This window comes from Nonomuraea sp. NPDC052265 (assembly GCF_044547985.1).
GTDB lineage: Bacteria > Actinomycetota > Actinomycetes > Streptosporangiales > Streptosporangiaceae > Nonomuraea.
In genome coordinates this window covers 110,779-165,128 of sequence record NZ_JBIUBJ010000003.1, presented here as the reverse complement: position 1 = coordinate 165,128, position 54,350 = coordinate 110,779, and the positions used below count along the sequence as shown (strand labels likewise).

General features: G+C 72.1%; 57 protein-coding genes (1 of these 57 running past the window's edge). 29 read left to right on the top strand and 28 right to left on the bottom strand.

Annotation, left to right across the window (positions count from 1 at the left end; all coding sequences use genetic code 11):
- Positions 1-635 carry the 5' portion of a heme-copper oxidase subunit III gene (locus ACIHAD_RS10235; protein ID WP_357967700.1) on the bottom strand. The gene continues 16 nt to the left of window position 1, outside the view, so 635 of the gene's 651 nt are visible here — the first part of the coding sequence; the start codon lies at positions 633-635; its stop codon lies off the left edge, out of view.
- Positions 636-842: 207 nt separating this feature from the next.
- On the opposite strand from ACIHAD_RS10235, the gene ACIHAD_RS10230 reads away from it, so the two are divergent.
- Both ACIHAD_RS10230 and trpD read left to right on the top strand, forming a co-directional pair.
- Positions 843-1,241 carry a hypothetical protein gene (locus tag ACIHAD_RS10230; protein ID WP_397354048.1) on the top strand — a complete coding sequence of 133 codons (399 nt, stop codon included), beginning with the start codon at positions 843-845 and terminating at the stop codon, positions 1,239-1,241.
- A gap of 6 nt (positions 1,242-1,247) precedes the next feature.
- Positions 1,248-2,294 (top strand): anthranilate phosphoribosyltransferase, encoded by a 1,047-nt coding sequence (trpD, locus tag ACIHAD_RS10225; protein ID WP_397354047.1) that lies wholly within the window; start codon positions 1,248-1,250, stop codon positions 2,292-2,294.
- A 108-nt stretch (positions 2,295-2,402) separates the two neighbouring features.
- Here the strand turns inward: trpD and ACIHAD_RS10220 are convergent, their stop codons facing one another.
- The 4 genes from ACIHAD_RS10220 to ACIHAD_RS10205 form a co-directional block, all read right to left on the bottom strand.
- A complete protein-coding gene (locus ACIHAD_RS10220) occupies positions 2,403-3,602 on the bottom strand; it encodes an Ig-like domain-containing protein (RefSeq protein WP_397354046.1) in 1,200 nt (399 codons plus the stop codon).
- A gap of 140 nt (positions 3,603-3,742) precedes the next feature.
- Positions 3,743-4,156: a cytochrome c oxidase subunit 4 gene (locus ACIHAD_RS10215; RefSeq protein ID WP_352353336.1), complete on the bottom strand. Its 414-nt coding sequence runs from the start codon at positions 4,154-4,156 to the stop codon at positions 3,743-3,745.
- Positions 4,156-5,817, bottom strand: a complete 1,662-nt coding sequence (gene ctaD, locus ACIHAD_RS10210; RefSeq protein ID WP_397354045.1) for a cytochrome c oxidase subunit I — start codon at positions 5,815-5,817, stop codon at positions 4,156-4,158. Before ctaD ends, ACIHAD_RS10215 begins: the two co-directional genes overlap by 1 nt.
- The gene (locus tag ACIHAD_RS10205) at positions 5,814-6,647 is read right to left on the bottom strand and encodes a cytochrome c oxidase subunit II (protein WP_397354044.1); all 834 of its coding nucleotides are present in this window, start codon (positions 6,645-6,647) and stop codon (positions 5,814-5,816) included. Before ACIHAD_RS10205 ends, ctaD begins: the two co-directional genes overlap by 4 nt.
- 142 nt (positions 6,648-6,789) lie before the next feature.
- Here ACIHAD_RS10205 and ACIHAD_RS10200 point away from each other — a divergent pair, with 142 nt between their 5' ends.
- Genes ACIHAD_RS10200 through ACIHAD_RS10190 form a run of 3 tightly spaced genes read left to right on the top strand, consistent with a single transcriptional unit; the run spans position 6,790 to position 8,657 of the window.
- The gene (locus ACIHAD_RS10200) at positions 6,790-7,932 is read left to right on the top strand and encodes a cysteine desulfurase family protein (RefSeq protein ID WP_397354043.1); all 1,143 of its coding nucleotides are present in this window, start codon (positions 6,790-6,792) and stop codon (positions 7,930-7,932) included.
- Positions 7,929-8,174 carry a sulfurtransferase TusA family protein gene (locus tag ACIHAD_RS10195; RefSeq protein WP_397354042.1) on the top strand — a complete coding sequence of 82 codons (246 nt, stop codon included), beginning with the start codon at positions 7,929-7,931 and terminating at the stop codon, positions 8,172-8,174. The genes ACIHAD_RS10200 and ACIHAD_RS10195 overlap by 4 nt, the downstream gene beginning before the upstream one ends.
- A gap of 54 nt (positions 8,175-8,228) precedes the next feature.
- Positions 8,229-8,657, top strand: a complete 429-nt coding sequence (locus ACIHAD_RS10190) for a CBS domain-containing protein (protein WP_397354041.1) — start codon at positions 8,229-8,231, stop codon at positions 8,655-8,657.
- A 55-nt stretch (positions 8,658-8,712) separates the two neighbouring features.
- Here the strand turns inward: ACIHAD_RS10190 and ACIHAD_RS10185 are convergent, their stop codons facing one another.
- Positions 8,713-9,699 carry a carbohydrate kinase family protein gene (locus tag ACIHAD_RS10185; protein WP_397354040.1) on the bottom strand — a complete coding sequence of 329 codons (987 nt, stop codon included), beginning with the start codon at positions 9,697-9,699 and terminating at the stop codon, positions 8,713-8,715.
- A gap of 108 nt (positions 9,700-9,807) precedes the next feature.
- Complete coding sequence (gene erpA / locus ACIHAD_RS10180; RefSeq protein WP_125630793.1) at positions 9,808-10,161, bottom strand: iron-sulfur cluster insertion protein ErpA; 354 nt, start codon at positions 10,159-10,161, stop codon at positions 9,808-9,810.
- 157 nt (positions 10,162-10,318) lie between these two features.
- Here erpA and nadA point away from each other — a divergent pair, with 157 nt between their 5' ends.
- Complete coding sequence (nadA, locus tag ACIHAD_RS10175; RefSeq protein ID WP_397354039.1) at positions 10,319-11,476, top strand: quinolinate synthase NadA; 1,158 nt, start codon at positions 10,319-10,321, stop codon at positions 11,474-11,476.
- A gap of 82 nt (positions 11,477-11,558) precedes the next feature.
- On the opposite strand, the gene ACIHAD_RS10170 is transcribed toward nadA, so the two are convergent.
- The 6 genes from ACIHAD_RS10170 to ACIHAD_RS10145 are packed head-to-tail and all read right to left on the bottom strand — an operon-like array spanning position 11,559 to position 16,125.
- Entirely contained in the window at positions 11,559-12,161 is a 603-nt protein-coding gene (locus ACIHAD_RS10170) for an SIMPL domain-containing protein (RefSeq protein ID WP_397354038.1), read from the bottom strand.
- Positions 12,162-12,204: 43 nt separating this feature from the next.
- Positions 12,205-13,548 carry an alpha/beta fold hydrolase gene (locus tag ACIHAD_RS10165; RefSeq protein WP_397354037.1) on the bottom strand — a complete coding sequence of 448 codons (1,344 nt, stop codon included), beginning with the start codon at positions 13,546-13,548 and terminating at the stop codon, positions 12,205-12,207.
- A gap of 25 nt (positions 13,549-13,573) precedes the next feature.
- Entirely contained in the window at positions 13,574-14,131 is a 558-nt protein-coding gene (locus tag ACIHAD_RS10160; RefSeq protein WP_397354036.1) for a hypothetical protein, read from the bottom strand.
- 7 nt (positions 14,132-14,138) lie between these two features.
- Positions 14,139-15,038, bottom strand: a complete 900-nt coding sequence (gene htpX, locus ACIHAD_RS10155) for a zinc metalloprotease HtpX (RefSeq protein WP_397354035.1) — start codon at positions 15,036-15,038, stop codon at positions 14,139-14,141.
- 5 nt (positions 15,039-15,043) lie between these two features.
- On the bottom strand, positions 15,044-15,322 hold the full coding sequence (locus tag ACIHAD_RS10150) for a hypothetical protein (protein WP_357700674.1): 279 nt from the start codon (positions 15,320-15,322) through the stop codon (positions 15,044-15,046).
- Positions 15,319-16,125: a PspA/IM30 family protein gene (locus ACIHAD_RS10145; protein WP_397354034.1), complete on the bottom strand. Its 807-nt coding sequence runs from the start codon at positions 16,123-16,125 to the stop codon at positions 15,319-15,321. Before ACIHAD_RS10145 ends, ACIHAD_RS10150 begins: the two co-directional genes overlap by 4 nt.
- Positions 16,126-16,249: 124 nt before the next feature.
- Between ACIHAD_RS10145 and ACIHAD_RS10140 the strand changes: the two genes are divergently transcribed.
- Positions 16,250-16,861, top strand: coding sequence for a DUF3043 domain-containing protein (locus ACIHAD_RS10140; RefSeq protein ID WP_397354033.1), 612 nt, complete (start codon positions 16,250-16,252; stop codon positions 16,859-16,861).
- A gap of 167 nt (positions 16,862-17,028) precedes the next feature.
- Here the strand turns inward: ACIHAD_RS10140 and ACIHAD_RS10135 are convergent, their stop codons facing one another.
- The gene (locus ACIHAD_RS10135; RefSeq protein WP_397354032.1) at positions 17,029-17,985 is read right to left on the bottom strand and encodes a hypothetical protein; all 957 of its coding nucleotides are present in this window, start codon (positions 17,983-17,985) and stop codon (positions 17,029-17,031) included.
- Positions 17,986-18,041: 56 nt separating this feature from the next.
- Here ACIHAD_RS10135 and ACIHAD_RS10130 point away from each other — a divergent pair, with 56 nt between their 5' ends.
- Positions 18,042-19,040, top strand: coding sequence for an aldo/keto reductase family protein (locus ACIHAD_RS10130; RefSeq protein ID WP_397354031.1), 999 nt, complete (start codon positions 18,042-18,044; stop codon positions 19,038-19,040).
- A 58-nt stretch (positions 19,041-19,098) separates the two neighbouring features.
- On the opposite strand, the gene ACIHAD_RS10125 is transcribed toward ACIHAD_RS10130, so the two are convergent.
- Complete coding sequence (locus ACIHAD_RS10125) at positions 19,099-19,305, bottom strand: hypothetical protein (protein WP_397354030.1); 207 nt, start codon at positions 19,303-19,305, stop codon at positions 19,099-19,101.
- A gap of 330 nt (positions 19,306-19,635) precedes the next feature.
- Here ACIHAD_RS10125 and ACIHAD_RS10120 point away from each other — a divergent pair, with 330 nt between their 5' ends.
- Positions 19,636-20,631: a bifunctional adenosylcobinamide kinase/adenosylcobinamide-phosphate guanylyltransferase gene (locus tag ACIHAD_RS10120; protein ID WP_397354029.1), complete on the top strand. Its 996-nt coding sequence runs from the start codon at positions 19,636-19,638 to the stop codon at positions 20,629-20,631.
- Positions 20,632-20,672: 41 nt separating this feature from the next.
- Here ACIHAD_RS10120 and ACIHAD_RS10115 read toward each other — a convergent pair whose 3' ends face one another.
- Positions 20,673-21,473 (bottom strand): ABC transporter ATP-binding protein, encoded by an 801-nt coding sequence (locus ACIHAD_RS10115; RefSeq protein ID WP_397354028.1) that lies wholly within the window; start codon positions 21,471-21,473, stop codon positions 20,673-20,675.
- Between the two features lie 35 nt (positions 21,474-21,508).
- On the opposite strand from ACIHAD_RS10115, the gene ACIHAD_RS10110 reads away from it, so the two are divergent.
- Positions 21,509-22,252, top strand: a complete 744-nt coding sequence (locus ACIHAD_RS10110) for an adenosylcobinamide-GDP ribazoletransferase (RefSeq protein WP_397354027.1) — start codon at positions 21,509-21,511, stop codon at positions 22,250-22,252.
- A 32-nt stretch (positions 22,253-22,284) separates the two neighbouring features.
- On the opposite strand, the gene ACIHAD_RS10105 is transcribed toward ACIHAD_RS10110, so the two are convergent.
- From ACIHAD_RS10105 to ACIHAD_RS10095, 3 genes are read right to left on the bottom strand one after another with little or no spacing between them, the layout of a single operon-like run.
- Complete coding sequence (locus ACIHAD_RS10105; protein WP_397354026.1) at positions 22,285-23,172, bottom strand: CPBP family intramembrane glutamic endopeptidase; 888 nt, start codon at positions 23,170-23,172, stop codon at positions 22,285-22,287.
- Positions 23,169-24,134, bottom strand: coding sequence for a hypothetical protein (locus ACIHAD_RS10100; RefSeq protein ID WP_397354025.1), 966 nt, complete (start codon positions 24,132-24,134; stop codon positions 23,169-23,171). Before ACIHAD_RS10100 ends, ACIHAD_RS10105 begins: the two co-directional genes overlap by 4 nt.
- Positions 24,131-24,478, bottom strand: coding sequence for a GntR family transcriptional regulator (locus tag ACIHAD_RS10095; RefSeq protein WP_397354024.1), 348 nt, complete (start codon positions 24,476-24,478; stop codon positions 24,131-24,133). The genes ACIHAD_RS10100 and ACIHAD_RS10095 overlap by 4 nt, the downstream gene beginning before the upstream one ends.
- A 105-nt stretch (positions 24,479-24,583) precedes the next feature.
- Between ACIHAD_RS10095 and ACIHAD_RS10090 the strand changes: the two genes are divergently transcribed.
- The 14 genes from ACIHAD_RS10090 to ACIHAD_RS10025 all read left to right on the top strand — a co-directional run bounded on the left by ACIHAD_RS10090 (position 24,584) and on the right by ACIHAD_RS10025 (position 39,677).
- The gene (locus ACIHAD_RS10090) at positions 24,584-26,053 is read left to right on the top strand and encodes a leucyl aminopeptidase (RefSeq protein WP_397354023.1); all 1,470 of its coding nucleotides are present in this window, start codon (positions 24,584-24,586) and stop codon (positions 26,051-26,053) included.
- 51 nt (positions 26,054-26,104) lie between these two features.
- The gene (gene lpdA, locus ACIHAD_RS10085; RefSeq protein ID WP_397354022.1) at positions 26,105-27,469 is read left to right on the top strand and encodes a dihydrolipoyl dehydrogenase; all 1,365 of its coding nucleotides are present in this window, start codon (positions 26,105-26,107) and stop codon (positions 27,467-27,469) included.
- A 38-nt stretch (positions 27,470-27,507) separates the two neighbouring features.
- Positions 27,508-28,971, top strand: a complete 1,464-nt coding sequence (gene sucB, locus ACIHAD_RS10080; RefSeq protein WP_397354021.1) for a 2-oxoglutarate dehydrogenase, E2 component, dihydrolipoamide succinyltransferase — start codon at positions 27,508-27,510, stop codon at positions 28,969-28,971.
- Between the two features lie 67 nt (positions 28,972-29,038).
- Positions 29,039-29,932, top strand: a complete 894-nt coding sequence (locus ACIHAD_RS10075; RefSeq protein WP_397354020.1) for a TIGR01777 family oxidoreductase — start codon at positions 29,039-29,041, stop codon at positions 29,930-29,932.
- 36 nt (positions 29,933-29,968) lie between these two features.
- A complete protein-coding gene (locus tag ACIHAD_RS10070; RefSeq protein WP_397354019.1) occupies positions 29,969-30,706 on the top strand; it encodes a Type 1 glutamine amidotransferase-like domain-containing protein in 738 nt (245 codons plus the stop codon).
- Positions 30,707-30,743: 37 nt separating this feature from the next.
- Positions 30,744-31,436 (top strand): lipoyl(octanoyl) transferase LipB, encoded by a 693-nt coding sequence (gene lipB / locus ACIHAD_RS10065; RefSeq protein WP_397354018.1) that lies wholly within the window; start codon positions 30,744-30,746, stop codon positions 31,434-31,436.
- 56 nt (positions 31,437-31,492) lie between these two features.
- Complete coding sequence (locus ACIHAD_RS10060; protein ID WP_397354017.1) at positions 31,493-32,476, top strand: hypothetical protein; 984 nt, start codon at positions 31,493-31,495, stop codon at positions 32,474-32,476.
- Positions 32,477-32,518: 42 nt separating this feature from the next.
- On the top strand, positions 32,519-33,448 hold the full coding sequence (gene lipA / locus ACIHAD_RS10055) for a lipoyl synthase (RefSeq protein WP_357993008.1): 930 nt from the start codon (positions 32,519-32,521) through the stop codon (positions 33,446-33,448).
- A gap of 54 nt (positions 33,449-33,502) precedes the next feature.
- Positions 33,503-34,489, top strand: coding sequence for a helix-turn-helix domain-containing protein (locus ACIHAD_RS10050; RefSeq protein WP_397354016.1), 987 nt, complete (start codon positions 33,503-33,505; stop codon positions 34,487-34,489).
- A gap of 96 nt (positions 34,490-34,585) precedes the next feature.
- Positions 34,586-34,969, top strand: a complete 384-nt coding sequence (locus ACIHAD_RS10045; RefSeq protein ID WP_397354015.1) for a VOC family protein — start codon at positions 34,586-34,588, stop codon at positions 34,967-34,969.
- Positions 34,966-35,757, top strand: a complete 792-nt coding sequence (locus ACIHAD_RS10040; protein WP_397354014.1) for an alpha/beta fold hydrolase — start codon at positions 34,966-34,968, stop codon at positions 35,755-35,757. Before ACIHAD_RS10045 ends, ACIHAD_RS10040 begins: the two co-directional genes overlap by 4 nt.
- 67 nt (positions 35,758-35,824) lie before the next feature.
- A complete protein-coding gene (locus tag ACIHAD_RS10035) occupies positions 35,825-38,176 on the top strand; it encodes a beta-glucosidase (RefSeq protein ID WP_397354013.1) in 2,352 nt (783 codons plus the stop codon).
- A 56-nt stretch (positions 38,177-38,232) separates the two neighbouring features.
- On the top strand, positions 38,233-38,913 hold the full coding sequence (locus ACIHAD_RS10030; protein ID WP_397354012.1) for a DUF4191 domain-containing protein: 681 nt from the start codon (positions 38,233-38,235) through the stop codon (positions 38,911-38,913).
- Positions 38,913-39,677, top strand: coding sequence for a class I SAM-dependent methyltransferase (locus tag ACIHAD_RS10025; RefSeq protein WP_397354011.1), 765 nt, complete (start codon positions 38,913-38,915; stop codon positions 39,675-39,677). Before ACIHAD_RS10030 ends, ACIHAD_RS10025 begins: the two co-directional genes overlap by 1 nt.
- Here ACIHAD_RS10025 and ACIHAD_RS10020 read toward each other — a convergent pair.
- From ACIHAD_RS10020 to ACIHAD_RS10005, 4 genes are read right to left on the bottom strand one after another with little or no spacing between them, the layout of a single operon-like run.
- Complete coding sequence (locus ACIHAD_RS10020) at positions 39,658-40,596, bottom strand: hypothetical protein (RefSeq protein WP_397354010.1); 939 nt, start codon at positions 40,594-40,596, stop codon at positions 39,658-39,660. The two genes, ACIHAD_RS10025 and ACIHAD_RS10020, sit on opposite strands and share 20 nt — an antisense overlap.
- Positions 40,580-41,218: a TetR/AcrR family transcriptional regulator gene (locus ACIHAD_RS10015; protein WP_397354009.1), complete on the bottom strand. Its 639-nt coding sequence runs from the start codon at positions 41,216-41,218 to the stop codon at positions 40,580-40,582. The genes ACIHAD_RS10020 and ACIHAD_RS10015 overlap by 17 nt, the downstream gene beginning before the upstream one ends.
- A 48-nt stretch (positions 41,219-41,266) precedes the next feature.
- Positions 41,267-42,457 (bottom strand): MFS transporter, encoded by a 1,191-nt coding sequence (locus ACIHAD_RS10010; protein WP_397354008.1) that lies wholly within the window; start codon positions 42,455-42,457, stop codon positions 41,267-41,269.
- Positions 42,454-42,915: an RDD family protein gene (locus ACIHAD_RS10005; RefSeq protein WP_397354007.1), complete on the bottom strand. Its 462-nt coding sequence runs from the start codon at positions 42,913-42,915 to the stop codon at positions 42,454-42,456. Before ACIHAD_RS10005 ends, ACIHAD_RS10010 begins: the two co-directional genes overlap by 4 nt.
- 77 nt (positions 42,916-42,992) lie before the next feature.
- Between ACIHAD_RS10005 and ACIHAD_RS10000 the strand changes: the two genes are divergently transcribed.
- The 3 genes from ACIHAD_RS10000 to ACIHAD_RS09990 all read left to right on the top strand — a co-directional run bounded on the left by ACIHAD_RS10000 (position 42,993) and on the right by ACIHAD_RS09990 (position 45,959).
- Positions 42,993-44,015 (top strand): hypothetical protein, encoded by a 1,023-nt coding sequence (locus ACIHAD_RS10000; protein WP_397354006.1) that lies wholly within the window; start codon positions 42,993-42,995, stop codon positions 44,013-44,015.
- Between the two features lie 95 nt (positions 44,016-44,110).
- Positions 44,111-45,535 (top strand): type I glutamate--ammonia ligase, encoded by a 1,425-nt coding sequence (glnA, locus tag ACIHAD_RS09995; protein WP_397354005.1) that lies wholly within the window; start codon positions 44,111-44,113, stop codon positions 45,533-45,535.
- A 190-nt stretch (positions 45,536-45,725) separates the two neighbouring features.
- Complete coding sequence (locus ACIHAD_RS09990; RefSeq protein WP_397354004.1) at positions 45,726-45,959, top strand: hypothetical protein; 234 nt, start codon at positions 45,726-45,728, stop codon at positions 45,957-45,959.
- Positions 45,960-45,984: 25 nt separating this feature from the next.
- Here ACIHAD_RS09990 and ACIHAD_RS09985 read toward each other — a convergent pair whose 3' ends face one another.
- Together ACIHAD_RS09985 and ACIHAD_RS09980 are read right to left on the bottom strand one after the other, a co-directional pair.
- Positions 45,985-46,707 (bottom strand): B3/4 domain-containing protein, encoded by a 723-nt coding sequence (locus ACIHAD_RS09985; protein ID WP_397354003.1) that lies wholly within the window; start codon positions 46,705-46,707, stop codon positions 45,985-45,987.
- Entirely contained in the window at positions 46,704-47,978 is a 1,275-nt protein-coding gene (locus tag ACIHAD_RS09980; RefSeq protein ID WP_397354002.1) for an MFS transporter, read from the bottom strand. The genes ACIHAD_RS09985 and ACIHAD_RS09980 overlap by 4 nt, the downstream gene beginning before the upstream one ends.
- Before the next feature lie 83 nt (positions 47,979-48,061).
- Here ACIHAD_RS09980 and ACIHAD_RS09975 point away from each other — a divergent pair, with 83 nt between their 5' ends.
- Positions 48,062-48,889 (top strand): LysR family transcriptional regulator, encoded by an 828-nt coding sequence (locus ACIHAD_RS09975; protein WP_397354001.1) that lies wholly within the window; start codon positions 48,062-48,064, stop codon positions 48,887-48,889.
- A gap of 13 nt (positions 48,890-48,902) precedes the next feature.
- Here ACIHAD_RS09975 and ACIHAD_RS09970 read toward each other — a convergent pair whose 3' ends face one another.
- Positions 48,903-49,946, bottom strand: coding sequence for a hypothetical protein (locus ACIHAD_RS09970; RefSeq protein ID WP_397354000.1), 1,044 nt, complete (start codon positions 49,944-49,946; stop codon positions 48,903-48,905).
- A gap of 33 nt (positions 49,947-49,979) precedes the next feature.
- On the bottom strand, positions 49,980-52,901 hold the full coding sequence (locus ACIHAD_RS09965) for a bifunctional [glutamine synthetase] adenylyltransferase/[glutamine synthetase]-adenylyl-L-tyrosine phosphorylase (RefSeq protein WP_397353999.1): 2,922 nt from the start codon (positions 52,899-52,901) through the stop codon (positions 49,980-49,982).
- A gap of 82 nt (positions 52,902-52,983) precedes the next feature.
- On the opposite strand from ACIHAD_RS09965, the gene ACIHAD_RS09960 reads away from it, so the two are divergent.
- Entirely contained in the window at positions 52,984-53,535 is a 552-nt protein-coding gene (locus tag ACIHAD_RS09960; protein WP_397353998.1) for an HXXEE domain-containing protein, read from the top strand.
- A 26-nt stretch (positions 53,536-53,561) separates the two neighbouring features.
- Here ACIHAD_RS09960 and ACIHAD_RS09955 read toward each other — a convergent pair whose 3' ends face one another.
- Positions 53,562-54,248 (bottom strand): type 1 glutamine amidotransferase, encoded by a 687-nt coding sequence (locus ACIHAD_RS09955; RefSeq protein WP_397353997.1) that lies wholly within the window; start codon positions 54,246-54,248, stop codon positions 53,562-53,564.
- Positions 54,249-54,350: the final 102 nt, after the last annotated feature.

The window sequence follows — 54,350 nt, the reverse complement described above, 5'->3', positions numbered from 1 at the left end:
ATGGTCGCGAAAAGACCGATCCAGACGACGTCTACGAAGTGCCAGTAGTAGGACACGACGATCGCGCTGGTGGCCTGCTCATGCGTAAAGCGCTTCGCGGCGTACGTGCGTCCCAGCATGAACAGGAACGCGATCAGGCCACCGGTCACGTGCAGGCCGTGGAAGCCCGTCGTCAGGTAGAACACCGAGGTGTAGGCGTTAGCGGACAGGGTCGCGCCCTCTGACGCCAGCTCGCCGTACTCGTACAGCTGACCGGCGACGAAGACCGCGCCCATCAGGAAGCTGACGATGTACCAGAAGCGGAGCTTGCCGACCTGCCCCTTCTCCGCGGCCCACACGCCCAGCTGGCACGTCACACTCGACAGGACCAGGATGATCGTGTTGACCGTCGCGAACGGGATGTTCAGGTGAGCGCCTTCTGCCTCTACGCCTGCAGGAAGGAAGGCAGGGCCCCACTCGATGCCCTTCCCCTCGCTCACCGACCGGATGGTGAAGTACATCGCGAACAGCGCCGCGAAGAACATGAGCTCAGAGGACAGCCAGACGATCGTCCCGACACTGACCAGGTTCGGCCGCCGGTACGACTGTGCTGTCGTCGTCGAAGTTATTGCGGATGCTGTCGCCACGGGCAGCATTATTGCGGCTCCGGTGTTCGGTCCGGCCAACGACCCCCCGTTAGGAGGAACAAACCGGCCATCAACCTGGGATAATTGGGACAAAACGCCTGTCAGACCCGGTGGCCTGGGATTGCATCCCGACGCAACGGTACGATCCAGGTGACCATACAGCTTCGACCGATAGTGAGCGCGACAGTGACGTCCTCTGGGAGCACCGACGACACGATGAGGGTCCTCGTCTACAGCGACGACGCCACCACCCGGGCCGAGGTCCGCCAGGCGATCGGCCGGCGGCCGGCGGCCGATCTGCCCCTCGTCGAGATCATCGAGTGCGCCACCGAGCCCAAGGTCCACCAGTGGCTCGGCTCCGGCGAGATCGACGTGGCGGTCCTCGACGGCGAGACCCAGCCCGCCGGCGGCATGGGCGTCTCCCGTCAGGCCAAGGACGAGGTCTACGACTGCCCGCCCGTCTGCCTGATCATCGCCAGGCGCGACGACCGCTGGCTGGCCGACTGGTCCAAGGCCGACGCCGTCGTCCCGCAGCCCATCGAACCCATGGTCCTGGCCGACACCGTGGCCGACCTGATGCGCCGCCGTTCCGCCACCCGACTCAACGCGAAGTAGGTGCCCATGGACTCCCGGACGACCTGGCCCGCCCTGTTCTCCGCGCTTCTTTCCGGCGAGCATCTGACGGCCGACGAGGCGGCCTGGGCGATGCGGGAGATCTTCTCGGGCAATGCCACCTCCGCCCAGATCGCGGGCTTCGCGCTGGCCCTGCGCGCCAAGGGCGAGACGGTGGCCGAGGTGGTCGGCCTGGCCCGGACGATGCTGGAGTTCTCCACCCCGCTGTCGGTCGAGGGGCCCGTCCTCGACGTCGTGGGCACCGGCGGCGACCGCGCCCACACGGTCAACGTCTCCACCATGGCCGCCATCGTGGCCGCGGCGGCGGGCGCCAGGGTCGTCAAGCACGGCAACCGCTCGGCGTCCTCGCTGTGCGGGGCCGCCGACGTCCTGGAGCACATGGGCATCAGGCTCGACCTGACGCCGGAGCAGACCGCGCGGGTGGCCCGCGAGGCGGGCATCGCCTTCTGCTTCGCCCCCGTCTACCACCCGGCGCTGCGCTTCGCCGGGCCCGCGCGCAAGGAGATCGGCGTACCGACGGTCTTCAACTTCCTGGGCCCGCTGACCAACCCGGCCCGGCCCAGCGCCCAGGCCATCGGCGTCTACGACGCCCGGATGCTGCCCGTCATCGCCGGCGTCTTCGCCGAGCGCGGCGTGTCGGCCCTGGTGTTCCGCGGCGACGACGGGCTCGACGAGCTGACCATCACCGGCACCTCCACGGTGTGGGTGGTCCGCGACGGCACGGCCAAGGAGGCCAGGTTCGACCCGGCGGTCCTGGGCATCCCCAGGGCCGACGCGGGCGCGCTGCGCGGTGGCGACGTGCAGTTCAACGCCCAGGCCGTGCACGACCTGCTGGGCGGCAAGAAGGGGCCGGTGCGCGACGCCGTCCTGCTCAACACCGCCGCCGCCCTGGTCGCCCACGACGGCGCCGGCGACGATCTCGACTCGGCAATGCTCAAGGGCTACGAGCGCGCCACGCAGGCCGTCGACTCCGGCCTGGCCTCCGACACGCTGCGCCGCTGGATCGAGGTCAGCAGCTCCTGCCGCCCGTCGTGACCGTGAGCGCGCCCCTGAGGCGCGCTCACGTCTTTTGGCGGTACGTGGGGCCCGAAGGCCCCGGCAGCGCCTCCAGGGCCTGCTCAGGGCCGGGCGGCGGTCATCCGTTCAGAAGGTGATGCTGGGGCCGTCCTTCAGGGTGCTCCACTTGAGCCAGTCCTTCCAGTTCTCCTGCCAGTGCCCCCACCCGTTGGTGGGCTCCAGCTTCCGCGGCGACCCCGTGATGATGATCGGGTCCCCGATCAGGGTGTTCGCGATGAACCAGGCCGCGTTCTCCGGGCTGACGTTCACACAGCCGTGGCTGACGTTGGAGTTGCCCTGCGAGCCGACCGACCAGGGCGCGCTGTGCACGTACTCGCCGCTGTTGGAGATGCGCACGGTGTTGTAGACGGTGAGCTGGTAGTAGCCGGACTGGCCGGGGCCGATGCCGGGCGAGGTCATGACGGTCACCGGCTCCCTCGACATCGCCAGGTGCACGCCCGAGGTGGTGTAGTACTTCCACTGGCCGCCCTGCCCGGCGCTCATCGGCATGGTGCGGATGCGCTTGCCGTCCCGGCGGACCGTCAGCACGTGCTCGTCGGTGGTGCCCCTGGTGATCTGGGAGCGGCCGATCTTGAAGTCGAGGGTGACGTCGCGCTTGCCGTACAGGCCCGGGCCGCCGCGCACCCCGGCCAGCTTCGCCTCCAGCCGCACCTTCGTGTACGCCGGCCAGTACTCCTCCGGCCGGAAGTCCACATGGCTGTCGTCGAACCAGTGCCAGGCCCCGTCCACCGGCTTGGAGCTGCGGATGGTGAGGTTGCGCTCGACGGCCACCCGGTCGCTCACGGGCTTGTCGAAGGCGATCATGACGGGCATGCCGATGCCGACCGTCAGCCCGGTGTCGTCCTTGTTGGGGGTGACCGTCTGGATGTCGAACGTCTTGTCGCCCTTGACCGTGGTGAACGTGCTGGTGGTCTCGCTCTGCTTGCCCGACGCGTCCACGCTGACGGCGGTGACCGTGTAGCCGGCGCTGGGCCGGGCGGTGGTGGTGCTGCGCCAGCGGGTGCCGTCGCTGCTCAGGACGCCTTTCAGCCGGCCCGCCTTGCCGCCGTCCACCCGTACGCTCTTGAGCGTGCCGCCGTGGGCGGCCACCACCACGGCCTGGTCGGTGGCCACGTTCACGGCCTTGTCCCGCGGCGTGACCGCCACCGCCGGCTGCCGCTCGACGGCGGTCAGCTCCTTCGTCTCGTTGGCCGCGCCGCTCAGCGAGCACGCCGTGAGCAGCGCCAAGGCCAGCAGGCCGGCCGATCCATTCGCCACGCGTCTCACGAGTGCCCCCTCGCCCAAGATCCAACCTTCTCCTCCCTTATTACCCTGAGTGATCTATTCACGACATCCGCCACCTGGTAAAGAACACGAAAAAGCGGGCGTCCTCCCCTATGGGAAGGACGCCCGCTTCGGGGTGCTTCTCAGTGCGAGAAGTTGCCCCGGTAGTACTGGAACACGAACCCGATCATGGCCATGATGATCAGGAACACGCCGATCAGGAACATCCAGAACCCGATCACGAACCCGGCGAAGGCGAAGGCCGCCGCCAGGCACAGGAACAGCGGCCACCAGCTGCTCGGGCTGAAGAAGCCGATCTCGCCGGCGCCGTCGCTGATGTCGGCCTGCTTGTCGTCCTCCGGCTGGGCGCCGATGCGCCGCGCGGTGAACATCAGGTAGTAGCCCACCATGAACGCGAAGCCGACCGAGATCGCCATGGCGGTGGTGCCCACGGGCTCACCGTGGCCGGTCGCGGCCTTGGTCCAGAACCAGTAGCCGACGTCGACACCGGCGAAGAACAGGCCGCACAGCAGGAACAGCCAACCCTGGACCTTCATCAGGCCTCCACCTCCTGGGCGGACTTGGCGGACATGTGCGGGTAGTGCAGGTCGAACGCCGGACGCTCGGACCGGATCCGCGGCAGCGAGGTGAAGTTGTGCCGCGGCGGCGGGCAGGAGGTCGCCCATTCGAGCGAGCCGCCGTAGCCCCAGGGGTCGTCGACGGTGACCTTGGGCGCCGAACGCCAGGTCTTCCAGACGTTGTAGAAGAACGGCAGCGTCGAGGCGCCCAGGATGAACGCGCCGACCGACGAGATCATGTTCAGGTCGGTGAAGCCGTCGGCCGCGCTGTAGTCGGCGTAACGGCGCGGGAAGCCGACCATGCCCAGCCAGTGCTGGACGAGGAAGGTGGTGTGGAAGCCGATGAACAGCAACCAGAAGTGCAGCTTGCCCAGCTTGTCGTCGAGCATCTTGCCGGTGAACTTGGGCCACCAGAAGTAGAAGCCGGCGAACATGGCGAACACGACCGTGCCGAAGACCACGTAGTGGAAGTGGGCGACGACGAAGTAGGTGTCGCTGATGTGGAAGTCGAGCGGCGGCGAGGCCAGGATGACGCCGGTCAGGCCACCGAGCAGGAACGTGATCAGGAAGCCGACCGAGAACAACATCGGCGACTCGAACGACAGGTGACCCCGCCACATCGTGCCGATCCAGTTGAAGAACTTCACGCCCGTCGGCACCGCGATGAGGAACGTCATGAACGAGAAGAACGGCAGCAGGACCTGCCCGGTCGGGAACATGTGGTGCGCCCAGACCGTGATGGACAGACCGGCGATCGCGATGGTGGCGCCGACCAGGCCGATGTAGCCGAAGATCGGCTTACGGCTGAAGACCGGCAGGACCTCGGTCACGATGCCGAAGAACGGCAACGCGATGATGTACACCTCTGGATGGCCGAAGAACCAGAACAGGTGTTGCCACAGGATCGGCCCGCCGTTGGCCGGGTCGAAGATGTGCGTGCCGAGCTTGCGGTCGGCCTCCAGGGCCAGCAGCGCGGCGGCCAGCACGGGGAAGGCCATCAGCACGAGCATGCTGGTCAGCAGGACGTTCCAGGTGAAGATCGGCATGCGGAACATGGTCATGCCGGGCGCGCGCATGCAGATGATCGTGGTGATGAAGTTCACCGAGCCGAGGATCGTGCCGAGACCCGACAGGGCCAGGCCCATGATCCACAGGTCGCCGCCGATGCCGGGCGAGTGGATCGCGTTCGACAGCGGCGTGTAGGCGAACCAGCCGAAGGAGGCCGCGCCGCCCGGCGTGAGGAAGCCGGACACGGCGATGACGCTGCCGAACAGGTAGAGCCAGTAGCTGACCATGTTCAGACGCGGGAAGGCCACGTCGGGGGCGCCGATCTGGAGCGGCATCAGCTCGTTGGCGAAGCCGGCGAACAGCGGCGTCGCGAACATCAGCAGCATGATCGTGCCGTGCATGGTGAACAGCTGGTTGAACTGCTCGTTGCTGGTGATCTGCAGCCCGGGCTGCGCCAGCTCGGCCCTCATGATCAGCGCCATGACGCCGCCGATCAGGAAGAAGGCGAACGACGTGATCAGGTACATGTGTCCGATGATCTTGTGATCAGTCGAGGACAGCCACTTGGCGATGATCTGGCCCTTGGTGACGGGCCGGACCGGTGCGCGAAGCGGTTCTTGGATGGCGGTCACTGGGCACTTCCAGCCTGGGTCGCGATGTACTGGTCGAACTCAGCCTGCTTGACGAGCTTCACCTTGAACAACATCCGGCTGTGGTCGACGCCGCACAGCTCGGCGCATCGGCCGGCGTAGATGCCCGCGCGGTCGTCGCCGAGGGTCTTGATCTCGAACTTGCGCCCGGGGTTGCCCTCCGGGATGCCGGGGAGGATGTCCCGCTTGAACAGGAACTCGGGCACCCAGAACGAGTGGATCACGTCGTCGGTCGACAGGTCGAACTCGACCTTGGTGTTCGTCGGCAGGACCAGCTGAGGGCCCTCCCGGTAGTCGTGCACCGGCATGCCGGCCACGGGCTGCATCGTCTTGCCGTTGTAGGTCGTGGTGAAGCGCCAGCTCCACTGGTAAGCCTCGACCTTGACCTTGACGGGCGCGTCGCCTGCGACCTCCGTGAGGGCCTTGCTGTCGCGGGCGGTGAAGAAGAAGAACACCGAAACCATGACGAGCGGGATCACCGTGTAGAGGATCTCGATCGGCAGGTTGTAGCGCACCTGGGGCGGCAGTTCGGCCTTCCCCTTGCGCTTGCGGTGGAAGATCGCTGCCCAGACGATCAGGACGATGACGACGACGCCCGTGGCGAGTGCGGCGATCCAGGCCCCGTTCCACAGATGCTGAACGACCTCGGCCTGCTCGGTCACGCCCTCGGGCAGCAGGCCGTTGGACCAGTCGAACTTGGGAACGTCATTAGCACACGCCGTAGCAGTGGCCAGCAGCAACGCCAAAGCGGCGGCGCGCGGCACCCTGCGCCGGGCCAACGAACGCCGCGTCGTACGGCGAGTCGGACTCACGGATCGCCTACCCCACAGATGAAGCCCAAGAGTCTTTCCCTTGGGTGCTCGTATTTCCAAATGCACAGCTGATTGCAGACACATTAGCGTGCAGGTGTCCCGCCCTACCGCGCGACCCCTCGATGGCGCCGTCAGTGGGACGATGAGTCTCGTGGCGTATTTCGACGCGGCCTCGAGCGAGCCGCTGCACCCTCAGGCACGCGAGGCGCTGCTGGCGGCGATCGACGTCGGCTGGGCCGACCCCGCGAGACTGTACACCCAGGCCCGCCGCGCTCACCTGCTGCTGGAACAGGCCCGCACGGAGGTGGCCGAGGCGCTCGGCGCGCGCCCCGACGAGGTGTCGTTCACCTCGTCCGGCACGCAGGCCGCGCATCTCGGCGTGCTCGGCACCCTACACGGCAGGCGCAGGGTCGGGCGTCATCTGGTCACCAGCGCGGTCGAGCACTCCAGCGTGCTGCACGCGGCCGGTGTGCACGAACGCGACGGCGGCACGGTCGAGACCGTGGGCGTGGGCCTGGAAGGCCGGGTCGACCTCGACGCGTTCGCGCGGGCGGTCGCGGCTCCCGGCACCGCGCTGGCCTGCCTGCAGACGGCCAACCACGAGGTCGGCACGGTCCAGCCGGTCGCCGAGGCCGCCGCCGCGTGCCGGGCCCACGGGGTGCCGCTGCTGGTCGACGCGGCCCAGACCGCGGGCCGCATGCCGATCCCGCCCGGCTGGTCGGTGCTGACCGCGAGCGCCCACAAGTGGGGCGGTCCGGCCGGGGTGGGCGTGCTGGCGGTGCGCAAGGGCACGCGCTTCCGCTCGTTCCTGCCCGAGGACGAGCGCGAGCGGCGGCGGGTCCCGGGCTTCGAGAACGTGCCGGGCATCGTGGCCGCGGCGGCGGCGCTGCGCGCGATGAGCGCCGAGGCGGCCCAGGAGCAGGCGCGGCTGTCCACGCTCGTCGCCAGGATCAGGCAGACCGTCCCGAAGGTCGTGCCGGACGTGGAGGTGATCGGCGACCCGGTCGGCCGGGCGCCCCACATCGTGACGTTCTCCTGTCTCTACGTCGACGGCGAGGCGCTGCTCACCGAGTTGGACAAGGCCGGATTCGCCGTATCGTCCGGAAGCTCGTGCACCGCTAGTACGCTTCGTCCATCGCACGTCCTCGAAGCGATGGGCGTGCTGACGCATGGGAATGTCCGGGTGTCGCTGCCCAGGGGCACGTCCGCGGCCGAGGTCGACCGGTTCCTGGCCGTGCTGCCCGATCTGGTGCGCCGCATCCGGCACGACGCAGGAGTCGCATGACCGAGGTAACTCAGCCGTCGTTGACGATCGACGCGCTCGGGAAGAAGTGCCCGATCCCGATCATCATGCTCGCCGAGCAGATCAACCACGTGCCACTCAACGCCGTGGTGGCCGTGCTGGCCGACGACCCGGCGGCCTACACCGACGTGCCGGCGTGGTGCCGGTTGAAGTCCCACCGCCACGTGGCCTCGTACGAGTTGCCCACGGGCGGCTGGGCCATCCACGTGATGCGCAACTACTGACGGTTTGTGGGTAGGGCCCTCCCCTGACGGGACATCGACCATTCGGGGGTAACCATGGCCAAGGGGAACGAGACCGCCCGCGACGTGATGAGCACGGGCGCGGAGTGCATCGCCACGCACGAGACGCTCGACCGGGCGGCGCAGATGATGCGCAACAGCAACGTGGGCGCGCTGCCCGTGTGCGGGCCCGACGACCGCGTGTCGGGCATCATCACCGACCGCGACATCGTGATCAAGTGCATCGCGGCCGGTCATGACCCCGCGCAGGTGACGGCGGGCGAGCTGGCGACCGGCCTGGTCTGGGTGCCGGCGGACGCCACCGTGCAGGAGGCGCTGTCGCGCATGGAGCAGAACCAGATCAAGCGGCTGCCCGTGCTGGAGGGCGACCGCATCGTCGGCATGATCAGCGAGGCCGACCTCGCCCGGCATCTGCCCGACGACCAGCTCGCCGAGTTCGTGCACCGGGTGTACGCCAACCGCTGACACCCATACCGGGGATCGCCCCGCCGCGCCGGACGGCGGGCGGGGCGTACGGCTGTCAGGGGTGGTAGCAGCGCACGTGGCCGGCGATCTCGGCCGCGGCCTCGGCGCCGTAGGCGGCCGTGAAGCGCTCCAGGAAGACCTTCTGGCCCAGCTCGTACTCCTGGCCGCCGACGCGCTCCAGCACGTGCGTGGCCGTGAGGTTGCCGATCTGACCGCAGCGCTCCAGCGGCAGGCCCCAGGCCAGGCCGGACAGGAAGCCGGCGCGGAAGGCGTCGCCGACGCCCGTGGGGTCGGCCTTGCCCCGCTCGGGGGCCGGGGCGACCTGGATGGAGGGCTCGCCCTTGCGGTCGATGACCGCGCCCTTGGGGCCGAGCGTGGTGATCCGGACGCCGACCCGGTCGAGGATCTCCTCGTCGGACCAGCCGGTCTTCTGCTCGATGAGCCCCTTCTCGTAGTCGTTGGAGAACAGGTAGGCGGCGCCGTCGACGAGCTGCCTGATCTGCTCGTCCTCCATGCGGGCGAGCTGCTGGGAGATGTCGGCGGCGAAGGGGATGCCGCGCTGGCGGCATTCGTCGGTGTGCCGCAGCATCGCGTCGGGGTCGTTGGGGCTGATCAGCACCAGGTCGATCCCGCCGAGCCGGGCGGAGACCGGCTGCAGCTCGATCAGCCGCGCCTCGGCCATCGCCCCGGTGTAGAAGGAGGCGATCTGGTTGTGGTGCTCGTCGGTGGTGCACAGGAAGCGCGCGGTGTGCCGCGTCTCGGAGATGTGCACGGACTCGCAGTCGACGCCGTGGCGCTCCAGCCAGGAGCGGTAGTCGGCGAAGTCGTTGCCGACGGCCCCCACCAGGATCGGCTTGAGGCCGAGGCAGCCCATGCCGAAGGCGATGTTGGCCGCGCAGCCGCCGCGACGGATCTGAAGGTCGTCCACCAGGAACGAGAGCGACACCCGGTCGAGCTGCTCGGCGATGAGCTGATCGCCGAAGCTTCCTGGGAACGTCATCAGGTGGTCTGTCGCGATGGAGCCGGTTACGGCGATGCGCACGGGATTCTTCTTCCTCGTTGTCAGCAGGCCAATGAGCCCCACGAGAATACGCGAAGGTCCCGCTCGCACAAAGGCGGGCGGGACCCCACGAGCCGAAGCCGTGACCCCTTAGTTGAACGAGTCGCCACAGGCGCAGGAGCCGGTGGCGTTGGGGTTGTCGATGGTGAAGCCCTGCTTCTCGATCGTGTCGACGAAGTCGATGCTGGCGCCCAGCAGGTAGGGGGCGCTCATGCGGTCGGTGACCACGCTGACACCACCGAAGTCCGTCACCACGTCACCGTCCATGGAACGGTCGTCGAAGAAGAGCTGGTAGCGCAGGCCGGAGCAACCACCCGGCTGCACGGCGACCCTCAGCTGCAGCCCCTCCTCGCCCTGCTGCTCCAGCAGGCTCTTGACCTTCGCGGCGGCCGCGTCAGTCAGGATCAGGCCCTGCGTCGTGGTCTCGCTGCTCTCAACCGTCATCTGCTGACTCCCTAACCCGGCTGTCTGATTCCGACGTCCTACTGATGACGCTACCAACACCTCGCCCATGCCACACATTCCCGGGTCCCCTACCCCCGGAATAACCACGTTCGTCCGTGTGTCATAGTGAGTATCGTCAAAACGACGATAAGGGGGTATGGCGATGGCCACCCAGACTGGGCTGCCGCTCTTCGTCCTCGGGCAGGGCGCCGATCCGCACAGCGAGAAGGGCGTCGACTGCCCCGGCGAGCTGCCGCCCGCGTCCGACCCTGACCTGGTCGAACGCGCCCGCAAGGCCAAGGAGGCGCTGGGCGACCGCCTGTTCGTGCTGGGCCACCACTACCAGCGCGACGAGGTCATCCAGTTCGCCGACGTGACGGGCGACTCCTTCAAGCTCGCCCAGCAGGCCGCGGCGCGGCCCGAGGCGGAGTTCATCGTCTTCTGCGGCGTGCACTTCATGGCCGAGTCCGCCGACATCCTGACCGGCGACGCCCAGAAGGTGGTGCTGCCCGACCTCGCCGCCGGGTGCTCCATGGCCGACATGGCCACGTTCGATCAGGTGGAGGAGTGCTGGGAGGCCCTTGAGGACGCCGGTCTGGCCGGCGAGGTGGTCCCCGTCACGTACATGAACTCCAGCGCCGACATCAAGGCGTTCTGCGGGCGCAACGGCGGCGTGGTGTGCACCTCCTCCAACGCCAGGAGGGCCCTCGACTGGGCGTTCGAGCAGGGCCGCAAGGTCTTGTTCCTGCCCGACCAGCACCTCGGGCGCAACACGGCGGTCCTGGAGATGGGCATGTCGCTGGAGGACTGCGTGGTCTGGAACCCCCACCGCCCCGGCGGCGGGCTGACCCGCGAGCAGCTCGACCGGGCGCGGATGATCCTGTGGAAGGGCCACTGCTCGGTGCACGGCCGCTTCACGGCCGAGTCCGTCGACGACGTACGCGCGCGCATCCCCGGCGTGAACGTGCTCGTCCACCCCGAGTGCCGGCACGAGGTGGTGCTCAAGGCCGACCACGTGGGCTCGACCGAGCACATCATCAAGACCCTCCAGGCCTCTCCCGCCGGTTCGAGCTGGGCCGTCGGCACCGAGCTCAACCTGGTCAAGCGGCTGGCCGCCATGTTCCCCGACAAGAACGTGTCGTTCCTGGACCGGACGGTCTGCTACTGCTCCACCATGAACCGGATCGACCTGCCGCACCTGGTGTGGGCGCTGGAGTCGCTCGTCCTGGGCGACGTCGTCAACCGGATCACGGTGGACGAGGACACCGCCCACTGGGCCAGGGTCGCCCTGGACCGCATGCTTGCCCTCCCGTAACGCCCTCCCCCACGGCGCCCTCCCCCACGGGGAGGGACGGCCCGCGGCGAGGAGCGCCCGCCCTCGCCGCGGGCCGGCACGGCTACGCGAAGTCGTAGCCGACGCGCACGTCGACCGTCAGGGTCTGGCGGCCGGGGCTGACCGAGGAGCCGCCGTCGGCCGCCGCGGCCATCGTGACCAGCGGCTGCGGGCCGCCGCCCCGGATCTCCTCGGAGATCGACACGACCGGGCCGAGCAGGCGTCCGGCCAGCTCGGCGTACTGGGCGGCCTTGGCGGCGGCGTCCCTGAAAGCTCTCGTCCTGGCCTGGCCGAGGACCGCCGCCGGGTCGGACAGCTCGAAGGCCACGCCGTTGAGCCGGGCCTCCTCGCCCACGCCGGCGACCGTGTCGATGACGGCGTCGGCCCGCGACAGGTCCCTGACGACCACCTCGACGCCCTGGGCCGCCCGGTAGGCGGAGATGTTCGGGTAGACCTCGTACTCGGGGCCCAGGGAGAGCTCGACCGTGCGCACGTCGTGGGCCGCGACGCCCGCTCCGGCCAGTGCGTCGGCCAGCCGGGCCGCGGCGGCCCTGACCGCCGTGAACGCCTCGGACGCCGACGGCCTGCGCACCTCGACGCCCGCCAGCAACCGCAGGACGTCGGGCGCGGCCTGCACGCTGCCCTCACCGACGACGGAGATGTCCACGCCTGCCCCCCTCGACTGGGTTCGCCTCGATCCTACGGCCGTGTCACACGGCGTCCACGATCGCCCCTGGGGCGTCCAGCTCGATCCGGCGCCCCTGGCCGGGCAGGAGGACGAGCTTGGCGTCGAGGTAGCACGCCAGGCGCTCCTGACGGGCGTCCCGGGCTCCGGCGCCGAGCACGGTGACCGGGATGTCGGGAAAGGGGTGACCGGCCCTGATGCTGCGGAGGTCGGCGGCCATGTCGCGGCGGGCCAGCCACTCCCCCGCCACCGCCGCGGGCACCTTGCCCATGCGGTACACGCCGAAGGGGTCGCCCGTGCCCGTGACCAGGCGGTGCGCCGGCGGCCCGGCCAGGCGGGCCAGCACGTTCGCGCCCCACGTGCCGCCCAGCGCGGGCAGCCACGCGCCCAGGACGGCGGCGAGCGCGAGCGGCCGGCGTCCGGGCGGCGGGCTCGGGTCCACCAGGACGAGCTTGGCCACGCACAACGGGTGCAGCCGGGCGAAGGCCTCGGCGTGCCAGCAGGACAGGCCGTGCGCGACCAGGGTGACCCGGGACGGGTGCGAGGGGGCCAGCGCGGCCAGCCGGGCCACCTCGGCGTACAGGGTGGGCCGGTCGGTCGCGGGAGGGCTGAGACCGAGCCCCGGCCGGTCGAAGCGGACGACCCGGTGGCAGGCGGCCAGCCCGGCGGCCACGGCGTCCCAATGGAACCAGGCGCCGCCGAGGCCCGCCGTGACGAGCACGCCGGGGCCCGCGCCCTGGTCGACGACGTGCGGGGGGCCGCAGGGGGCCTCGTCGCCGTCGTGGACGAGCAGCCTGAGCGCCACGTACACCACCCAGACGGCGACCATCGTGAGCTGGATCCGGTGCGCGACGCCGGCCAGCCGCCCGGCGGCCAGGGCGGCCAGCATGAGCCCGGCGGCCCCCGCGTTCAGGCCGGTGAACAGCCACGACACCCACGAGCGCCAGCGCGCCGACAGCAGCGCCATGCCGGTCAGCAAGGCCGTCGTGGCCAGCGCGCCGGCCACCATGTGGAGCCGGTGGGAGACCCCGTCGCCACGGCAGGTGGGGTCGCTGAGCGCAGCGCAGTCGAGCGGGACCAGGCCGGAGACGACCGTCAGCAGCCCGAACGCGGCCAGCGCGAGCCAGCCCGCCCACTCACGCGCCACCCTCGGCAGGGTCGCCACGGCGGTCAGGAAGGCCAGCCCGGACAGCACGTCGCTGACCCGGAACAGGCGCGTCCAGGGCTGGTCGCGGGCGGCCAGCTCGCTGACGTAGCCGTCGGTCCTGTCCACGGCGGGCGTGGTGAACTGGCCGGTGATCCACGCGCTGTACAGCACGGCAGCCACGATGAGCGCCGATGCCGCGGCGATGAACAACCTTCGCTCCACGTGATGATTACATCACCATCGGTGGTCAAAGCCCCGGAGCACCCCATACCGGGAACCATCGGCTGAGGTCGGCCTCCAGCGGCAGCTCGCCCTCCAGAGCCCCTCTGACCTGCAGTTCGAGGGCATTGTCGCGTCTGTTCCCGGGCAGCGGCGCGAACGGGTAGAACGTGCCGCGCTTGTACAGGTAGACGACCGCCAGCCGTTTCCCGCCGGGATCGGCGAACGACACCAGCGAGCACAGCAACGAGGGCCCGAACCCGGCCGACTCCAGCGAGGAGTTGACCGCGTGCAGCTCGGTGACCAGGTCACCGACGTCGTCGGGGGCGCGGCGGACCAACAGCCAGGTGTAGCCGTAGCCGTCGTCGGACTCCTCGACGCGCCCGCCGAGCAGCGCCTTGACGTCGCTCTCCAGCGTGGCGAACGCGCCGCCCTCCGCGGCCCTGAACGACACCGAGCCGAGACCGGTGGGGACGAGACCGGTCGCGGCCTGGAGCGTCACGGCCGCGGACGGCAGCGCGAACAGCGCGTCGAGGTTGGGCTTGACCGGCTTGGACCGGCCCAGCAGCGAGTCGAGCCAGCCCATTGCGGCCTCAGCCCCTTCCGAGCTGCTTGGAGATGGACGCGAGGAGTTCGAGCCGCCGCTCCAGCGGCGGGTGCGTGGAGAACAGGTTCGCCAGCGTCTCCCCCTTGGCCAGGGCCGGGGCGAAGTAGAAGGCGTTGAACGGCGCCGCCTCGCGCAGGTCGGTCGTCGGGATGCGCGCCATGTCGCCGGTGACCTTGGTCAGCGCGCTGGCCAGGGCAGAGGGACGCTGCGTGAGCAGGGCTCCGGCCCGGTCGGCGGCCAGCTCGCGGTAGCGCGACAGGGCTCTGGTGAGCAGGAAGCTGACGGCGTACACGATGATCGAGACGAGCATGATGATCAGCCCGACCGGTATGCCGCCCTGGCCGTTGTCCCGCCGCCCGCCGAAGCCGGCGTACAGGGCGAACCTCGTCATGAGCCCCGCGACGATGCCCAGGAACGAGGCGATCGTCATGACGGCGACGTCGCGGTGGGCGACGTGCGACAGCTCGTGCGCCAGGACGCCTTCGAGCTCCTGCGGCTCCAGGCGGCGCAGGATGCCCGTCGTCACGCAGACGACGGCCCGCTTCTGGTTACGGCCGGTGGCGAAGGCGTTGGGGACGTCGGAGTCGGCGATCGCCACCCGCGGCTTCGGCATGTCGGCCAGCGCGCACAGCCGGTCGATCAGGCCGTGGAGCTCGGGGGCCTCCTGCGGGGAGACCTCCCGTCCGTGCATCGCGAACAGGGCGATGCGGTCGGACAGGAAGTACTGCACCAGCAGCAGCCCCCCGGCGATCACCAGCACGGACAGGGCGCGCACGCCGAGGGCGATCAGCACCCCGACGAACGCCACGTAGAGCAGCCCCAGCAGGAACATCGTCACGACCATGCGGCGGGTCAGGCCGCTGTCGGACGCGAACCGCGTGCCCACGGGGATCAGCCCGGAATGAGGCCTTGATCGCCCAGCATCTCCCGGACCTCCTCGATCGAGGCGTCCGCGGGGGGAAGGATCAGCTCTGACGGCTCAAGGCTGTCGTCGGGAAGCGCCTTGCCCACATGGCGCACTTTGTCGAGCAACGCGTGCAGCTTGACGCGGAAGGCCTTCTCGTCACCGGTCTCGATGGCGGCCTCGAGCTCGCTGTCGAGCTCGTTGAGCACCGTGATGTCGTCCGGCGAGATCTCGACCTGGCCCTCGCCCATGATTCTGACGATCATGCGTTCTCCCCGGGCTGACGCAGCTGCTGGGTGTGACCCTGCTGCTGCGGCTGGGCCTGCTGCTGGGGCTGGCCCTGCTCGATGGCGCTCTTGGGCGCCGGGCCCTGGCCCAGCTCGGACTTCATCCGGGCCAGCTCCAGCTCGACGTCCATGCCGCCGCCCATGCGGTCGAGCTCGGCCTGGATGTCGTCGCCGCGGGTGCCGCTGAAGTCGTCGAGCGCGCCGCTGGCCAGCAGCTCGTCGATCGCGCCGGCGCGGGCCTGCATCTGTGCCGTCTTGTCCTCGGCGCGCTGGATCGCCAGGCCGACATCGCCCATCTCCTCGGAGATGCCGGAGAACGCCTCGTTGATGCGCGTCTGGGCCTCGGCGGCGGTGTAAGTCGCCTTGATCGTCTCCTTCTTCGTGCGGAAGGAGTCGACCTTGGCCTGCAGCCGCTGGGAAGCCGTGGTCAGCTTCTCCTCCTCGGCCTGCAGGTTGTCGTGCTGGACCTTGAGGTCGGCCATCTGCCCCTGCAGATTGGACCGCCGCTGCAGGGCCTCGCGCGCAAGGTCCTCGCGCCCGACGGACAGCGCCTTGCGGCCCTGGTCCTCGTAGCGCCTGGCCTGGGCCTCCAGGCCGTTGATCTGCAGTTCTACCCGCTTGCGCGAGGTGGCCACGTCGGCCACCCCTCGACGCACCTTCTGCAGCAACTCGAGCTGCCGCTGATAGGAGTAGTCAAGCGTCTCGCGCGGATCCTCCATCTTGTCCAGGGCCTTGTTGGCCTTGGACTTGAAGATCATCGAAAGTCTCTTCATCACGCTCATGCGCGTCGGCCGTCCCCTTCTAGGTCGTGCTGGTGTTCACCCAATGCAGCGCAGCCGCCTTGGGATTACCCTACGCATAACGCACGGGGGCGTCACTAAGTTGCAGTCCAGGTAGGGTTGACGTGTGTTGCGACGCCGATCCCAAACCTCCGTGGACGACACCCCCGTCCCCGTTGACGATCCTAAGCCCCAGGGTAAAGGTCGTCCCACACCCAAGCGCCGGGATGCCGAGGGCAGACGACGCCAGCCGGTCTCCGCGCCGAAGGACCGCAAGGAGGCCTATCGGCAGATGCGGACCAAGCAGGCCGCCGAGCGCGACCGGGCCCGCAAGGGCATGCTCGCAGGTGATGAGCGTTTTCTTCCCGTTCGCGACAAGGGTCCGGCGCGCAAGTTCGCGCGCGACTGGGTCGACTCGCGGCGCCTGCCGAGCCAGTACTTCCTGCCGTTCTCGCTACTGATCCTGCTGGCGACCTGGGTGCCGTGGCCGATCGAGGTCCGTGCCCAGGTGCTCAACATCGTGATCGCGGTCGGCTGGCCCATCATGATGGTCGGCGTCCTGTTCACCTCCGTCTACGTGGCATGGAAGGTGAAGAAGGAGGTCGCGGCCAAGCTCCCCAACGAGAGCGTGAAGGGCGTCGGCTTCTACGCGGCGATGCGGGCTTTGCAGATCCGCAAGCTGCGTTTCCCGCCGCCCACGGTGCTGCCGGGCGGGAAGCCCGCGCCGCCCAAGAAGTAGCCCCGGTTTTCCGATTTCTCGGGAAACCGGCTCATCGGCTTTCTCGGGAAACCGGCTCATCGGCTTTCTCGGGAAACCGGCTCATCGGCGACGCCCGCGTGCCCATCACCGTCCGGTGGTGGGCATTCGTGCATCCCCCTTCCGGCCCGCCTTCAGCGCGCCCGCCTTCAGCGTGCCGGTCTCCAGCGCAGGAGGCCGTCGCCGACCGCCGGGCGGCGGCCGTCGATCGTCCCGCCGCGTTCGAGGGTGTCGGCGACGGTCCGCAGCAGCGTGTACGTCGACCGCAGCCGCCTGCCCGTGGCCCCGGCCACCGTCCCGTCGGCGGAGCTCACGGTGGCGTACGCCGTGGTGCCGTCGAAGGCGGTGTAGGACAGGAACGGGATCAGCAGGCCGTCCCAGGACCCGGCCGGTTCGCGGGCGCACATCTCGCGCCAGGCGTCCCTGATGCCGCGGACGGTGAGCTGGTCGCGCGCCCCGGGGCGGAAGCCCAGCACGCCGGCCCCGCGCGCGCCGTTGTGCCGCAGCAGGGAGGCGCGCAGGGCGTCGGGGAAGTCCACGCCCATCTGCGACTCGGCCACGGCGATCGTGCGTGCCCTGGCCGGGGCGCCGAGCGTGCGGTAGGTGCGGGGGGCGTTGCGCTTGAGCCAGCGTTCGATGCGCCGCCACTGGCCGTCCACGGCCCGCTTGACGTCGGGCGCGACCCTGCGGGGGTCGATCGGCCGGCGCCGGGGCGCGCAGTTGGGGGCCTGGGCGGCGGACGCGTCCGGAGTGGGCCGGTCGGTCGCCACCGGGTCGGCCGGGGACTCCACGGACGTCACGGACGTCAGGGGCTCGCCTCCGGCCGGGGACTGCTGCTGCTCGGTGGCGGCGCGCACGAGGGCCTGGACGTCGCGCCGCGCCGACGTACCCATCAGGGCGAACCCCAGCGTGAGGGCCACGACGACCGCGACGACCAGCCACAGCAGGGCCGTTCCCGCGCGCCGGGACCGCCGGGCGGGCACCGGCACGGACGGCGGCACGGACGGCGGCGGCACGGCCCGCGGCAGGCGGGCGCGGCGGCGTAACCGCACCGCGAGGGCGATCAGGACGGCCGCGGTGAGAGCCTGGCGGACGAGCTTGAGCACGTCGCGCACCCTATCCCGAATCGAATCGGCTCATGTGACGCTCTAAGGTCGAACGTATGGAATTCCGACACCTCGGTCGTAGCGGTCTCCTGGTCAGCGAGATCAGCTACGGCAACTGGCTCACCCACGGCTCCCAGGTCGAGGAGGACGCCGCCAAGCTGTGCGTGCAGGCGGCGCTCGACGAGGGCATCACCACCTTCGACACCGCCGACGTCTACGCGGGGACGAAAGCCGAGGAGGTGCTCGGCCGGGCGCTCAAGGGCGTCCGCAGGGAGTCGCTGGAGATCTTCACCAAGGTCTACTGGCCCACCGGCCCCGGCAAGAACGACCGCGGCCTGTCCCGCAAGCACATCACCGAGTCGATCAACGCCTCGCTGCGCCGCCTCCAGACCGACTACGTCGACCTGTACCAGGCCCACCGCTTCGACAACGAGACGCCCCTTGAGGAGACCCTCAAGACCTTCGACGACCTCGTACGGCAGGGCAAGGTGCTCTACGTCGGCGTCAGCGAGTGGACGGCCGAGCAGATCGGCCGGGCGCTGAAGATCGCCGACGAGATGGGCTTCGACCGGATCGTGTCGAACCAGCCCCAGTACTCGATGTTGTGGCGGGTCATCGAGTCGGAGGTCGTGCCGCTGAGCGAGCGCGAGGGCGTCGGCCAGATCGTCTGGTCGCCGATCGCGCAGGGCGTGCTCACCGGCAAGTACCTGCCCGGTCAGCAGCCTCCGCAGGGCTCGCGGGCGACCGACGCGAGCGGCAGCGCCATGATCGCGCGTTACATGAACGACGACGTGCTCACCCGCGTGCAGGAGCTCAAGCCGATCGCCGACGACCTCGGCCTGACCATGGCCCAGCTCGCCGTCGCCTGGGTGCTGCAGAACCCGAACGTCTCCAGCGCCATCGTCGGCGCCACCCGCCCCGAGCAGGTGCGCGACAACGTCAAGGCGGCCGGCGTCAAGCTGGAGGACGACGTGCTGAAGCGCATCGACGACGTGCTCGGCACGGTCGTGGAGCGCGACCCGGCCAAGACGGTGAGCCCGCCCACCCGTCCGTAACCGGGACGACGAGAACCCCTTGAGCCAATGCGCTCAAGGGGTTTTTCTTTTATCCGGATCACTCCGGACGCAATGACATTCCCGTGTATTCGACGCGGTCCTCGTCGAGCAGCGCCACCTGCTCGACTCCGGATTCGAGCAGGTCACGCCAGTTCTCCCCGAGCCAGGACTCCGCGTCGGCCTGACTCGGAAAGACCTCTCGCGGCAAAGGGCTGTCCGTCACCTCACCACCATTTGCATCTTCATAACGCCACCGCCATGTCATGGCACACGCTCCTTCTCCGCGGGTTCGCCGGCGCTTTCCCTCCGACGGCACTGGAACCCTACTCCCGAGCTCGGAGGTCCATCGATGCCGCGCGCGTGCCGTGTTGCGGCTGGGGCCGTCCTCGGGGCGGCCGCCTTACCCTGGCCGGGCGCCGCCCGCCCCGGCGCCCGCCACGAAGCCCACCCCGGCCCCCTGAGCCGCCCCGCCGCCCCCTCCACGCCACCCGCCAAGGTCGCGGTCCCCGGACGGCGAGCCGCCGTTCTCCGGATCGCAGGCCCGTTACCCTTCGGCGGTGAGGTGGCTGGTCTTCGGGTCGGTAGCCTCTGGGCGGTGAAGCTTCTTCTCCCCGGGACCGCAGGCCAGGCGGGGTGGCCCGTGGACGGGTGCCCGTGCGCCTCGTGCGCCCGGCTTCCCCAAGGCCGTCGCCGCCCCTTCGAGCTGGTCGTGGACGACGTGGCACGTTTCCCCTTCACCGGCGAGCGCGCGTTCGGCGACGGGCTGGGGCTGGTGGGGGCGGGCGGTGAGGCGGTGCTGTGCCTGCCGCCGGACCGCGAGCCCCCCGCCGACGGCCCCGCCCGGTACGACGTCGTCGTGCTCGACCTGCTCGACCGCCCGCATCGGCTCGGCGAGCTGCGCCGGGCCGGGCTGGCCGACGACCGCACCACGGTGGTGGCCGCGTGGCTGGACCACCGCATCAGGTCGGAGGACGAACTCGCCAGGCGGCTGCGGCTGTGGGGGGCGGTGGCCGTGCCGGACGGGACGGTCCTGGAGAGCGGCCGGGCGAGCGGCCGGGCGGTGCGCGAGAGGCCGCCGCGCCGGGCGTTGCTGCTCGGCGGGTCCAGGTCGGGCAAGTCGGCCGAGGCCGAGCTGCGGCTGGCGGCCGAGCCGTACGTCACCTATGTCGCCACCGGCGGCGACGGCGCGGCGGACGGCGAGTGGGCGGCGCGGGTGCGGGCGCACCGGGAACGGCGGCCCGTCCACTGGGACACGGCCGAGACCACGGACCTGGCGGCGGTCATCGGCGCGGCGAGCACGCCCTTGCTGATCGACGGGCTGGGCACGTGGCTGGCGGCGGTGTTCGACGAGCACGGGGCGTGGGACGGCGACCGCGCGCCGGTCGGCCGGCGCTGCGCGGAGCTGGTCGCGGCGTGGCGTGGCACGCCGGTGCCGCTCGTGGCGGTCTCGGACGAGGTGGGGATGGGTGTGGTGCCCGCCACGTCCGCCGGCCGGGCCTTCAGGGACGCGCTCGGCAAGCTCAACGAACAGCTCGCCGCCGAGTCCGAGTACGTCGCCCTGGTGGTCGCGGGACGCCCCCTGGAGCTCTGACCCTCCCGAGAACCTCGCGAGCCGGGGTCGCGGACCGTCGGCTACGGGCGGACGGCTCTGGCGTACCAGCGGCCGTCGAGGCGGTCCACGTGCAGCGGGCGGCCGAAGCAGTCGGACAGGTTGCCGGGCGTGAGCACCTCCGACACCGGCCCCGCGGCCAGCAGCCGCGAGTCGCGCATGAGCAGCGCGTGCGTGGTGGTCGCGGGCACCTCCTCCAGGTGGTGGGTCACCGTGACCGTGGTCAGGACGGGACGGGTGGCGGCCAGGTGCTCGACCGCGGTGATGAGGTCCTCGCGGGCCGGCAGGTCGAGCCCGGCGAACGGCTCGTCCAGCAGCAGCACGGCGGGCTCGGCCATGAGCGCCCTGGCCACCCTGACCCGGGCGCGCTCCCCTTGCGAGCACACCCGGAACGGCCGCTCGGCCAGGTCCTTGCAGCCCAGGTCGGCCAGCAGGCGGGTGGCGCGCTCGCGCTCGGCGTCGCCGTACTTGTCCCACAGCGGGACGCTGGTGCCGGTGTGGCCGGTCAGGACCACCGTGTGGGCGGTGGCGCCCTCCTGCTCCAGCAGCTCCTCGTCGATCAGCCGCTGGCTGGCCGCGACCAGGCCGATGTGGCGGCGCAGCTCCCGCAGGTCGATCCGGCCGAGCCGGTGGCCGAGCACGCTGACCGTGCCCTCGCTCGGGTGGCGGACCGCTCCGGCCAGGGAGAGCAGGGTGGTCTTGCCCGCGCCGTTGGGGCCGAGGATCACCCAGTGATCGCCGTACTCCACCTGCCAGTCGATGGCGTCGAGCAGCGTTTTGCCGACAACCCGGACAGCTACACCTTCGAGTTCAAGCACGTGCATTCCCGCCACATTAGTCGGCCCTAGGATCGGTCGTTATGCCGCTTGCTGAGCTGACCCATGGGCTGCGCTTCGCGATCGGCACGCTCAGCGCCGTTCCCGTGCGGGTCGAACGGGTCGATCGGGAGATCGCCGGGCGGGCCATGGTGGCGGCTCCCGCGGTCGGGCTGGCGCTCGGCGCGGTGGCGGGCCTGGCGCTGCTGCTGCCGGGGCCGCCGCTGCTGGGCGCGGGGCTCGCGCTCGCGCTGCTGGCCGCGCTCACCCGCGGGCTGCACCTGGACGGGCTGGCCGACCTCGCCGACGGCCTGGGCAGCGGCAAGCCCGCCGACGCGGCCCTCGACATCATGAAAAAGTCGGACATCGGGCCATTCGGGGTGGTGACGCTGGTCCTGACGCTGCTCGTCCAGGCGGCGGCGCTGACCGGGGCCGGTCACGCCGCCCTGGTGACCGCCTGCGTGGCCGGGCGGCTGGCGCTCACCTGGGCCTGCCGGGCGAGCGTGCCCGCCGCCCGTCCAGGAGGGCTCGGGGCGATGGTGGCGGGCACCGTGAGCGATCCGGCGGCGTGGCTCGCCACGCTGGCCGCCCTCGCGGCGAGCGCCGGGCTCGGGCTGGCGGCCGGGACGTGGGCGCCGCCGTTCGCGCTGGCGGCCGGGCTCGGGGCGGCGCTGCTGCTGCTCCGGCACGCCCGGCGGCGGCTCGGCGGCATCACCGGCGACGTGCTCGGCGCGCTGGTGGAGACCGGGACGGCGGCCACGCTGGTGGTGTGCGCGATCCTGGGCTGACCACCGGCCCGCCCTCGCGGCCACGGGGGCGGTCAGGCGACCGGCTGTGGGGTGCGGGTCCGGAGGGCGCGCAGGAGGAGCACGCAGAGCAGGGCGAGCGGGACCCAGCCGACCAGCCCGGTGAGCCCGGACAGCGCCGTGTCGGGCGGCGCCGCGGCGTCCCCGAGCAGCAGCACGGCGGGAAGGACCGCGTTCAGCGAGCCGTGCGCGACCACGCAGGGCCACACGCTGCCCGTACGCAGCCGCAGCCAGCCGATCGCGATCCCGGCCAGCACGCAGAAGCCGACGAACTGCAGCGCCGCCCACGACCCGAGGCTCGGGTAGTTGTAGCCGAGCAGGGTGAGCGGGGCGTGCCACAGCCCCCAGATCGCCCCGGACAGCGCCAGGCCGCCGACCACGCCGTACGTGGAGGACAGCCGGGGCAGCAGCCAGCCGCGCCACCCCCACTCCTCGCCCAGCGCCGGGACGGCGTTGAGCACCGGGCCCGCCAGCACGCCGATGGCGATCTGCAGGTAGAGGGCCGGACCCGGATCGGCCGGCGGCTGCACGCCCGCGGCCCCGAGCGCCGCCCGGTACAGGCTGAACCGGTCGAGGTCCAGCGGGAACAGCCCGACGGCGGTGCTGAGCCCGGCGCAGACGGCGATCAGCAGCGGCACGCCCAGCCAGGCGGCCAGCACGTACCGGCCGGTGCGGCCCTTGCTCTCCCCCAGCGTCAGGCCGGTCTCGGCGGCCCACCGCCGCCAGGGCGCGCGGGACAGCGCCCACACGCCGAGCACCCCGGCGGTCGGCGTGAACATCATGACGGCGGCCAGCCCCTTGGCGGCGGGCGAGTCGAGGCCGGCGCCGAGCCAGATGGGCAGCGCCACCAGCCAGGACAGCCCGAAGGCGAGGACGAGGAAGACGGGAAGCTGCTTTCTCATGACCGTGGACGCTCCGCGACGAGGGCGTTGATGAGGGACGCGCCGCGCTCGGCGTCGTCGATGCTGATCGCCAGCCGGCCGCCGGAGCGGTAGCCGATGACCAGGCACTCGCCGCCGCGCAGCATGATGGTGGCCATGCCCGGCAGGCCGCGGAAGCCCCAGCCGCCGACCTCGCTCGGCCTGCGGACCTCCGTCCAGGCCCGGTCGATCTTCGACAGCGGGATCCTGCGCGCCGGGACGCCGAGCGGGCCGAAGCCGATGACGAGCGCGTCGTCGCCGACCCGTACGGACAGGGTGGCGGTCGCCAGCCCCGCGACCAGCGCGATCACGATCCCGGGCAGGGCCGTGGCCATCGTCGCCGCCGAGACCGCGCCAGCCAGGCGCAGCCCGCAGAGCACCACGATCACCGCCGCGGCCACGAGCGTCAGCGCGACCAGCCACGGGTTGACCAGCCGGCTGACCCAGACCGTGCGCCGGCCGGGCCGCAGGCGCATCTCCGGGGGCGGCTGCACGGCCTCGACCGGATCGGGCGCGCCCCTGCCGAGGTACCCCGCGAGCACGCCCGCGCCGAGGGACGCGACGACGACCAGCGGGACCTGCCAGCCGGGAAGGCTCGCGGCCGTCCAGTCGGCGACGCCGAGGTTGGCCGACATCGTGGCGGCCTGGGTGCCGAGCACCAGGACCCCGCCGCCGAACAGCCCGCCCCACCACAGCGCCCGCCCGTTCCTGTGCCGCAGCGCCCAGCCGCGCGCGGCGACGGCCACCAGCGCGACCCACACCACGGTCCACACCGCCGCGACCGTCAGCACGTGGGCCTGGAAGGACGCCGAGCCGTCGACGCCTCCCGCGTTCCAGTGGGTGGCCAGCGGGTCGGGCAGGCGGTCGCGCAGCCCCATGGGGCCCAGGACCAGGGCCGCGGTGACGGCCGCGCCCCACGCCGCCGCGGCGATTCGGGGGTTCATGGCAGATCCTCCAGGATGGTGATGAGGTCCTCACGGCGGTAGCCGTGCCTCTTGGCCTCCTCCAGCAGCTCGCGGGCGCGCTGCACGAGCAGTGCGCGCCCGTCGGCCCGGCCCGCGACGCTGACCCCGCGCCCCCGCCTGAACTCCAGCAGCCCTTCGTCGCGCAGGTCGCGCAGCGCGCGCAGCACGGTGTTGGGGTTGATGCCGAGCGCCCTGGCGAGGTCGCGGGCCGGCGGAAGACGGTCACCAGGCGCGTAGGAGCCCTCGCCGATGGCGCGGCGGATGGCGCCGGACACCTGTTCGTGGAGGGGCCGTGCGTCATTGAGATCGAGCGCGAGCAACATGATGCTAATGACACTAACACCATGAAACGGAATGCGCGCGACCAGCATTTGTAGGATGAACCCCTGTTTGTGAGTACGCAGAAACCGTGGATAGCATCGGTTTACGTGACCACTGTGCGGCTGAACTCAGCAGACCCAGTCTCTGTCGACACCGACGCCCTGATCGTCGGCTTCCGGCCCGGCCAGGACGGCCCCCGCCCGGCCACGGGCGCTGAGTCCCTCGACGCGGCCTTCGGCGGCAACCTCTCCGCCTCCCTCAGCTCCCTCGGCTTCTCCGGCAAACCCGGAGAGCTGACCAAGCTGCCCACGTTCGGCGCCGTCACGGCCCCGGTGCTCGTCGCCGTCGGCCTGGGCGAGTCCTCCGACCACGAGTCCCTTCGCCGCGCCGCCGGAGCCGCCGTCCGGTCGCTGGCCGGCACCGCGCGCGCCGCGCTGGCCCTGCCCGCCGACGACGACGTCCAGGCCGAGGCCGTCGCGCTGGGCGCGCTGCTCGGCGCGTACGGCTTCGACCGCTACCGCACGGGCGAGGGCCGGAAGGCCCCCGTCTCCGAGATCACCGTCCTGTCCGGACAGGCCGAGTCCGTCGCCGAGCGGGCCGGGGTGCTGGCCGAGTCGGTCGCGCTGGTCCGCGACCTGGTCAACACGCCGCCGTCCGACCTGTGGCCGGCCAAGTTCGCCGAGATCGCCGAACAGGAGGGCGCCAAGGCCGGGCTGACCGTCGAGGTGCTCGACGAGAAGCAGCTCAAGGACGGCGGCTACGGCGGCCTGGTCGGCGTCGGGCAGGGCTCGGTCAACCCACCGCGCCTGGTCCGCGTCGCCTACAACCACCCCGAGGCCGGCAAGACGCTGGCGTTCGTGGGCAAGGGCATCACGTTCGACTCCGGCGGCCTGTCGCTCAAGCCGTCGGCCGCGATGGACTGGATGAAGTCCGACATGGGCGGCGCGGGCGCCGTGCTCGGCGCGCTGATCGGCATCGCCAGGCTCGGCCTGCCGGTCAACGTCGTCGGCTACCTCTGCCTGGCCGAGAACCTGCCGAGCGGCACCGCCCAGCGTCCCTCCGACGTCCTCCACAGCTACAGCGGCAAGACCGTCGAGGTGCTCGACACCGACGCCGAGGGCCGCCTGGTGCTCATGGACGGCATCGCGCGCGCCGCCGAGGACGACCCCGACCTGATCGTCGACATCGCCACGCTGACCGGCGCCCAGATCGTCGCGCTCGGCTGGCGCACCGCGGGCGTCATGGCCAACGACGACGCCGTCCGGGAGCTGGTCGTCGAGGCCGCCACCGCCGCGGGCGAGGGCGCCTGGGGCATGCCGCTGCCGGAGGAACTGCGCAAGGGCCTCGACTCGCCGGTCGCCGACATCGCCAACCTCCACCCCGAGCGCTTCGGCGGCATGCTCACCGCGGGGATCTTCCTCAAGGAGTTCGTGCCCGACGGGGTGCGCTGGGCGCACATCGACATGGCCGGACCGGCCTACAACAAGGGCGAGGCGTACGGCTACACCCCCAAGGGCGGCACCGGCGCGATCACCCGCACCCTCATCGGACTCGCAGAGCGGCACGCGAGCATCTGAAACAAATGAAAAGATGACGGCATCACGAACACCCCGACAAGGAGCCTTCCTGTGGCCTATGACATCGTCGTCCTAGGTGGCGGCAGCGGCGGTTACGCCTGCGCGCTTCGGGCGGCCGAGCTGGGCAAGTCGGTCGTCCTCATCGAAAAGGACAAGATCGGCGGCACCTGCCTCCACAGGGGATGCATCCCCACGAAGGCCCTGCTGCACTCGGCCGAGGTCGCCGACGAGACCCGTGAGAGCGCGTCCTTCGGCGTCAAGGCGAGCTTCGAGGGCATCGACGTCCAGGGCGTGCACGCGTTCAAGGACAAGATCGTCACGCGTGCCTGGAAGGGCGTCCAGGGCCTGCTCAAGGGCGCGGGCGTGACGGTGGTCGAGGGCGAGGGCCGTCTGGCGGGCCCGCGCGGCGTGCAGGTGGGCTCGGAGGTCTACGAGGGCGCCAACCTCGTGCTGGCCACCGGCTCGGCCCCCCGCACGCTGCCCGGCCTGGAGATCGACGGCGAGCGCATCATCACCAGCGAGCACACCCTGAAGATGGACCGCGTGCCGTCGTCGGTGATCGTCCTGGGCGGCGGCGTGATCGGCGTCGAGCTGGCCAGCGTCTACCGTTCCTTCGGCGCCGAGGTCACGATCGTCGAGGCGCTGCCGCACCTGCTGCCGACCGAGGAGGAGTCCAGCTCCAAGCTGCTGGAGCGGGCCTTCCGCCGCCGCGGCATCAAGTACGAGCTGGGCGTCTTCTTCGACTCCGCCAAGACCACCGAGACGGGCGTCGTCGTCACCCTGGCCAACGGCAAGACCCTCGACGCCGAGCTCCTGCTCGTCGCGGTCGGCCGCGGCGCGGTGTCGTCCGGCATGGGCTTCGAGGAGCAGGGCGTGACCGTCGAGCGCGGCGCGGTCGTGGTCGACGAGCACTGCCAGACCTCGGTCCCCGGCGTCTACGCCATCGGCGACCTGATCCCCACGCTGCAGCTGGCCCACGCCGGGTTCGCCGAGGGCATCATGGTGGCCGAGCACATCGCCGGCCTCAACCCGCCGCCGATCGACTACGCGGGCGTGCCCCGCATCACCTACTCCGACCCCGAGGTCGCCTCGGTCGGCATCACGTCGGCGCAGGCCGCCGAGCGCGGCATCGAGATCGTCGAGCAGGTCTACGACCTGGCGGGCAACCCCAAGAGCCAGATCCTCGGCACCTCCGGGGCGGTGAAGGTGATCGCCCAGAAGGACGGGCCGGTCGTCGGCGTCCACATGGTGGGCCGGCGCATCGGCGAGCTCGTCACGGAAGGCCAGCTGATCTACAACTGGGAGGCGCTGCCCGCAGAGGTCGCCCAGCTCATCCATGCACATCCGACCCAGTCCGAGGCAGTCGGTGAGGCGATGCTGGCCCTGGCCGGCAAGCCGTTGCACGTACACAACTAGTCCAGCCCTCGAGATCAGAACGCGAGAGAAGAATAACGATGCCGGTCTCCGTACAGATGCCCCAGCTCGGCGAGAGCGTGACCGAGGGCACGGTAACCCGTTGGCTGAAGAAGGAGGGCGAGCGCGTCGAGGCCGACGAGCCGCTCCTCGAGGTCTCGACCGACAAGGTCGACACCGAGATCCCGTCGCCTTCCGCGGGTGTCCTCACCAAGATCGTCGTGGCTGAGGACGAGACGGTCGAGGTCGGCGCCGAGCTCGCCATCATCGACGAGAACGCCCAGCCGGGCGCCGCCGCCCCGGCCCCGCAGGCCGCTCCCGAGCCCGAGCCGGAGCCGGAGCCCGCCCCGGCTCCCCCGGCCTCCTCCATCCCGCAGCCGGCCCCGGCCCAGCCCGCTCCCCAGCAGGCCGCTCCCCAGCAGGCCGCGCCGCCGCAGGCTGCCCCGGCCCCCGCCCCGCAGGCCCCGGCTCCGCAGCAGGCGCCGGTCGCCGCCGCGCCCGCCGCCGAGCCCACGCCGCTGCCGTCCTCGGGCGAGAGCCCCTACGTGACGCCGCTGGTGCGCAAGCTCGCCAACGAGCACGGCGTCGACCTCGACGCGATCAGCGGCACCGGCGTCGGCGGCCGCATCCGCAAGCAGGACGTGCTGGAGGCCGCCAAGTCCCAGCGCGAGCAGGCCGCCGCCCCGGCCGCGGCTCCGGCCGCCCAGCCGGCCGCCGCCGCGCCGGCCCCGGCCGCCGCCCCGGTCGCCGCCGCGCCGGAGCCGGTCGAGGTCGACACGACGCTGCGTGGCCGTACCGAGAAGATGACGCGGCTGCGTCAGACCATCGCCAAGCGCATGGTCGAGTCGCTGCAGACCGCGGCGCAGCTCACGTCGGTCGTCGAGGTCGACGTCACGAAGATCGCCCAGCTACGGGCGCGGGCCAAGGACGACTTCTTCCGTCGCGAGGGCGTGAAGCTGACCTTCACCCCGTTCTTCGCGATGGCCACCGTCGAGGCGCTCAAGCAGCACCCGAAGCTCAACGCCACGATCAACAACGAGACCAACGAGGTCACGTACTTCGACGTGGAGAACCTGGGCGTCGCGGTCGACACCGAGCGCGGCCTGCTCGCGGCGGTCGTCAAGAACGCCGGCGACCTCAACCTCGCCGGCCTCGCCCGCAAGGTCACCGACCTGGCCGAGCGCACCCGCAACAACCAGGTGACGCCCGACGAGGTCACCGGCGGCACGTTCACGCTGACCAACACCGGCAGCCGTGGCGCGCTGTTCGACACCCCGATCCTCAACCAGCCGCAGGTGGGCATGCTCGGCACCGGCGCGGTCGTCAAGCGGCCCGTCGTGCTCGACACGCCCGAGGGCGAGGTCATCGCGGTGCGGTCGATGGTCTACCTGGCGCTGACCTACGACCACCGCCTGGTCGACGGCGCCGACGCCGCCCGCTTCCTGACGACGATCAAGCGTCGCCTGGAGGAGGGCCGCTTCGAGGCCCAGCTCGGGCTCGCGTAGTCAGCACGCCTGACAGGCCGGGTGGCTCCTTCGGGGGGCCGCCCGGCCTTTGGCGTACTGTGGGGTCATGGCGATCATCGTGACCGGGGCGTCCGGCCTGCTCGGCACGGCGCTGGCCGACGCGCTGCGCGAGGAGGGGCGGGAGGTCCTCCGGCTGGTCCGGCGGGAGCCCGCGGGGCCGGGAGAGGCCTTCTGGGACCCGTCGGCGGGGGTGATCGACCGGGCCGCGCTCGAAGGGGCCGAGGGCGTGGTGCACCTGGCCGGGGCCTCGGTCGGCGACCGGCGCTGGACGGCGGCCTACAAGCGTGAGCTGGTGCGCAGCCGCGTCGAGGGTACCCGGCTGCTGGTCGACGCCCTGCGCGCGCTCGGCAGCCCGCCCCCGGTGCTGCTGTCGGCCTCCGGGGTCGACTTCTACGGCGACACGGGCGGCCGGGAGATCGACGAGAGCCAGGGCAGGGGCCAGGGGTTCCTGGCCGAGCTGTGCGAGCGCTGGGAGCGGGAGGCCGAGCGGGCCGCGGAGGCCGGCTGCCGGGTCGCGCGGCTGCGTACGGCGATGGTGCTGAGCCCGCACGGCGGGGCGCTCGGGCGCATGTTGCCGATCTTCCGCATCGGGCTGGGCGCGCCGCTGGGGACCGGACGGCAGTACTGGTCGTGGATCTCCCTGCACGATTGGGTGGCCGCCGCCCTACATATCCTGAAAAATCGGGATATCGAGGGTCCGGTGAATCTTGGGTCGCCTTCTCCGGTCACCAACGAAGAATTCACTCGGACTCTGGGTAAATGCCTGCGTAAAGGTACTGTCCCCATGCCCGTACCGGCGTTCGCCCTGTCCATCGGGGTGGGCGAATTCGCCCGCGCGGGGCTGCTGCCGAGCCATCGGATGATCCCGCGGAAACTGCTTGACAACGGCTACGGCTTCACGCATACCCGTCTCGACGAGGCGCTGCGCGCCGTACTGTAGGGTGCCGTTCGTCCTTCAGCACGCGGGAGATCCGACATGAGCAGGTCAGGGCAGTCGCACATTCTGGCGATCGGGGGCGGGTCGTTCCGCCCGAGCGAGCGTCACAACTTCATCGAGGCGAGCGGGCTGCTGCGGTACGGCCTCGACCTGACCGGCCAGGACCGCCCCAAGCTCGGCCTGGTCGCCACCGCGCTCGGCGACTCCTCCGACTGGCTGCTGAAGATGTACGGCGCCTTCTCCGGCTGGGACGTCGAGCTGAGCCACCTGACCGTCTTCCCCATGCCCAACGTCGAGGACGCCCGCTCGTGGGCGCTCGAACAGGACATGATCTACGTCAGCGGCGGCAGTGTGGCCAACCTGATGGCGTTGTGGCGGCTGCACGGCCTCGACGAGGTCTTCGAGGAGGCCTGGCGGGCGGGCGTGGTGCTGTCCGGGCAGAGCGCGGGCGCCCTGTGCTGGCACGTGGGCGGCAACACCGACTCCTTCGGCCCGGCGCTGCGTCCGTGGGCCGACGGGCTCGCGCTGCTGCCGTACTCGTGCGGGGTCCACTACAACGCCGAGCCGCAGCGCCGCCCGCTGCTGCAGGAGTCGGTCGCCTCGGGCGAGCTGCCCGGCGGGTACGCCGCCGACGAGGGCGTCGCCCTGCACTACGTGGGCACCGAGTTCATCCAGGCGGTCACCGTCGACCCGCGCGCCTACGCCTACCGGCTGGAGTACGACGGCTCCAACGGCGTCAAGGAGTTCAGGATCGAGCCACGCCTGTTGACCTCCTGATTACCCTGACAGGGTGAGGGAACGGCACAATAGGCTCATGCGCCCCATCCACGGGGACGATCCCCACGCGCTGGCCGTCGTCCGCCTTGGTGTGGACGTCCCCTACGAGCAAGCCTGGTCGTTGCAGCGCTGGATGCACGGCAAGCGGGTCGCCGGCGAGCTGGGCGACGCGGTACTGATCCTTGAGCACGCGCCCGTCTACACCGCGGGCAGGCGCACCCTGCCCGGCGACCGTCCCGCCGACGGCACCCCCGTCGTCGACGTCGACCGGGGCGGCCGGGTCACCTGGCACGGCCCCGGCCAGCTCGTCGCCTACCCCATCGTGGCCGTGGCCGACGTGACCCGTTACGTCTGCGCCCTTGAGGAGACGATGATCCAGGTGTGCGCGGACTTCGGCGTCACCGGGCGGCGGGTGCCGGGGCGTCCGGGGGTGTGGGCGGCGGGCGACGTCGCCCTGGGGCTGCCCGACCGGCAGCTCGGCGCGGTCGGCATCCGCGTCGCGCGCGGCGTGACGATGCACGGGTTCGCGCTCAACTGCGCCAACGACCCGAGGTGGTTCAACCGGATCACGCCGTGCGGGCTGCCCGACGCGGGGGTCTCCTCGTTGTCGGCGGAGACCGGCCGCCGGATCGTGGCCGAGGAGGTCGTCCCGATCGCCGAGAAGCGGCTGGCCGAGGCGCTCGGCAGGGAGCCGTTCGACCTGCACGAGGAGGATCTGCTGCGCAGGTGACCGAATCGGCATCGAACAGCGGTCGAATCTGGATCTTTCCGGCTTAACATCGCCGTGTGAAGCGTTCTGCCGCTCTCGTTCTCGCGCTCCTCGTCCACCTGCTCACGCTGGCCTTCCTCGCGCTGGGCGCGTGGGCCGTGCTGGCGCATCTCGACTCCCTCGTCGCGTGGCTGCTCGGCGGGGTGAGCCTGGCCGTGGGATGGGCGCTGCGACCGCGCCTCCCCCGCCTGCCGGCCGACGCCGAGGTGCTCGACCGCGCCGCGGCCGGTGAGCTGTACGCCCTGGCCGACCGCGTGGCCGACCGGGCCCGCGTCAAGAGGCCGCGCAAGGTCGCGGTCAGGGACCTGGCCACCGAGACCGTCTATGACCATGTGGGCGTGCCGCGGACGCCGGTGCTGGTCATCGGGCTGCCGTTGTGGCTGGCCCTGCCGCCCCGGCAGCGGGTGGCGCTGCTGGCCACCGCGTACGCGCGGCCCTCGGCCGGCGAGGAGCTGATCGTGGACGGCGCTCTGTTCACGCTGGCCGCCTGGCGCGACGCGCTGCTCGGGTCGAGCGCTCCGCTGAAGATCAGGGAGGAGGCCCAGGCCGCGATCGCCAGGTCCTCGCTGGGCGCGCTCGACCAGCCCGGCACGACGTACGAGGCGGCGGGGGCCATCGGCCGGGTGATCGGGCGGGTGCTGGGCGGCCCGGTGCTGCTGGCGGAGTACGCGCTGACGGCGCTGGCCCGCGCCGGGCGCTCCCGTACCGAGGAGCGGCGGGAGGCGATCGCGCGGCGGGTCGTGTCCGAGGACGAGCTGGCCGAGCTGCGTGACCTGGCCGCCGGCGGCTATCTGGCGCCGATCCAGGCCGCGGCGCTGCGCGGCGAGAGCGTCCCGGCGATCAGGCAGGGCGCGCTGGCCCGCCACCGGCTCACCGACGACGGCGTGCTGACCTCGGCGCCGCATTCGGAGCTGCTGGGCACCGCCGGGTCCGCGCTGATCGACGAGGAGCTGCTGCGCCACTACACCAGGGCGATCCGCGGCTTCGGCCTGATCACCTGACCCTCGACCGGTCCGGTTCGGCGGCGGACGTAAGCTGGACGGGTGACCGTTGCTCCTGATGGCCGAAAGCTCCTCCGCCTGGAGGTGCGTAACGCCGAGACCCCTATCGAGCGCAAGCCCCCGTGGATCAAGACCAAGCTGAAGACGGGCCCCGAATACACCGAGCTGAAATCGCTGGTGCGACGGGAGGGCCTGCACACGGTCTGTGAAGAGGCGGGCTGTCCCAACATCTACGAGTGCTGGGAAGACCGCGAGGCGACCTTCCTCATCGGCGGCGACCAGTGCACGCGCCGGTGCGACTTCTGCCAGATCGACACGGGCAAGCCCAAGGAATACGACCGCGACGAGCCGCGCCGGGTCGCCGAGTCCGTCCAGCAGATGGGCCTGCGCTACGCGACCGTGACCGGCGTGGCCCGCGACGACCTGCCCGACGGCGGCGCCTGGCTCTACGCCGAGACCGCGCGGCAGATCCACGCCCTGCTGCCGGGCTGCGGCGTCGAGCTGCTGGTGCCCGACTTCAACGGCAACCGCGACCAACTGGAGGAGGTCTTCTCCAGCAAGCCCGAGGTGTTCGCCCACAACGTGGAGACGGTGCCGCGCATCTTCAAGCGCATCCGCCCGGCCTTCCGCTACGAGCGTTCGCTCGGGGTGATCACGACGGCCCGCGAGGCCGGGCTGGTCACCAAGTCCAACCTGATCCTGGGCATGGGCGAGACCCGCGAAGAGGTCGTCGAGGCGATGCGCGACCTCCACGCCGCCGGCACCGACCTGCTCACGATCACCCAATACCTGCGTCCGACGCCGCGCCACCACCCGGTGGAGCGCTGGGTCAAGCCGGAGGAGTTCGTCGAGCTGCAGGCCGAGGCCGAGGCGATCGGGTTCGCCGGGGTGCTGTCCGGCCCGCTGGTGCGCTCGTCCTACCGCGCGGGCAGGCTCTACCAGCAGGCCATCGCGGCCCGCCAGACCACCTGATCCCGCACGAGCGGAGCCCCGGGCCGTTTGCCCGGGGCTTTTCGCGTCCCTAGCATGGCAGGGCTGCCGAAGAGGGGCGAGGCGATGGCGACCGTGATCCGCACCAGCGACCTGCCCGCGCGCAGCCGTCACGACGCCTGGCGCGGCATCGTCTGCGACACGCTCGGCCCGCTCGACCTGCGCATCGACTCCGACGCGCCGCTGCGGGGCGAGATCGAGCTGGGGCAATTAGGCCCGGTGAGCGTGGGCCGGGTGCGCACGTCCACGCCGCACAGCGTCCACCGCACGGCGAAGCTGATCCACCGCGACAACCCCGAGCTCTACCGGGCCGTGCTGGCCGTCTCGGGCAACCCGGTGCTGCGCCAGGACGGCCGCGAGATCCGCCTGGACAAGGGCGAGTTCGCCATCTACGACTTCACCCGGCCCTACGAGATCGCCTACGACTCGGCCGTGCAGCTGGCGGTGTTCAGCTTCCCGCACGAGCTGCTGCCGCTGCCGTACGACGACGTGGCCCGGCTGACCGCGGTGCCCGTCTCGGCGCGCGACGGCGCCGGCGCGCTGGCCGTTCCGCTGCTGCGCCGGGTCACCCAGGACTACGGCGACTACACCCCGGCCAGCGCGGCCCGGCTGGCGACGGTGGTGATGGACCTGGTCACCACGGCCCTGGCCGAGCGCGCCGAGCAGGCCGCCGCGGTGCCCGAGGACGCCCGCCGCCGCGCGCTGCTGCTGCGCGTGCGCGCCTTCATCGACCAGCGCCTGGGCCGGTCCGACCTCGACCCGGCCATGGTGGCCGAGGCGCACCACGTCTCGGTGCGCTACCTGCACCGGCTGTTCGAGTCCGAGAACACGACGGTGGCCGCCTGGATCAGGCGCCGGCGGCTGGAGCGCTGCCGCGCCGACCTGCTCGCCGCCCGCCACGTGCCGGTGAGCGAGGTGGGGGCCCGGTGGGGGCTGCCCGATTCGGCGCACTTCAGCAGGCTGTTCAAGCGGGCGTACGGGCTGCCGCCCGCCGAGTTCCGGCGCGCCAACCCCGTGCGCTGATCGTCAACTTCCCTGGCGCTGGGATCCAAGACGCGCGGGGCCGTGGTGAGCAGACTGAAGGTGTCACAAACACCTCAGAACGCTAAGGATCACGACATGCAGCTCTTTCTCAACCTGCCGGTCAAGGACCTGGACCGGTCGCAGAAGTTCTTCACCGACCTCGGCCTCTCCATGTACGGCATGGCCGAGGGCATGGCCTCGATCCTGATCAACGAGCAGACGCAGGTGATGCTGCTCACCGAGCCGACGTTCGCCATGTACGTCAGCAAGGAGATCGCCGACGCCGCCACCAGCACCGAGGCCATCGTGGTGCTCGGCATGGAGAACCCGGCCCAGGTGGACGAGCTGGTGGACAAGGCGCTCGCGCTCGGCGCCACCCCGGCCGGTGTGCCGCAGGAGGCCGGGTTCCGCTACCAGCGCGGCTTCGCCGACCTCGACGGGCACCACTGGGAGGCCCTCTGCCTGGTCCAGCCCGCGTGAGCGGCCGGGTCACCTCGGCGGACGGCACCGTGCTCGCCTTCGACAGGCACGGTGCCGGGCCCGCGGTCGTGCTGGTCAACGGCGCGTTCGGCGACCGGGCGCACCCCACGCTGGCGGGCGTGGCCGCCGCCCTGTCGCCCTGGTTCACGGTCGTCAACTACGACCGCAGGGGCCGGGGCGGCAGCGGCGACACCCGCCCGTACGCGGTCGAGCGGGAGATCGAGGACCTGGCGGCGGTGATCGGCGCGGCGGGCGGGACGGCCATGGTGTTCGGGGGCTCGTCCGGCGCGGCGCTCGTGCTGGAGGCCGCCGCGCGGGGGCTCGGCATCACGAGGGTGGCGGTGTGGGAGCCGCCGTACCACGTGGACGACCACGCTCCCCCGCTGCCGGACGACTTCGCCGCGCAGCTCGACGCGCTGGTCGAGGCGGACCGGTGGGAGGAGGCGGTCGAGCGGTTCATGGTGGAGGCGGCCGAGGTGCCGGCCGAGGCCGTGGCCGCGATGCGGGCCGACGCGTCGTGGGCGCACCTCAAGGGCGTGGCCCGCACGCTGGCCTACGAGGCCGCCGTCCTCGGGCCGGGCAACCGGCTGCCGGCCGCCACGCTGGCCAGGATCGCGCAACCGCTGCTCGTGCTGAGCGGGGAGCGCAGCCCGCGGTGGATGGCGGGCGCGGCTCTGGCGGTCACGGCGGCCGTGCCGGGGGCGCGGCACCGGGTGCTGGAGGATCAGGCCCACGCCGTGACGCCGGAGGCACTGGTGCCCGAATTGCTGGAGTTCTTCGCACGGTGACAGGCTTTGCGTAACGTAAAGGCCACAAACCTATCGAGTGCTCGGTTTTCTGGTGAACACTGTTGCCGTGGAACTCGACGAACTGATCGACCGGCTCGACCTGCCCACCAAGATCCGCCTGCTCACCGGGGCCGGCATGTGGTCCCTTCCGGCGATCCCCGAGATCGGTCTCGACCGGCTCGTGATGAGCGACGGCCCGATCGGCGTACGCGGTGAGCAGTGGACCTCCGCCGACCCGTCGATCGCGCTGCCCAGCCCGACCGCGCTCGCGGCCACCTGGGACGTGGACCTCGTCCGGCGGGCCGGCGCGCTGCTGGCCCAGGAGGCCCGGCGCAAGGGCGTGCACGTGCTGCTCGCGCCCACGATCAACCTGCACCGCTCCCCGCTCGGCGGCCGGCACTTCGAGTGCTTCTCGGAGGACCCGTACCTGACGGGCGAGATCGGCGCGGCCTACGTCGAGGGCGTGCAGGCGGGCGGCGTGGCCACCACGCCCAAGCACTTCGTCGCCAACGACTTCGAGACCGACCGCTTCACCGTGAACGTCGAGGTCGGCGAGAAGGCGCTGCGCGAGGTGTACCTGCGGCCGTTCGAGCGGGTCGTGCGGGCCGGCGCCTGGGGGCTGATGACGGCCTACAACTCGGTGAACGGCACCACCATGACCGAGCACTCCGACCTGGTCAACGGCGTGCTCAAGGACGAGTGGGGGTTCGACGGGCTCGTCGTGTCCGACTGGACGGCCGTGCGCAGCACCGAGGCCGCCGCCCTGGGCGGGACCGACGTGGCCATGCCCGGACCGTTCGGCCCGTGGGGGGACAGGCTGGAGGCCGCCGTACGGGAGGGGCGGGTGCCGGAGTCGGTCGTCGACGACAAGGTCCGGCGCGTCCTGCGGCTGGCCCGCCGTACGGGCGCGCTCGGCGGCGGCGACCGGCCCGCCCAGGCCGCCCCGGCCGTCGTCGACGGTGTCGCGCTGGCCCGCGAGGTGGCCGTGCGCGGGTTCACGCTGCTCACCAACGACGGCGTGCTGCCGCTGCGGGACGTGCGCACGCTGGCGCTCATCGGCTCGGCCGCCGGCCGGGCCCGGGTCATGGGCGGCGGCAGCGCCCAGGTCTTCCCCGACCGGATCGTCTCCCCGCTGGCCGGGCTGAGCGCGCTGGAGGGCGTCGAGGTCCGCCACGCCGTCGGGACCGACCCGCGCATCCGCCTGGCCCCGCTGGCCTGCCCGGCCGTGGCGCAGTTCCTCGACGCCGACGGCGGCCTGCTGGCCGAGCATCCGCTGGCGGCGGCCGAGGCGCGGTGGATCGGCGAGCTGCCGCCGGACGTGGACGGCGAGCGGCTCAAGGCCGTACGGCTGCGGGCGGCGTACACGCCGGACCGGGCGGGCCGGCACGAGCTGGCGGTGGCGGGCGTGGGCCGCTTCACCGTGACGGTGAACGGGGAGACGGTCTTCGACGCGGCGGTCGAGCTGGAGGGCGGCGATCCGGCGGCCGCGTTCCTGTCGCCGCCGGAGCGGCGGTTCGCCGTCGAGATGGCCGCGGGCGAGCCGTACGAGCTGTGCGTGACGCATCCGGCGGGGGCCCTCGGCGGCATGGCGTTCGTGGCGTACACGCTGGGCCACGCCGACCCGGCGCCGGGCCCGGACGAGCTGATCGCCGAGGCCGTGCGGCTGGCGGCGGACTGCGACGTGGCGGTGGTCGTGGCCTCGACCACGCCCGAGGTCGAGAGCGAGGGCTTCGACCGCGCGGACCTCGCGCTCCCCGGCCGCCAGGACGAGCTGATCCGCGCCGTGGCCGCGGCCAACCCGCGCACGGTGGTCGTGGTCAACGCGGGCTCGCCGGTCGAGATGCCGTGGGCCGAGGAGGTCGCGGCCGTGCTGCTGACCTGGTTCCCCGGGCAGGAGGCCGGGTCGGCGCTGGCCGACGTGCTGTCCGGGCGCGCCGAGCCCGGCGGCCGCCTGCCCACCACGTGGCCGGCGACGCTCCAGGACGCGCCCGTCACGGACGTCACCCCCGTGGACGGCGCTGTGGCCTACGACGAGGGCACGCACATCGGGTACCGGGCCTGGGAGCGGTCCGGGCGGGTTCCGGCCTTCTGGTTCGGCCACGGGCTCGGCTACACGACGTGGAGCTACGACTCGATCGCCGCCGAGGGCGGCACCGTGACCGTCGCGCTGACCAACACCGGCGACCGCTTCGGCCGCGAGGTCGTGCAGATCTACGTCCGCCAGGGCGCCGAACGCCGCCTCGCCGGGTTCGACGTGGTCGAGGCCGAGCCGGGAGAGACCGTGATCACGACCGTCTTCCTGCCCGAACGCGCCTTCCAGGTGTGGGAGGACGGCTGGCGCACGGTCGAGGGCGAGTACACGCTCCAGGCGTCGCACCACGTCGCGGACCCGAGGCTGTCGATCACGGTGAAGATCTAGCGAAAAGGCCAGGCGCATTTTCCATAGTGCACCAGTTGGTTTGTATCCTTCTGAGCATGGCAAAGTCCGAGGACCCAGAGAAGCCGGGGCGCATCAAGCAGCTCCGCATGATCGCGCAGATCATCAAGCAGGCCAATCCCAAGGGGATGCCCATCGTCTTCCTCTCGGCGGTGGGCACGCTGGCTGTGGTCGTCGTGATCGGCCTGGTCACGGACTACCTGTGGTATTCGGTGTTCATCGGCATCCTGGCCGCGCTCACCGTCGGGCTGGTCGTCTTCGGCCAGCTCGCCCAGAAGGCCCAGTACTCGATCCTGCACGGCCAGACCGGCGCCGCCGCCGCGGTGTTGCAGGGCATGCGGGGCAACTGGCAGGTCACCCCGGCCATCGCCGTCAACCGTGACCAGGACCTGGTCCACCTCGTCGTCGGCTTCCCGGGGGTCGTGCTGGTCTCCGAGGGCCCCGGCAACCGGGTGGCCCGGATGCTCGCGGCCGAGAAGAAGCGGGTCGCGCGCGTGGTGCTGGGCGTCGAGATCTACGACATCCAGTGCGGCGACGGCGAGGGCCAGGTGCCGATCAGCAAGCTCCAGCGGCACATCATGAAGCTGCCGCGCAACCTGAAGAAGCCCTCGGTCAACGAGGTCAAGGACCGGCTGCGCTCGCTGCCCAAGAACCTGCCGATGCCGAAGGGCCCGATGCCCAAGGGGGCCCGCATGCCGCGCGGCCCGAAGATGCGCTAGTGCTGTCGGTCTCCTCGCGGGCCAACCGCCTCTGGTGGGACGGCAACGCCGACGACTACCAGGTCGAGCACGGCGGCTTCCTGCGGGACACCGGGTTCGTCTGGTGTCCCGAGGGCGTCGACGAGGCCGACGCGCACCTCCTGGGCGAGGTGCGCGGCCGGCGCGTGCTGGAGATCGGCTGCGGCGCGGCGCAGTGCGCGCGGTGGCTGGTGACGCAGGGGGCCCGGGTGGCCGCCTTCGACATCTCCCACCGGCAGTTGCGCCACTCCCGGCGCATCGACCTCGACACCGGCCTGCGCGTCCCGGTGGCCCAGGCCGACGCCGAGTCGCTGCCGTACGCGTCCGGCGCCTTCGACCTGGCGTGCTCGGCGTACGGGGCGCTGCCGTTCGTGGCCGACCCGCTGGCGGTCTTCCGCGAGGTGCGCAGGGTGCTCAGGCCGGGCGGCCGGTTCGTGTTCTCGGTGAGCCACCCGATCCGGTGGGCCTTCCCCGACGACCCCGGCCCGCGCGGGCTCACCTCCGACCGCTCCTACTTCGACCGCTCGCCCTACGTCGAGCGGGACGACGACGGCTCCGCCTCCTACGTCGAGCACCACCGCACGATGGGCGACTGGGTCGGCCTGCTGGCCGCCTCCGGGCTGACCCTCACCGGCCTGCTGGAGCCGGAGTGGCCGCAGGGGCACGAGCGGGAGTGGGGCGGCTGGAGCCCGCTGCGCGGCCGGCACCTCCCCGGAACCGCCATCTTCACCTGCGCGAATACCTAGCCGCCATCGCGGCGAAGACCTCCTTGGGCTCCCAGCGGGTCTCGTCGAGCATCCTGACCACGCCGTAGGAGCCGAGGTCGTCGGCGCCGCGCCGGTGGTACCCGGCGAAGGTGAACCAGAACGCGGCGTGCAGGCCCTCGGCCTCGAAGACGTCGAGCAGCTCGTCCAGGTAGCGGACCTGCTCGCCCTCGTCGGGCACGGCCCCCTCGGGCACCACGTACGCCGAGCCGCCGCGCTCCCCCGCGCCCTTGTAGGCGCAGGTGCCGAACTCGGTGGCGGCCACCGGCTTGCCGTGGGCGAAGTGGGCCCGCAGCTCCGCCGGGAAGTCGGCGGCGTTGTAGGCGGCGCGGTAGGCGTCGACGCCGACGATGTCGAAGGGCGTCCAGTCGATCAGCTCCCAGGGGCCCGAGGCGTACGTGAGCCGGCCGCCGAACCCGGCCCTGACCGCCGCGGCGGCCTCGGCCAGGAAGGCGTTGAAGCGGGGCACGATCTCGGCCATCGACTGCCACCAGGCCAGGTCGGCCGTCATCATGGCCTGCAAACGCTCGCCGTACGTGGCGCCGGGGATGAAGCCGTGGCAGAAGGCGCTGGACTCGCACCCGGCGACCAGCACGACCTCCGCGCCGGTGCGGCGCAGATGCTCGGCGCGGGCGGCGCAGTCGGCGTAGAGGGCGACGGCCTCCTGCGGGGTGGCGTCGACGGGGAAGGGCGCGAACCACACCTCCAGCCCGGCCGCCGCCGCCCGCTCGGCCGCGACGGAAAGCCGCTCGGGGTCGCCGCCGGAGACGCGGACGGCCGTGCAGTGGAGCTCGTCGGCGATCACCCGCATCTCCCGGGCGACGAGGTCGGGGTCGAAGGTCCGGCGGGTGAGCTGGGGGCCGTTCAGAAACCCGGTGTCGTAGTTAATCCCTTTTTTCACGATTTTCCCCTTTTATGGACGAAAAGCCGTATTCGAGGAGGTCGAAGGCCGTCTCGACGTCCCCGGCCAGCAGCCGGCCCGCCTCCTCCAGCGGGGTCCCCGAGGCGAGCCGGTGGAAGAACGCCTCCTGCAACGCGGTGATCGCGCCGGTGATCTGGGCCGCCATGAGCTGGGCGGTCAGGTCGTCCGCGGGCCCGCCCGCCTCCCCGGCCAGCGCCGCGGCGAGCTCGTACCGCTCCCCCGCGTGGGTCTGCTGGACGGCGGCCAGCAGCGCCGGGGTGGCCGCGATCACCCGGACCCGGGTCAGCAGCCCCTCCACGTCGACCTCCCGCGCGCCCCGGGCGGCCATCGCCCGGTAGTGCTCGCGCAGCGCGCCGATCGGCGAGCGGCCCGGGTCGCGACCCGCCACGATCGCGGCCGGGTCCTCCTGGACGCCGTCGAGGACCAGGCACTCCTTGCCGGGGAAGTACGCGAACAGCGTGACCTTCGCGACCCCGGCCGCCTCGGCGATCTCGTTGACCGTCACCGCGTCGTAGCCGCGCTCGGCGAACAGCCGCAACGCCGTCTCCGCGATGCGCCGCCGGGTCTGCTCCTTCTTGCGCTCCCTGAGCCCCGCCATCATGGGGCCACGATAACCGTACCGGGTAAGTTTTCAAACCCGGTACGGTTTTTACTCAGCGGTGCTCATCGGCGCGCGGGCGGCCAGGCCCGCGGTGGCGGCCAGCATGGCGGCGCTGAGCGCGAAGACGCCGAGCACGCCGGTCGCGCCGGCCACCACGCCCGCCACGGCCGGCACCAGCACCTGGCCCAGCCGGTTGCCGGTCAGCCGCAGCGCGAGCGCCGTGCCGCGCTCGCCCGCCCGCGCGCGTCCGGCCACCCACGCCAGCGTCAGCGGCTGGCCCAGCCCCAGCGCGAGCCCCATCAGCGCGACGACCGGCACCGCGGCGACCGTGCCGCACAGGGGCAGCGCGGCGACGGTGACCGCGGCGACGACGGTGCTGGTCACCAGGACGGCGCGGCGGCCGTACCGCAGGACCAGGCGTTCCATGGCGAGCCTGCTCGCCATGGTGGCGGCGGCCCGCAGCGCCAGCAGCGCGCCGACCGCGACCACCCCGGCGCCGCGGCTCTCGCCCCAGGCCGGCAGGTACGCCAGCACCAGGTCGATCGTGGAGACGGTGGCCAGGCTCGTCATCAGGGCCTGCCACATGCCCTCCTGGCCGAGCGTGCCGCGCAGCGGGAAGCGCCGGACGGCGGCCCGCTCCCGCGCCGGCCCCGGAGCCCCGGTGCGCAGGCTCGCCAGCCCCGCCACCAGGCCGAACCCGGCCGCCACGGCGAGGGCCGGCCCCACATGGGCCGCGTCGGCGGGGGGGCCGGTGAGCGTGCCGCCCGCCACCAGGGCCGCGGCCGAGGGCCCGGCGAGCTGGCCGAGCGAGGTGAAGACGGTGAAGCGCGCGTAGGCGCGGTCGTGGCCTCCGGCGGCCACCCGGTTGGCGATGACGGCCTGCTGGGCGACGACGGACAGCAGGTGCCCGAGCCCGAACACCGCGTTGAGCAGCACCAGCGCCCACAGCGACCGGGCCACGGCCAGCGCCAGGGCGCTGCCGGTGATCAGCGCGGCGCCCAGCAGGGCCGCGCCGCGCTCGCCGGAGGCGTCCACCCAGCGGCCCGCGGAGACGGCCGCGAAGAGCGGGAGCACCGAGAAACCGGCGGTGATGAGCCCGATGCCGAGGTAGCCCGCGCCGATCTCGATGGCCCGGTAGCTCACCATCGGACGGGCCGCGAACGTCGCCGCCTGTACGCACGCCGCCGCCACCATGAGCGGGCCGAACCACCGCCCCGCCCCGGCCCCGGCGGTCGTCACATCCGGACGACCACGGTGTTGGACACCCGGTCGTGCACCCCGCGGTGGTCGCGGTCCCAGATCAGGGCCGGCAGGGCCAGGCCCAGCAGCACGGTGCGCACCAGCACGGGCAGCAGGCGCGGGGCGCCGCCGTCCATGGCGGCGACGCGGATGCCGGCGAGCCGGTGGCCGAACGTCTGGCCCATGAAGCCGACCAGCAGCAGGTATTGGAGCGTGAACACCGCCACGGGCGCCCACGGGGACTCGGCCGGGTTCATCCTGAGCAGCAGCTGCACGACGACCCAGGTGCAGATCATCCAGTCGATCACGAGCGCGGCGATCCTGCGCCCCCACCCGGCGACCGATCCGCCGCCCTCCGCGGGCAGCCCGAGACGCTCACCCGGGTATCCGAGGTCGATCCCGGCGGACCGGATGCCGCCCAGCCAGGTCTGCGTCCACCGAGGCTCGTTGCTGCTCATGCCGTCAACGGTATCCGGCCCATGGGCCGGTCGGCGTCGTGACCCAACCGCGCCCTGCCGCCGCCATCATGGTCGCCATGCCACACGGGGACGACCTTGACGCGCGCTTCAACGAGGTGATCGCGCAGATCGACGAGGACGAGCGCCGCAGGATGCGCTCGTCGGCCGCCAAGGGGGCCAGGACGGGTGCCACGCGACAACGCGCGCCACGCCCGCCGCGGCCGGGCCGCTTACCCTCCGACCGCGTCGCCGACGGCGGCGGTTCGCGCAGGCTCGGACGCGTGTCGGTCGCCCTGATCGCGTTGTGCGCCGTCGTGGGCGCCGCGGGCATCATGGTCGCCTATCGCCCCGACCTGCTGGGCGCGAACCCGGGCCTGGAGGGCCTGCCGGTCCTCGCGAATCCCGTACGGACCGACACCCCCTTCGCCGGCTCGCCCGCCGAGCGCTACGCCGACGGCGCCGCGGGCTTCGTGATGCCGGAGGCCAAGGCGCTGGGCGGCCTGTCGAAGGCGGACGTGGCCAAGGGGCTGAAGCGCACCCGCGCCCTGCTCGCGGCGGCCCTCCTCGACCGCGAGACGCTGCTGGGAGGCAGGCCCAAGGCGTTCGCCGGGCTGCTCGAGCCCGACCAGCGCGAGTTGTTCTACGAGGCGCTGGGCGGCAAGAATTACGACAGCCGCGACCTGGTCAACAGCTTCGCCCCCGGCAGCGCCGAGCCGGTCGGCGACGTGATCAAGGTCAACGGCACCGCCCGCCTGGGCACCTTCCGGGAGGACGACCTGCACGGCGTCAAGGTCGAGGTGAACTACCTGGTCGTCTACGCCGTGCGCCGTCCCGGCGAGCCGTCCACCACCATGCGGCTGGTCTCGCACCTCACCGGCGAGGTGCAGTTGTACCGCTCGGAGGGCCGGACGGCCGCGTACGTGGAGTGGGGCATGAGTCACACCCCGGCCAGGTGCGGCACCAAAGACGGCTTCGTCCATCCTGTCTACGAGGACGACCCGCCCGGTTCCGTCGCGCCGAGCGGCCCGGCCACCGACCCCTACGACCTGGAGGAACGGCCGGTTTCCGACGGGGGCTGCGACACGTCCGAGGAGACGTGACCCTGCGTAACACATGCGAAACAATCGAGACACCGTACGGAAACGGCCGCGACCTAGCGTCGGCATGATGGCCAGTCCCTCAGGGAGGTTCGAGAGTGTTCAACTCCGCCGACGACGTCCTGAAGTTCATCAGTGACGAAGGGGTGCAGTTCGTCGATGTCAGGTTCACCGACCTGCCGGGGACGACGCACCACTTCACCTTCCCGGTTGAGAACTTCGGCGCGAACGTCTTCACCGACGGGCTCATGTTCGACGGCTCGTCCATCCGCGGCTTCCAGGCGATCCACGAGTCGGACATGCTGTTGCTGCCCGATCCGTCCAGCGCGGTGCTCGACCCGTTCCGCCAGCACAAGACGCTCAACCTCAACTTCTTCGTGCACGACCCGCTGACCGGCGAGGCCTACAGCCGCGACCCGCGCAACGTGGCGCGCAAGGCCGAGGAGTACCTCAAGGGCACCGGCATCGCCGACACGGTCTACTTCGGCCCGGAGGCCGAGTTCTACATCTTCGACGACGTGCGCTTCGAGACGAAGGCGAACGCCGGCTACTACTACATCGACTCCATCGAGGGCGCCTGGAACACCGGCAAGCGGGCCGAGGGCGGCAACCTGGGCTACAAGCCGCGCTACAAGGGCGGCTACTTCCCGGTCCCGCCGATGGACCACTTCACCGACCTGCGCTCGGAGATGGTGCGCAACCTCATCGAGTGCGGCATCGACGTCGAGATGCAGCACCACGAGGTCGGCACGGCGGGCCAGGCGGAGATCGACTTCAAGTTCGGCACGCTGCTCAAGACGGCCGACAACCTCATGCTCTACAAGTACGTCATCAAGAGCACCGCCCTGGAGTACGGCCACACCGTCACGTTCATGCCCAAGCCGATCTTCGGTGACAACGGCTCCGGCATGCACTGCCACCAGTCGTTGTGGAAGGACGGCTCGCCGCTGTTCTACGACGAGGTCGGCTACGCGGGCCTGTCCGACACCGCCCGCTACTACATCGGCGGCCTGCTGCGGCACGCGCCGTCGCTGCTGGCCTTCACCAACCCGACGGTCAACTCCTACCACCGCCTGGTCCCGGGCTACGAGGCCCCGGTCAACCTGGTCTACTCCCAGCGCAACCGCTCGGCCTGCGTGCGCATCCCGATCACGGGGTCCAACCCGAAGGCCAAGCGCATCGAGTTCCGCGTGCCCGATCCGTCGTGCAACCCGTACTTCGCCTTCTCGGCGATGCTGATGGCGGGGATCGACGGCATACGCAACAAGATCGAGCCGCCGGAGCCGGTCGACAAGGACCTCTACGAGCTGCCGCCGGAGGAGGCCCGCCAGGTGCCGCAGGTGCCGGGCTCGCTGACCGAGGTGCTCGACGCGCTGGAGGCCGACCACGACTACCTGCTCGAAGGCGGCGTGTTCACGCCCGACCTGATCGAGACGTGGGTGTCGTACAAGCGGGAGAACGAGGTCGACCCGATCCGCCTGCGTCCGCACCCGCACGAGTTCGAGCTGTACTACGACGTGTGAGGCCGCGGTTCTTCCACGGGAGAACCCGGAACGGAGGGGGCCCGGCGCCGATGGCTGGCCGGGCCCTTCTTTCGTCACTCCTCCGCCGGTTCCGAGGGATCTGGCGGGCTTCGCCGAACGCGGTTACCTTGATCCCAGATCACGCAACCGGCCATCGGCCGAACGCGCCCGAACGATCTGGAGGACCGTCATGAGGATCACACGAGGGGTGTTAGCCGCGGTGCTGGCCGCCGGCGCGCTCTGTCTCGGTTCCACCCCGGCTCAGGCCATTCCGCCGCCCCCGCCCGGCGGCGACCTCCTCGTCGTCTTCGCCTACTTCAACGGCGACCAGCTCGTCGGCCAGCGCTGGTGGGGCTGCGGCCAGCCCGCCGGCGAGTGGGGCATCCTGTCGGGCACCCAGAAGGTCTACTTCACGCCCTGCTGAGCCGCGAGCGGGGACCGCCCCGTGGTCAGAAGTCGAAGCGGGGCGCCGACGGCGTGAGGATCTCCGACTTCGGCGACACCGGCCACAGGGCGGTCAGCTCGTCGTAGAGGGCCGCGGCCAGGCGTTCGACGTCGGCGCGGGCCGTCTCGTGCAGGGCCTCGGCCACGATGAGCACGTCGGTGGTGGTGTCGCCGACCGCCGACAGGCCGCTCTGCCGGTTGGTCCAGCGGCGCGCGTGCGCCCGGCCGTCCGCGTCGGCGAAGATCACTTCTCCGGCGGCCGGGTGCTCCGTCTCGCCGGAGAAGGTCAGGTACGTCTCCTCGCCCGTCGCGTACCGCACCTCCACGGAACCGGAGATGCGGGAGACGTCGAACACCGCCACCGGGACGGCGAAGGCGATCGAGACCGCGTTGCACAGGTCGATCAGGGGGTGCAGGCGCGGCAGTGCGCCCTCCTTCCTGAAGCGGCGCAGCAGCGACTCCGACGCGCACCGGTACTGCGTCGGCTTGAGCCCCATCCGTGTGAACGCCCGCCGCCACGCCTGGATCTCGGGCAGCTCGCTCTCGGGGGCGGCCCGCCGCGCGGCCAGGTCCCAGTAGCGGGCCACCTGGTCGTCCACGGGCACGCCTGGGCCGACGCCCGCCACGTGGAGCGCGCAGGGGACCAGGTCGGGGAAGTCCCGCCAGATGTCGTCGGAATGCTGGAAAAGCACTGTCACCTCGCCGGTCGTCACGCTGGTGCGCCTCACGATACTGCGGCGGCCTCCTGTCGCCCCCTCGCGGCATGCCGGGCGCGGGCGGCGGCCAGGGCGTAGCAGCCGAACGCCAGCGCCGTCACGACGGCCGCGACCTGCAAGGGCCGCCCGACGACGCCCGGCACCGCGACGCCGAGGGTGGCGCCGACCTGGCGGGAGGCGTTCAGCACGCCGCCCGCGGTGCCCGCCGTGCCCGCGGGGGCGGCGTTCACCATGCCCGCCATCAGCGCCGGGAGCACGAACGACAGCCCGAACCCCATGACCACCAGCCAGGGCGCCAGAACGTCGGTGAACGCGACCCCGGCCAGGCCGGTCGCGAGGAGGGCGAGGCCGCCCAGGATCGGCGGACGCGGGCCGTAGCGGGCGACCAGGCGGCCGGTGAGCAGCGGGTTGACCGTCATGGGCAGCGTGAGCGGCAGGAAGGCGAGCCCGGCGGCGACCGGGGACAGGTGGCGGGTGTCCTGGAGGAGGAGGGTGAGCACGAACAGCGCGCCGGAGAAGGCGAAGTTGGCGACCGTCCCGGCCAGCAGCTCCGGCCAGGTGGCGGCGAGCAGGCCGCCGGGCAGGGCGGGGGCGTGGCTGCGGCGCTCCACCAGCACCAGGGCCACCAGGGCGGCCGCGGCCGCCGCGGCGGCGAGCGCGGAGGAGTCGATCAGGGCCTCGGCGACCAGGCCGAGCAGCACGCAGGCCAGCGCCTGGACCTGCCAGTCGATCCGGCGGGAGCCGCGCGGCGAGGTGACGCCGCGCATGATCAGCAGGCTGGCCAGAGCGAAGGGCACGTTGACCAGGAAGACGGCGCGCCAGCCGTACAGGCCGACCAGGACGCCGCCGAGCAGGGGGCCGGCGGCGAGCGCCGAGCCGGTGATCGCCGCCCACAGGCCGGTGGCGCGGGCGCGGGCGGCGGGCACCGGGAACATCTCGGCGAGCAGGCCGAGCGAGCCGCCCGTGCACAGCGCCGCGGCCACGCCGAGCAGGGCGCGCAGCGCGACCAGCACGCCCAGGTCCGGCGCCACCGCGCTGAGCAGCGACAACACGCCGAACAGCGCCACCCCGGCCTTGAAGACCCGGGCCGCGCCGAACCGGTCGGCCACCGCGCCGCCGGTGAGCAGCGACGCGGCGAAGGCGACGGCGTAGGCGTTGACCGCCCACTGCTGCCCGGCCAGCGTGCCGCCGAGCGAGGCCCGCAGGTCGGGCAGCGCGATCGTCAGCACGGTCGTGTCGAGGATCACCAGGAAGTAGGCGAGGGAGAAACCGAACATTCGCATGCCCACAGCCTGCTGAAACGCGACATTTCACCTCAACAGGCGCCGCCGCACGGGGCATTCGGGAAAACCTTATGCTGCTTTATATGGACTTGCGGCAGTTGAGGGGCTTCGTCGCCGTGGCCGGGGCGGGCACCGTCACCGGCGCGGCGAACGTGCTCGGCCTGGCCCCCGCGTCGGTCTCGGAGCAGGTGCGCAGGCTGGAGGGCAGCCTCGGCGTGGCGCTGTTCGAGCGCACACCCCAGGGCATGCGCCTGACCGAGGCCGGCGCCACTCTGCTCGGCCGCGCGCAGGGTCTGCTCGACCACGCCGAGGAGGTGCGCCGCGCGGTCACCGGCCGGCGCCGCCGGGTGCGCGTCGGCGCGCTGGAGATGCTGGCCGCCGCCCGGCTGCCCACCGTGCTGCGCCGCCTGTCCGAACGCCGCCCCGACCTGGACGTGGACGTACGCTCCCTGATGCGGCAGGACCTGCTGGCCCAGGTGGCCTCCGGCGACCTGGACGCGGCGCTGCTGCTGGACCTCGGCCCCCGGATCGGCGGCCTGGGGTTCACCCCGCCGCCCGGCATGGACTTCCTCGACGTCGGCGAGGTCGCGCTGTCGCTGGTCGCCGCGCCCGACGGCGAGCGCGAGCCGCTGCTGGTGAGCCCGCCCGGCTGCTCGATCCGGCTCGCGGCCGACCAGGCGTTCGGCCCGGCCGTGCCGCGAAGGGAGCTGACCAGCATCGCCACCGCCCGCGAGTGGGCCAGACAGGGCTTCGGCCAGGCGCTGCTGCCGGACTTCGCCCTGGGCTCCGACCTCGACTCCGGCGCGCTGGTCGCGCTCGACTGCCGGGCGCCCGCGCTGGCCCTGCGCCTGGTCTGGCTGCGCGGGCGCGAGGAGTCCCTGCGCGACGTGCTGTACGCCATGAGCGCCTGACCCGCCGGCCCCCTCACTGCTCCTTGCGCCGGGACCGGATGCCGGTGATGCGGCGGAACACGTCCCACCAGAAGGGAGCGCCGAACAGCAGGGCCACGTACGTCAGCAGGAAGCCGGGCCAGTGGCTGGGGGTGGTGAGCCGGCTCCACCAGGTCGCGCCGTTCCAGTGGAGTGTGGGGTCGCCCTCGGCCGGGATGGCGATGCTGACCAGCGCGTGCTGGAGCATCTGGACCATCGCGGGCTCGCTGAGCGTCTCGGTGATGCACGGCACCGGATCGGACCGGCCGCACCTGGCCTTGAGCTCGTCGTAGGCCGCCGGGCCCGCCTCGGCCACGGCGGTCACCGAGGCGCGGAAGGCGTTGTCGCGCAGCAGCGTCTTGCCGTACTCCAGGCCGTCCATGGTGAACAGCAGCGTCACCAGGAGGCCTAGGACGGCCACCACCCACTTGACGTAGCGCTTGTACAACATCGACAGGCGTTCCATCTCGCCGTCGAACCAGGTCTCGACGCCCTGCCTGAACCGGTCGAGGTCGCGCTGCGCGGTCTCCCACACGCCGCGCAGGTGGCCGTACAGGGGGCTGCCCATCTCCTTGAGCTTGGCCAGGAAGCCCTCGACGCCCTCGGGCTCGGCGGCCGCCAGCTCCATCAGGGCGACGGCGAAGCGTCCCGGCGGGATGTTCGCGATGCTCGTACGGCCCTTGGTCGGATGGTCGATCTCCTGGACGCGCTCGTAGAGCAGCTTGACCATGGCGTCCTGCGCCTTGGGCTCGGCGACCGGCAGCGTGCCCGGCTCGGCGGGCGCGGGCTGGTCGCTGTGGGCCGGACGGGGATCGCGGGTGAACGGCAGCGCGGCGAACACGTCGCGCACCTTGGCGGGCAGCCACGACCTGCCCTGCGCGTCGGCGCCGTCGAGGGTGTCCCTGAGGTAGGCCCACAGGAACTTGCTGCGGATGGCGAGCAGGCGCACGAACGCCTCGTTGACCCCGCTCACCAGCAGCGAGAGCAGCAGGAACGACACCACCAGGCCGAGGGCCAGGTCCACGTAAACGGATAACATCTGCGCCTTGATACACCCCGGCGAGTACCGGGATCAACCCCCGTAGAAGACGCGGTCCACGACCCGCCGCGCGCGGCGGGTGACGCGGCGGTAGTCGTCGAGGAAGTCCTCCGAGCCGTCCGGCGGGTAGCCGAGCGTACGGGCGATGAGCCCCCGCTCCCCCGCGTCGGCCGGCACGCTGTCCCCGGGCCTGCCCCTGACCAGCATGATCGCGTCGCGGACGCGGGAGGCGAAGCGCCACGCCTCGGCCAGCACACGTTCGTCGGCCGGGTCGAGCAGCCCCTCGGCCGCCGCCGCGCGCAGCGCCGCGATGGTCCGGGTCGTGCGCAGGGACGGCACGCCGCCCGCGTGGCGGAGCTGGAGGAGCTGGGCCACCCACTCCACGTCCGACAGCCCGCCGGGGCCGAGTTTGGTGTGCAGGGCGGGATCGGCGCCGCGCGGCAGCCGTTCGGCCTCCATACGCGCCTTGAGCCGCCTGATCTCCCTGATCGCGTCCTCGCGCAGCCCCTCGGACGGGTAGCGCAGCTCGTCGATCATCGAGGTGAACGCGTCGCCGAGCGCGGCGTCCCCGGCCGAGAAGCGGGCGCGCAGCAGCGCCTGCGCCTCCCACGGCGAGGACCAGCGGGCGTAGTAGGCGCGGTAGGAGGCCAGCGTGCGCACCAGCGGCCCCTGGCGGCCCTCCGGGCGCAGGTCGGGGTCGATGAGCAGCGGCGGGTCTGGCGCGGGCAGCGACAGCAGCCGGCGCAGCTCGTTGGCCACGGCGTAGGCGGCGTCGCCGGCCTCCCGCTCCTCGACGCCGGGCAGCGGCGAGTGCACGAACATCACGTCGGCGTCGCTGGCGTACGAGCACTCCATGCCGCCGAGCCGGCCCATGGCGATGACCGCGAACCTGGTCACGTCGGGGGCCTTGGCCAGCGCGGCGTCGAGCGCGGCCTGGAGGGTCACGTCGTTGAGCGCCGACAGGGCCGTGCCGACGGTCTCGATGTCGAGCAGCTCGGAGATGTCGGCGACGGCCGTGCGGAACAGCTCCCTGCGGCGCAGCGCCCGGACGGCCGCCACCGCCGTCTCCGGGTCTCCGGCGTGCCGGGACACCGCGGCCGACGCCTCTCCGCGCAGCGACTCGGGCGGGCGGACGGCCAGCTCCTCGTCGGAGCCGAGCATCGCGACCGCGTCGGGGGCGTGCATGAGCAGGCCGGTGGCGTAGCGGCCGGTGCCGAGCACCCGGGCCATCCGCGCGGCCACCGCCGTCTCGTCGCGCAGCAGCCGCAGGTACCACGGGGTGCTGCCGAGCTTGTCGCTGACCTGCCGGAAGCCGAGCAGCGCCGCGTCGGGGTCGGGCGTGTCGGCGAACCAGCCGAGCATGACGGGCAGCAGCGTGCGCTGGATGGCCGCGCGCCTGGACACGCCCGTGGACAGCGCCGCGATGTGCCGCAGCGCGCCGTTGGGATCGGCGTAGCCCAGCGCCTCCAGCCGGGCCGCCGCCGCGGCCGTGGACAGCCGCGCCTCCGACTCCGGCAGCCGGGCCACGGCCTGGAGCAGCGGCCGGTAGAACAGCTTCTCGTGCAGCCGCCGGGCCTCCATGGCGTGCCGGCGCCACCGGGCGGTGAACTCCCCCACCGGGTCGGCCTGCATGCCCAGCGCGCGGCCGAGCCTGCGCAGGTCGGCCTCGTCGGTGGGCAGCAGGTGCGTACGCCGCAGCCGGTGGAGCTGCAACAGGTGCTCGACCTGGCGCAGGAACGTGTACGCCTCGGCGAGCCCGCGCGAGTCGTCGCGGCCCACGTAGCCGCCGCGGGAGAGCGCGGCCAGGGCCGGGAGGGTGGCCCGGCGGCGCAGCAGCGGGTCGAGCCTGCCGTGCACGAGCTGCAGGAGCTGGACGGCGAACTCGATGTCGCGCAGCCCGCCGGGCCCCAGCTTGAGCTGCCGCTCCCCCTCGGCGCGCACGTGCGACTCGACGCGGCGGCGCATGGCCTGCACGTCCTCCACGAAGTGCTCGCGGGTGGCGGCCGCCCAGACCATGTCGTTGACCGCCTGGACGTAGGACTCGCCGAGCTCCAGGTCGCCCGCCACCGGCCTGGCCTTGAGCAGCGCCTGGAACTCCCAGGTCTTGGCCCAGCGGCGGTAGTAGGCCAGGTGGCTGGCCAGGGTGCGGACCAGCGGGCCGGACCGGCCCTCGGGGCGCAGGCCGGCGTCGACCTCCCACAGCGAGCCCTCCTGGGTGGCCGCCGTGCAGGCCCGCATCATGGCCTGGGCCAGCCTGGTCGCCGAACGCAGCGCCTTGGTCTCGTCGGCGCCCTCGCGCGGCTCGGCGACGAAGACGACGTCGACGTCGCTGATGTAGTTGAGCTCCCGGGCGCCGCACTTGCCCATGCCGATGACCGCCAGGCGCGCCTCGGAGTCGTCGACCTCGGCGCGGGCGACCGCGAGGGCCGCCTCCAGCGCCGCGCCGGCCAGGTCGGACAGCTCGGCCATGACCTCCGCGAGGGTGGCCTGCCCGGTGAGGTCGCGGGCGGCCAGGTGCATGACGCGGCCCCGGTAGGCCACCCGCAGCGCCACCAGCGGGTCGGGGACGTCGGCGCGCGGCTCGGGCTCGTCCGGCTCGGCGCCGACGGCGCGCAGCAGCGCGGCCCGCGCCTCGCCCAGCTCGGGCTCGGCCAGCAGGGCCGTCTGGCCGGGGTGGCGCACCAGGTGCTCGCCGAGCGCGGCGCTGACGCCGAGCACGGCGAACAGGCGCGCCCTGAGCCGCTCGTCCCCGCGTACGGCGGCCAGGACGGCGGGCTCGCGCTCGGCCAGGCGGGTCAGCGAGACCAGGGCCAGGTCGGGGTCGGCCACGGCGACCAGGAACTCCAGCAGGTCGTCGAGGTCGGCCGGGGTGCGGTCGAGGAGCTGGGCGGCCCTGGCCCCGTCGGCGAAGCCGAGCTTGGCGAGGCGTGCGGCGGTCGATTCGATCCTGGGCACCTGCTCATCTTGACAGGTGACGTCCGGGAAGCCGTAGAGTGCAACGCAACGTAGCGTTGCGTTTTGTCGGAGAGGGGATGACATGAGCCGGATGTCCGCGGCGGTGACCTGGGGAATGCTGGCGGCGTGGGCCGTGCACGACGCGGAGGAGCTGGCGACCATGGCCGGATGGGCGCGGCGGGCCCGTCCCCGGCTGGAGCGGCTGTACCCGGGGGTGCCGTGGGAGCGGCTGGAGGTGTCGCAGGCGCGGGTGAACGTGGCGATCGGGCTGATGGGCGGCGTGGTGGCGGGGGCCTCGGCGCTGGGGGCGCGCAGCGGGGGGCGCAGCCCGGTGTTCCAGGCCGTGCTGGCCGGGTTCGGGCTGCACGGGGTCGTGCACCTGGCGCAGGCCGTCGCCACGCGCGGGTACACGCCGGGGGTGGTGACGGCGCCGCTGGTGGTGATCCCGTTCTCGGTCTGGGCGTGGCGGCGGCTGCGGCGGGCGGGGGTGGTGACGGCGCCGGGGCGGGCGACCGCGTTCGGGCTGGCGGCGCCGCCCCTGACGGTGGGCGGCGTGCACGCGGTCGCCCACCTGCTCACCCGCCGCCGCCACGACGGGCCCGCGGACGGCCTCGGCCGGGACCGCTGGTTCTGACCCGTACGGACGCCGGGCCGGGGCGGTCAGGCCGTGCGGTGGGCCCGGACCACCTCGGCGAATGCCTGCGCGACCGGTCGCCAGGTCGCGACGAGCGCGGTCTCGGCGGCCTTGACGGCGGCGTTCAGGTCCTCGGCCGACTCCAGGTCCGACTCCGCCGTCCAGGAGGTGAAGATCTCCGGGGTGGCCTCGGGGTGGAACTGCACCGCCCAGGCGCGCTCGCCGACCCGGTAGGCCTGGTTCGGGTATCGCGCGCCGGTCATCAGCGGCACCGCGCCCTCCGGCAGCCGCGTCATGGCGTCCTGGTGGTACTGGACGGCGACGGCCCGCGCCGGGACGCCGGACAGCAGCCGGTCGGAGGCGGCGGCGGGCAGCGCGACCACCTCGCACGCCCCGACCTCCAGGCCGTTCCCGCCGCGCTCGACCGTGCCGCCGAGGGCCATGGTGAGCAGCTGGGCGCCGAGGCAGATGCCGAGTGTGGGGGTGCCCTCGTCCACGGCGCGGCGCAGGAGGGCGCGGGTGGCGGGCTGCCAGGGGCTGCGCTCGTCCTCCCAGGCGGCCGCGGCGCCGCCGAGCACGATCAGGCCGTCGGCGGCTTGCTCCGGGACCTGCTGGCCCAGGTAGGGCCGGACGACGTCGCAGGGCAGGCCCAGCCAGTCCGCCAGGTGGCCGAGCCCGGCGCCGGCCTCGTGCTCGATCACGGTGATGCGCATATCGGGTAATTTATCCGCCTTTTTTAAGGAAAGCGCCTTTTCGTCCCGCACGGGAACAGCGGGCGGTGGGTGCCCGGCGCCGGGCGGGATCCCTAGGATCCG

Excerpts from the sequence above, each read along its gene's own strand:
- ACIHAD_RS10215 (WP_352353336.1), bottom strand. The coding sequence starts at position 4,156 with ATGAAGGTCCAGGGTTGGCTGTTCCTGCTGTGCGGCCTGTTCTTCGCC.
- ACIHAD_RS09990 (WP_397354004.1), top strand. The coding sequence starts at position 45,726 with ATGAGGATCACACGAGGGGTGTTAGCCGCGGTGCTGGCCGCCGGCGCG.
- trpD (WP_397354047.1), top strand. The coding sequence starts at position 1,248 with ATGGACTCCCGGACGACCTGGCCCGCCCTGTTCTCCGCGCTTCTTTCC.
- ACIHAD_RS10115 (WP_397354028.1), bottom strand. The coding sequence starts at position 21,473 with ATGCACGTGCTTGAACTCGAAGGTGTAGCTGTCCGGGTTGTCGGCAAA.
- ACIHAD_RS10230 (WP_397354048.1), top strand. The coding sequence starts at position 843 with ATGAGGGTCCTCGTCTACAGCGACGACGCCACCACCCGGGCCGAGGTC.
- ACIHAD_RS09960 (WP_397353998.1), top strand. The coding sequence starts at position 52,984 with ATGAGCCGGATGTCCGCGGCGGTGACCTGGGGAATGCTGGCGGCGTGG.
- lipB (WP_397354018.1), top strand. The coding sequence starts at position 30,744 with ATGCGCCCCATCCACGGGGACGATCCCCACGCGCTGGCCGTCGTCCGC.
- ACIHAD_RS09955 (WP_397353997.1), bottom strand. The coding sequence starts at position 54,248 with ATGCGCATCACCGTGATCGAGCACGAGGCCGGCGCCGGGCTCGGCCAC.
- sucB (WP_397354021.1), top strand. The coding sequence starts at position 27,508 with ATGCCGGTCTCCGTACAGATGCCCCAGCTCGGCGAGAGCGTGACCGAG.
- ACIHAD_RS10005 (WP_397354007.1), bottom strand. The coding sequence starts at position 42,915 with ATGAGCAGCAACGAGCCTCGGTGGACGCAGACCTGGCTGGGCGGCATC.
- ACIHAD_RS10110 (WP_397354027.1), top strand. The coding sequence starts at position 21,509 with ATGCCGCTTGCTGAGCTGACCCATGGGCTGCGCTTCGCGATCGGCACG.
- ACIHAD_RS10150 (WP_357700674.1), bottom strand. The coding sequence starts at position 15,322 with ATGATCGTCAGAATCATGGGCGAGGGCCAGGTCGAGATCTCGCCGGAC.
- ACIHAD_RS10125 (WP_397354030.1), bottom strand. The coding sequence starts at position 19,305 with ATGACATGGCGGTGGCGTTATGAAGATGCAAATGGTGGTGAGGTGACG.
- nadA (WP_397354039.1), top strand. The coding sequence starts at position 10,319 with ATGGCGATGGCCACCCAGACTGGGCTGCCGCTCTTCGTCCTCGGGCAG.
- ACIHAD_RS09980 (WP_397354002.1), bottom strand. The coding sequence starts at position 47,978 with ATGCGAATGTTCGGTTTCTCCCTCGCCTACTTCCTGGTGATCCTCGAC.
- ACIHAD_RS10000 (WP_397354006.1), top strand. The coding sequence starts at position 42,993 with ATGCCACACGGGGACGACCTTGACGCGCGCTTCAACGAGGTGATCGCG.
- ACIHAD_RS10015 (WP_397354009.1), bottom strand. The coding sequence starts at position 41,218 with ATGATGGCGGGGCTCAGGGAGCGCAAGAAGGAGCAGACCCGGCGGCGC.
- ACIHAD_RS10145 (WP_397354034.1), bottom strand. The coding sequence starts at position 16,125 with ATGAGCGTGATGAAGAGACTTTCGATGATCTTCAAGTCCAAGGCCAAC.
- ACIHAD_RS10075 (WP_397354020.1), top strand. The coding sequence starts at position 29,039 with ATGGCGATCATCGTGACCGGGGCGTCCGGCCTGCTCGGCACGGCGCTG.
- ACIHAD_RS10045 (WP_397354015.1), top strand. The coding sequence starts at position 34,586 with ATGCAGCTCTTTCTCAACCTGCCGGTCAAGGACCTGGACCGGTCGCAG.
- ACIHAD_RS10095 (WP_397354024.1), bottom strand. The coding sequence starts at position 24,478 with ATGTTGCTCGCGCTCGATCTCAATGACGCACGGCCCCTCCACGAACAG.
- ACIHAD_RS09970 (WP_397354000.1), bottom strand. The coding sequence starts at position 49,946 with ATGTTATCCGTTTACGTGGACCTGGCCCTCGGCCTGGTGGTGTCGTTC.
- erpA (WP_125630793.1), bottom strand. The coding sequence starts at position 10,161 with ATGACGGTTGAGAGCAGCGAGACCACGACGCAGGGCCTGATCCTGACT.
- ACIHAD_RS10200 (WP_397354043.1), top strand. The coding sequence starts at position 6,790 with ATGAGTCTCGTGGCGTATTTCGACGCGGCCTCGAGCGAGCCGCTGCAC.
- ACIHAD_RS10105 (WP_397354026.1), bottom strand. The coding sequence starts at position 23,172 with ATGAGAAAGCAGCTTCCCGTCTTCCTCGTCCTCGCCTTCGGGCTGTCC.
- ACIHAD_RS10190 (WP_397354041.1), top strand. The coding sequence starts at position 8,229 with ATGGCCAAGGGGAACGAGACCGCCCGCGACGTGATGAGCACGGGCGCG.
- ACIHAD_RS10030 (WP_397354012.1), top strand. The coding sequence starts at position 38,233 with ATGGCAAAGTCCGAGGACCCAGAGAAGCCGGGGCGCATCAAGCAGCTC.
- ACIHAD_RS10050 (WP_397354016.1), top strand. The coding sequence starts at position 33,503 with ATGGCAGGGCTGCCGAAGAGGGGCGAGGCGATGGCGACCGTGATCCGC.
- ACIHAD_RS10160 (WP_397354036.1), bottom strand. The coding sequence starts at position 14,131 with ATGGGCTGGCTCGACTCGCTGCTGGGCCGGTCCAAGCCGGTCAAGCCC.
- ACIHAD_RS10070 (WP_397354019.1), top strand. The coding sequence starts at position 29,969 with ATGAGCAGGTCAGGGCAGTCGCACATTCTGGCGATCGGGGGCGGGTCG.
- ACIHAD_RS10130 (WP_397354031.1), top strand. The coding sequence starts at position 18,042 with ATGGAATTCCGACACCTCGGTCGTAGCGGTCTCCTGGTCAGCGAGATC.
- ACIHAD_RS09975 (WP_397354001.1), top strand. The coding sequence starts at position 48,062 with ATGGACTTGCGGCAGTTGAGGGGCTTCGTCGCCGTGGCCGGGGCGGGC.
- ACIHAD_RS10100 (WP_397354025.1), bottom strand. The coding sequence starts at position 24,134 with ATGAACCCCCGAATCGCCGCGGCGGCGTGGGGCGCGGCCGTCACCGCG.
- ACIHAD_RS10195 (WP_397354042.1), top strand. The coding sequence starts at position 7,929 with ATGACCGAGGTAACTCAGCCGTCGTTGACGATCGACGCGCTCGGGAAG.